Annotated in this window: 57 protein-coding genes and 1 tRNA gene (1 of these 58 running past the window's edge); 31 read left to right on the top strand and 27 right to left on the bottom strand. The window is 43.1% G+C overall.

The genetic code is table 11. From position 1 onward, the window contains the following. Positions 1 to 70 precede the first annotated feature (70 nt). The 7 genes from VMW78_00800 to VMW78_00830 form a co-directional block, all read right to left on the bottom strand. The gene (locus VMW78_00800) at positions 71 to 541 is read right to left on the bottom strand and encodes a VRR-NUC domain-containing protein (GenBank protein ID HUV49549.1); all 471 of its coding nucleotides are present in this window, start codon (positions 539 to 541) and stop codon (positions 71 to 73) included. Positions 542 to 598: 57 nt separating this feature from the next. Next, a complete protein-coding gene (locus VMW78_00805; GenBank protein ID HUV49550.1) occupies positions 599 to 811 on the bottom strand; it encodes a hypothetical protein in 213 nt (70 codons plus the stop codon). Beyond that, a complete protein-coding gene (locus VMW78_00810; protein ID HUV49551.1) occupies positions 786 to 1,310 on the bottom strand; it encodes a cyclic nucleotide-binding domain-containing protein in 525 nt (174 codons plus the stop codon). The genes VMW78_00805 and VMW78_00810 overlap by 26 nt, the downstream gene beginning before the upstream one ends. Before the next feature lie 93 nt (positions 1,311 to 1,403). Further along, complete coding sequence (locus VMW78_00815) at positions 1,404 to 2,756, bottom strand: B12-binding domain-containing radical SAM protein (GenBank protein HUV49552.1); 1,353 nt, start codon at positions 2,754 to 2,756, stop codon at positions 1,404 to 1,406. Positions 2,757 to 2,831: 75 nt separating this feature from the next. Then, complete coding sequence (locus VMW78_00820; protein ID HUV49553.1) at positions 2,832 to 3,323, bottom strand: winged helix-turn-helix transcriptional regulator; 492 nt, start codon at positions 3,321 to 3,323, stop codon at positions 2,832 to 2,834. Positions 3,324 to 3,354: 31 nt separating this feature from the next. Continuing rightward, on the bottom strand, positions 3,355 to 4,443 hold the full coding sequence (mtnA, locus tag VMW78_00825; protein ID HUV49554.1) for an S-methyl-5-thioribose-1-phosphate isomerase: 1,089 nt from the start codon (positions 4,441 to 4,443) through the stop codon (positions 3,355 to 3,357). 7 nt (positions 4,444 to 4,450) lie between these two features. Next, a complete protein-coding gene (locus tag VMW78_00830) occupies positions 4,451 to 5,458 on the bottom strand; it encodes a potassium channel protein (protein ID HUV49555.1) in 1,008 nt (335 codons plus the stop codon). Between the two features lie 268 nt (positions 5,459 to 5,726). On the opposite strand from VMW78_00830, the gene VMW78_00835 reads away from it, so the two are divergent. The 3 genes from VMW78_00835 (at position 5,727) to VMW78_00845 (ending at position 8,028) form a co-directional block, all read left to right on the top strand. After that, positions 5,727 to 6,068 (top strand): MTH938/NDUFAF3 family protein, encoded by a 342-nt coding sequence (locus VMW78_00835; protein ID HUV49556.1) that lies wholly within the window; start codon positions 5,727 to 5,729, stop codon positions 6,066 to 6,068. 157 nt (positions 6,069 to 6,225) lie between these two features. Next, the gene (locus VMW78_00840; GenBank protein ID HUV49557.1) at positions 6,226 to 6,789 is read left to right on the top strand and encodes a BON domain-containing protein; all 564 of its coding nucleotides are present in this window, start codon (positions 6,226 to 6,228) and stop codon (positions 6,787 to 6,789) included. Positions 6,790 to 6,900: 111 nt separating this feature from the next. After that, positions 6,901 to 8,028 (top strand): hypothetical protein, encoded by a 1,128-nt coding sequence (locus VMW78_00845; GenBank protein HUV49558.1) that lies wholly within the window; start codon positions 6,901 to 6,903, stop codon positions 8,026 to 8,028. 54 nt (positions 8,029 to 8,082) lie between these two features. Here VMW78_00845 and VMW78_00850 read toward each other — a convergent pair whose 3' ends face one another. The 4 genes from VMW78_00850 to VMW78_00865 form a co-directional block, all read right to left on the bottom strand. Continuing rightward, complete coding sequence (locus VMW78_00850) at positions 8,083 to 8,847, bottom strand: hypothetical protein (protein HUV49559.1); 765 nt, start codon at positions 8,845 to 8,847, stop codon at positions 8,083 to 8,085. A 29-nt stretch (positions 8,848 to 8,876) separates the two neighbouring features. Then, positions 8,877 to 9,845, bottom strand: a complete 969-nt coding sequence (locus VMW78_00855) for an MlaD family protein (GenBank protein HUV49560.1) — start codon at positions 9,843 to 9,845, stop codon at positions 8,877 to 8,879. A 223-nt stretch (positions 9,846 to 10,068) separates the two neighbouring features. Continuing rightward, a complete protein-coding gene (locus VMW78_00860; GenBank protein ID HUV49561.1) occupies positions 10,069 to 10,740 on the bottom strand; it encodes a hypothetical protein in 672 nt (223 codons plus the stop codon). 99 nt (positions 10,741 to 10,839) lie between these two features. Continuing rightward, positions 10,840 to 11,616, bottom strand: coding sequence for an ABC transporter permease (locus VMW78_00865; GenBank protein HUV49562.1), 777 nt, complete (start codon positions 11,614 to 11,616; stop codon positions 10,840 to 10,842). A 151-nt stretch (positions 11,617 to 11,767) separates the two neighbouring features. Here VMW78_00865 and VMW78_00870 point away from each other — a divergent pair, with 151 nt between their 5' ends. From VMW78_00870 to VMW78_00890, 5 genes are all read left to right on the top strand, one after another. Then, the gene (locus tag VMW78_00870) at positions 11,768 to 14,011 is read left to right on the top strand and encodes an adenylate/guanylate cyclase domain-containing protein (GenBank protein ID HUV49563.1); all 2,244 of its coding nucleotides are present in this window, start codon (positions 11,768 to 11,770) and stop codon (positions 14,009 to 14,011) included. A 36-nt stretch (positions 14,012 to 14,047) separates the two neighbouring features. Further along, positions 14,048 to 14,773 carry a FecR family protein gene (locus tag VMW78_00875; protein ID HUV49564.1) on the top strand — a complete coding sequence of 242 codons (726 nt, stop codon included), beginning with the start codon at positions 14,048 to 14,050 and terminating at the stop codon, positions 14,771 to 14,773. Between the two features lie 78 nt (positions 14,774 to 14,851). After that, entirely contained in the window at positions 14,852 to 16,297 is a 1,446-nt protein-coding gene (locus VMW78_00880; protein ID HUV49565.1) for a CHASE2 domain-containing protein, read from the top strand. 35 nt (positions 16,298 to 16,332) lie between these two features. Continuing rightward, positions 16,333 to 17,946, top strand: coding sequence for a SpoIID/LytB domain-containing protein (locus tag VMW78_00885; protein ID HUV49566.1), 1,614 nt, complete (start codon positions 16,333 to 16,335; stop codon positions 17,944 to 17,946). 99 nt (positions 17,947 to 18,045) lie between these two features. Further along, entirely contained in the window at positions 18,046 to 18,945 is a 900-nt protein-coding gene (locus VMW78_00890; protein ID HUV49567.1) for a DUF4384 domain-containing protein, read from the top strand. A gap of 130 nt (positions 18,946 to 19,075) precedes the next feature. On the opposite strand, the gene VMW78_00895 is transcribed toward VMW78_00890, so the two are convergent. Beyond that, positions 19,076 to 20,236, bottom strand: coding sequence for an AAA family ATPase (locus VMW78_00895; protein ID HUV49568.1), 1,161 nt, complete (start codon positions 20,234 to 20,236; stop codon positions 19,076 to 19,078). A 158-nt stretch (positions 20,237 to 20,394) separates the two neighbouring features. On the opposite strand from VMW78_00895, the gene VMW78_00900 reads away from it, so the two are divergent. From VMW78_00900 to rmuC, 14 genes are all read left to right on the top strand, one after another. Beyond that, on the top strand, positions 20,395 to 20,622 hold the full coding sequence (locus tag VMW78_00900) for a type II toxin-antitoxin system VapB family antitoxin (protein ID HUV49569.1): 228 nt from the start codon (positions 20,395 to 20,397) through the stop codon (positions 20,620 to 20,622). 119 nt (positions 20,623 to 20,741) lie between these two features. Continuing rightward, entirely contained in the window at positions 20,742 to 22,040 is a 1,299-nt protein-coding gene (locus tag VMW78_00905) for an ankyrin repeat domain-containing protein (protein ID HUV49570.1), read from the top strand. Between the two features lie 117 nt (positions 22,041 to 22,157). Next, entirely contained in the window at positions 22,158 to 22,391 is a 234-nt protein-coding gene (locus tag VMW78_00910) for an AbrB/MazE/SpoVT family DNA-binding domain-containing protein (protein ID HUV49571.1), read from the top strand. Continuing rightward, positions 22,388 to 22,813 carry a PIN domain-containing protein gene (locus VMW78_00915; protein ID HUV49572.1) on the top strand — a complete coding sequence of 142 codons (426 nt, stop codon included), beginning with the start codon at positions 22,388 to 22,390 and terminating at the stop codon, positions 22,811 to 22,813. Before VMW78_00910 ends, VMW78_00915 begins: the two co-directional genes overlap by 4 nt. Before the next feature lie 52 nt (positions 22,814 to 22,865). After that, entirely contained in the window at positions 22,866 to 24,257 is a 1,392-nt protein-coding gene (locus tag VMW78_00920) for a caspase family protein (protein HUV49573.1), read from the top strand. A gap of 16 nt (positions 24,258 to 24,273) precedes the next feature. Then, on the top strand, positions 24,274 to 25,857 hold the full coding sequence (locus tag VMW78_00925) for a caspase family protein (GenBank protein HUV49574.1): 1,584 nt from the start codon (positions 24,274 to 24,276) through the stop codon (positions 25,855 to 25,857). Between the two features lie 25 nt (positions 25,858 to 25,882). Next, complete coding sequence (locus tag VMW78_00930; GenBank protein HUV49575.1) at positions 25,883 to 26,698, top strand: DUF4384 domain-containing protein; 816 nt, start codon at positions 25,883 to 25,885, stop codon at positions 26,696 to 26,698. Between the two features lie 402 nt (positions 26,699 to 27,100). After that, the gene (locus VMW78_00935; GenBank protein HUV49576.1) at positions 27,101 to 29,893 is read left to right on the top strand and encodes a GNA1162 family protein; all 2,793 of its coding nucleotides are present in this window, start codon (positions 27,101 to 27,103) and stop codon (positions 29,891 to 29,893) included. Between the two features lie 31 nt (positions 29,894 to 29,924). Then, entirely contained in the window at positions 29,925 to 31,037 is a 1,113-nt protein-coding gene (locus VMW78_00940; GenBank protein ID HUV49577.1) for an N-acetylmuramoyl-L-alanine amidase, read from the top strand. Further along, complete coding sequence (locus VMW78_00945) at positions 31,034 to 31,912, top strand: tetratricopeptide repeat protein (protein HUV49578.1); 879 nt, start codon at positions 31,034 to 31,036, stop codon at positions 31,910 to 31,912. The genes VMW78_00940 and VMW78_00945 overlap by 4 nt, the downstream gene beginning before the upstream one ends. 87 nt (positions 31,913 to 31,999) lie before the next feature. Then, positions 32,000 to 32,875, top strand: coding sequence for a hypothetical protein (locus VMW78_00950; GenBank protein HUV49579.1), 876 nt, complete (start codon positions 32,000 to 32,002; stop codon positions 32,873 to 32,875). Between the two features lie 34 nt (positions 32,876 to 32,909). Next, positions 32,910 to 34,067 carry a hypothetical protein gene (locus VMW78_00955; protein ID HUV49580.1) on the top strand — a complete coding sequence of 386 codons (1,158 nt, stop codon included), beginning with the start codon at positions 32,910 to 32,912 and terminating at the stop codon, positions 34,065 to 34,067. Positions 34,068 to 34,192: 125 nt separating this feature from the next. After that, complete coding sequence (locus VMW78_00960; GenBank protein HUV49581.1) at positions 34,193 to 34,966, top strand: FecR family protein; 774 nt, start codon at positions 34,193 to 34,195, stop codon at positions 34,964 to 34,966. A 158-nt stretch (positions 34,967 to 35,124) separates the two neighbouring features. Further along, positions 35,125 to 36,672: a DNA recombination protein RmuC gene (rmuC, locus tag VMW78_00965; GenBank protein HUV49582.1), complete on the top strand. Its 1,548-nt coding sequence runs from the start codon at positions 35,125 to 35,127 to the stop codon at positions 36,670 to 36,672. A 104-nt stretch (positions 36,673 to 36,776) separates the two neighbouring features. Here the strand turns inward: rmuC and lsrF are convergent, their stop codons facing one another. From lsrF to VMW78_00995, 6 genes are all read right to left on the bottom strand, one after another. Continuing rightward, the gene (gene lsrF, locus VMW78_00970; protein HUV49583.1) at positions 36,777 to 37,667 is read right to left on the bottom strand and encodes a 3-hydroxy-5-phosphonooxypentane-2,4-dione thiolase; all 891 of its coding nucleotides are present in this window, start codon (positions 37,665 to 37,667) and stop codon (positions 36,777 to 36,779) included. 18 nt (positions 37,668 to 37,685) lie between these two features. Continuing rightward, a complete protein-coding gene (locus tag VMW78_00975; GenBank protein HUV49584.1) occupies positions 37,686 to 39,656 on the bottom strand; it encodes a bifunctional aldolase/short-chain dehydrogenase in 1,971 nt (656 codons plus the stop codon). 177 nt (positions 39,657 to 39,833) lie between these two features. Continuing rightward, on the bottom strand, positions 39,834 to 41,369 hold the full coding sequence (locus VMW78_00980; GenBank protein HUV49585.1) for a YifB family Mg chelatase-like AAA ATPase: 1,536 nt from the start codon (positions 41,367 to 41,369) through the stop codon (positions 39,834 to 39,836). A 158-nt stretch (positions 41,370 to 41,527) separates the two neighbouring features. Beyond that, positions 41,528 to 41,602, bottom strand: a tRNA-Val gene (locus VMW78_00985). 7 nt (positions 41,603 to 41,609) lie between these two features. Further along, positions 41,610 to 41,885, bottom strand: a complete 276-nt coding sequence (locus tag VMW78_00990) for an HU family DNA-binding protein (GenBank protein HUV49586.1) — start codon at positions 41,883 to 41,885, stop codon at positions 41,610 to 41,612. Positions 41,886 to 42,005: 120 nt separating this feature from the next. Further along, a complete protein-coding gene (locus VMW78_00995; protein ID HUV49587.1) occupies positions 42,006 to 42,215 on the bottom strand; it encodes a hypothetical protein in 210 nt (69 codons plus the stop codon). Positions 42,216 to 42,921: 706 nt separating this feature from the next. Between VMW78_00995 and VMW78_01000 the strand changes: the two genes are divergently transcribed. Both VMW78_01000 and VMW78_01005 read left to right on the top strand, forming a co-directional pair. Continuing rightward, positions 42,922 to 43,122, top strand: a complete 201-nt coding sequence (locus VMW78_01000; protein HUV49588.1) for a cold-shock protein — start codon at positions 42,922 to 42,924, stop codon at positions 43,120 to 43,122. Positions 43,123 to 43,203: 81 nt separating this feature from the next. Continuing rightward, positions 43,204 to 43,440, top strand: coding sequence for a hypothetical protein (locus VMW78_01005; protein ID HUV49589.1), 237 nt, complete (start codon positions 43,204 to 43,206; stop codon positions 43,438 to 43,440). Between the two features lie 317 nt (positions 43,441 to 43,757). Here the strand turns inward: VMW78_01005 and VMW78_01010 are convergent, their stop codons facing one another. Together VMW78_01010 and VMW78_01015 are read right to left on the bottom strand one after the other, a co-directional pair. Next, positions 43,758 to 44,324 (bottom strand): aminodeoxychorismate/anthranilate synthase component II, encoded by a 567-nt coding sequence (locus VMW78_01010; protein ID HUV49590.1) that lies wholly within the window; start codon positions 44,322 to 44,324, stop codon positions 43,758 to 43,760. Further along, on the bottom strand, positions 44,321 to 45,829 hold the full coding sequence (locus VMW78_01015; GenBank protein HUV49591.1) for an anthranilate synthase component I family protein: 1,509 nt from the start codon (positions 45,827 to 45,829) through the stop codon (positions 44,321 to 44,323). The genes VMW78_01010 and VMW78_01015 overlap by 4 nt, the downstream gene beginning before the upstream one ends. 401 nt (positions 45,830 to 46,230) lie before the next feature. Here VMW78_01015 and VMW78_01020 point away from each other — a divergent pair, with 401 nt between their 5' ends. The 5 genes from VMW78_01020 (at position 46,231) to VMW78_01040 (ending at position 49,943) form a co-directional block, all read left to right on the top strand. Next, complete coding sequence (locus tag VMW78_01020) at positions 46,231 to 46,767, top strand: CinA family protein (protein HUV49592.1); 537 nt, start codon at positions 46,231 to 46,233, stop codon at positions 46,765 to 46,767. 121 nt (positions 46,768 to 46,888) lie between these two features. Further along, positions 46,889 to 48,277, top strand: a complete 1,389-nt coding sequence (gene rlmD, locus VMW78_01025) for a 23S rRNA (uracil(1939)-C(5))-methyltransferase RlmD (GenBank protein ID HUV49593.1) — start codon at positions 46,889 to 46,891, stop codon at positions 48,275 to 48,277. Further along, positions 48,264 to 48,686 (top strand): tRNA (N6-threonylcarbamoyladenosine(37)-N6)-methyltransferase TrmO, encoded by a 423-nt coding sequence (gene tsaA / locus VMW78_01030; GenBank protein ID HUV49594.1) that lies wholly within the window; start codon positions 48,264 to 48,266, stop codon positions 48,684 to 48,686. The genes rlmD and tsaA overlap by 14 nt, the downstream gene beginning before the upstream one ends. A gap of 38 nt (positions 48,687 to 48,724) precedes the next feature. Continuing rightward, entirely contained in the window at positions 48,725 to 48,931 is a 207-nt protein-coding gene (locus tag VMW78_01035; GenBank protein HUV49595.1) for a hypothetical protein, read from the top strand. Positions 48,932 to 48,944: 13 nt separating this feature from the next. After that, positions 48,945 to 49,943 carry a rhomboid family intramembrane serine protease gene (locus tag VMW78_01040; protein ID HUV49596.1) on the top strand — a complete coding sequence of 333 codons (999 nt, stop codon included), beginning with the start codon at positions 48,945 to 48,947 and terminating at the stop codon, positions 49,941 to 49,943. A 163-nt stretch (positions 49,944 to 50,106) separates the two neighbouring features. Here VMW78_01040 and VMW78_01045 read toward each other — a convergent pair whose 3' ends face one another. From VMW78_01045 to VMW78_01075, 7 genes are read right to left on the bottom strand one after another with little or no spacing between them, the layout of a single operon-like run. Then, positions 50,107 to 51,318 carry an ABC transporter permease gene (locus VMW78_01045; GenBank protein HUV49597.1) on the bottom strand — a complete coding sequence of 404 codons (1,212 nt, stop codon included), beginning with the start codon at positions 51,316 to 51,318 and terminating at the stop codon, positions 50,107 to 50,109. Beyond that, positions 51,318 to 52,046 (bottom strand): ABC transporter ATP-binding protein, encoded by a 729-nt coding sequence (locus VMW78_01050; protein ID HUV49598.1) that lies wholly within the window; start codon positions 52,044 to 52,046, stop codon positions 51,318 to 51,320. Before VMW78_01050 ends, VMW78_01045 begins: the two co-directional genes overlap by 1 nt. Next, positions 52,043 to 53,332: an efflux RND transporter periplasmic adaptor subunit gene (locus tag VMW78_01055; protein HUV49599.1), complete on the bottom strand. Its 1,290-nt coding sequence runs from the start codon at positions 53,330 to 53,332 to the stop codon at positions 52,043 to 52,045. Before VMW78_01055 ends, VMW78_01050 begins: the two co-directional genes overlap by 4 nt. A 21-nt stretch (positions 53,333 to 53,353) precedes the next feature. Beyond that, a complete protein-coding gene (locus VMW78_01060) occupies positions 53,354 to 54,805 on the bottom strand; it encodes an efflux transporter outer membrane subunit (GenBank protein ID HUV49600.1) in 1,452 nt (483 codons plus the stop codon). 41 nt (positions 54,806 to 54,846) lie between these two features. Beyond that, positions 54,847 to 55,326, bottom strand: coding sequence for a periplasmic heavy metal sensor (locus tag VMW78_01065; GenBank protein ID HUV49601.1), 480 nt, complete (start codon positions 55,324 to 55,326; stop codon positions 54,847 to 54,849). Continuing rightward, positions 55,323 to 55,772 carry a hypothetical protein gene (locus VMW78_01070; GenBank protein HUV49602.1) on the bottom strand — a complete coding sequence of 150 codons (450 nt, stop codon included), beginning with the start codon at positions 55,770 to 55,772 and terminating at the stop codon, positions 55,323 to 55,325. The genes VMW78_01065 and VMW78_01070 overlap by 4 nt, the downstream gene beginning before the upstream one ends. Then, on the bottom strand, positions 55,769 to 56,347 hold the full coding sequence (locus VMW78_01075; protein HUV49603.1) for a sigma-70 family RNA polymerase sigma factor: 579 nt from the start codon (positions 56,345 to 56,347) through the stop codon (positions 55,769 to 55,771). The genes VMW78_01070 and VMW78_01075 overlap by 4 nt, the downstream gene beginning before the upstream one ends. A 703-nt stretch (positions 56,348 to 57,050) precedes the next feature. Here VMW78_01075 and VMW78_01080 point away from each other — a divergent pair. Both VMW78_01080 and VMW78_01085 read left to right on the top strand, forming a co-directional pair. Next, positions 57,051 to 57,173, top strand: a complete 123-nt coding sequence (locus tag VMW78_01080) for a hypothetical protein (GenBank protein HUV49604.1) — start codon at positions 57,051 to 57,053, stop codon at positions 57,171 to 57,173. Next, positions 57,166 to 57,671, top strand: partial view of a hypothetical protein gene (locus tag VMW78_01085; protein HUV49605.1) — the 5' portion only. The gene runs 211 nt beyond the window's last position; only the first 506 of its 717 coding nucleotides appear in the window; its start codon is at positions 57,166 to 57,168; its stop codon lies beyond the right edge, outside the window. Before VMW78_01080 ends, VMW78_01085 begins: the two co-directional genes overlap by 8 nt.

Consider the following 57,671-nt stretch of genomic DNA (forward strand, 5'->3'; position numbering starts at 1 on the left):
ATATGCACGTAAGTCAAACGGACAAGTTTGTTACAGATAGAATTTGTATATCACATTTTTAATTGAATTGTTAGGTTTTGAACTCTCTAAATTTTAATATTTTTACTGCTTTACCCGTAACTTCTTCCAATTTACCTATGACACGAATTTGATTTCTTTGCAGTCGATCACCCAGCCCTTTGACTTCACAAAAAAACCAATCTTGTTTGTCGGGTGAATATACAAACAGGTCAGGCAAGCCAGCCCTGTTTTCAAAAATATAGTTGATGACTTTTTGAGGAATGGTGCTTTTTATTGTTTCAATTTTCTTTGTGTGCTTAGGCGTTTCGTATTTTTCGATAAGACTTAGGTAGCCAAGGGATTTATATAGCAGAATAGCGCCAAGCCATTCAAAAAAGTGATAATGGGGCTGGTTGTGGGTGATTCGAACGTCATGCTCATCAAATAATTGTGGATATTTCTTTGCCCACTCCGAAATGAGTTTCCCTGAACGGAATAGTTCGCGCTGAGAAGGATGGAAGGAGAATTCTAAGTCTTGCATTTAAAATTCCTTTAGATCTCGCAAAAAAATCCCAAATCTATGCCAGAATCAGCCGGATTATGATGCGGCGAGGTTTTTCAGGCATGAAATTGTTTCCCGGGAAAAAGGCTTGTGCCGGCACGGCAGTATTGAGTTGTTTTTAAACACAGAGGTTGATTCGAGTTCGTAACGTGAAGAGGCGACAGCTTTTCCCCGAATGGCTGTGTTAGGAATAGATGAATAATAGGCGATAACAGGTGTTATATTATTTTGTTTGACGGTTTTTTTCATCTGTTCTTTTCTGCAGCATCTCGAACTGTTTTTTGATATTAACCAGCTCTTCGTTTAATAAACGCAACCTGACTGACATATATTCCGCAAATACCTTGTACAACAATAACAAGAAACTTGCTGCTTCATCGTCAGAAGAAAACTTATCTGTAGCACCAATGTTAACGGCCAGGCAGATGGTTTTGCCTTCCGCATATACTGATGCCGACCTGCTTAACTTGTCCAGGATTCTCATTTCGCCAAAAATTTCACCGCTCCTGCTTAGCGTGCAAATGTTTATTCCATCTTTTTTCACTCGCACCTTGCCGGAGAGAAGAACATAGAGCCATAAGTCCATATCCCCTTCTTTGATAATAGGTTCCCCGTCTTCGTATTGTCTCATCTTGCTCAGCCTGAGCATTTTTCCAAGACTCTCTATTTCGAAATTCTTCAAGCTGGGAACCGAAAGAAGTTGCTGTATATTGTGCATGTCATCTTTAAGATATTTTGATTCAATCATATTTAGCTCGCAAGTGTCTTGTTCATTTATTTATTATATCATGTTTATATCAACAAATCAATCTTTGGCTCATAGTTCCCATTCTGCTTAACATTAATCAGCCGGATTAGATGCGGCCAGGCTCTTTAGGTATGAAATCATTTCCCATGAAAAAGGCTCCTGTTGACACGGCAGTATTGAGTTGTTTGTAAATACAGGGTCTGCTTCAAGATTGTAGCGCGAGGAGGCGAGAGCTTTTCCCCACATGGCTGTGTGGGGAATCGGTGAATAATAGGCGATAACAGGTGTTATATTATTTTGTTTGACGGTTTTGATGGAATCTTCAATTGAGCTTATCGTTTGCCCGGGCAGGCCGGCTAACAGATATGCGCCGACCTGATCTTTATTAAAGCCCGCATTCTTCAGGCAGGCAACAGCCCGCATAAATTCATCCTCGGTTACCTTTTTATCAAAATCCTTTCTTTTTTCAAAGGCTGCGGTTTCAAGCCCAAGACGCAGTGTTTTAAAGCCTGCTTTATACATCAGATCTGCTGTCTGATCCGAAATGCACTGGATATGGACGGCATTTGGCGTGTGAAACCGCAGATTCATACCTGCCTGAATTATTTTTTCCAGTATTGGGACAGCATGCTTTTCAGCGTCCACAAGGAGCGCATCATCGTAAAACACAAAATCGATTACATCATATTTTTCATGCCAGTAGCATATTTCTTCCACCACGGATTCCGGGCTTCGCAAAGCTCTTTTTGGATTTAAAAAATGTGACGCGCAGTAGGCGCAGGAAAAGGGGCATCCTGTTGACGTGAGAACGGGAATATAGGAGATTTTTCTTTGCAAGTCAAATGCAGGATAAGGATATGTATCAGGATTGTCAGGGTTATATTTTGGGCTGACAGCAAAGCCTGTAAATTCTTCAGCCAGCTTGAGGATGTGTTGAGCTGTTGGACCGGTTATGACTCTGTCCGCGCCTGAATGAACATCGGCGTGATCCCGGCAGAGAGTGGCATAAATACCGCCAAGAACCACCAATGCGTTCGGATATATTTCTTTAATGATGTCAATGGCATGCCGCACACCCTGATGCCAGTAAGTCATAAGTGAAGTGACAAGAACAAGATCGGGTTTTGGTATGGATAGGAGATCGTCTCTGAACCATTCTTCCCTGATTCCGTATCTGGAATAGTTTCTGGATACATCCTCAAGACCGTTTGGTCTGGGGATTCTGGTTTTTAAATACGGGCCGCGGCCGTATCTCGCATGAAGATCGGTTTTGACGGCTTTTTGATGAAACCTGTCAAGGCAGTCAATATATGCAACATTATATCCGTGGTAGCGAAGAATGGAGGCAAGTGCGAGAAGTCCTATCGGCTTTGCCCAGACGTCGTAAGCTGCAAAGTCGCATATCCAGGGATTTACAAGCAGAATATTCGGGGTGTCTTGATTCATGGTTTATAATGTGAATAGTCATAATTCGAGCTTCAATGTTTTTCACCACGAAGAGCACAAAGAAGAGAAAATCCTCTAATCCTCTAATCCTATGGCATCCTGCGGAAAGTATTCCATTGAGATTTTTTTCAATTCCTCGCGGCTGAAAAGGAGTGTATATGTATTGACCGAGGTTGCTTTCGATATCTTCAGAGCTATTTCCCTGCAGGACTCTTCATCCCCGGCGTGAATCATGGTGTAGAGGTTGTATGGCCAATCGTCACTGGGGTTTCTCCTGTAACAATGTGAAACCTGCCTGAAAGATGCCATCTTTTTCCCGACTTCATCTATCTGGTTTTCGTCAACCCTCCAGGCTACCATGGCATTTGCCTTAAACCCTGATTTCTGGTGCCGTATGGTTGCGCCAAAACGCCGTATTACCCCCCTGTCGCAAAGATCTTTCAGCTTTTCCAGAAAAGTATTTTCTGAAATACCTAATTGCTCCGCGATTTCAAGATACGGCTGCTTTGTTACGGAAATGTCGCCCTGGATTGAGGCCAGGATCTTTTTTTCAAGTTCTGTTAACATATTAAATTATAAATATTTAAATAAAATAATGTCAAGGACTTTTGGATTCGGGGAACAGGTTTTGTATATCATGCTCTGTTGCCCGGCATATACCATTTTCGGTAATAAAACCTGTTACAAGTCTTGCGGGCGTGACATCAAAAGCAAAGTTTGCGACAAGGCTGCTTTCAGGGGTAATCAGAACGCTTTTTATCGCTCCCTGTTCAAGGCCCTGCACATACCTTATTTCATCAGGATCACGCATTTCTATAGGTATCTCTTTTAACCCGTCTTTTAAGTCCCAGTCAAAGGTGCTGGAAGGAAGGGCAACATAAAAGGGGATGTTGTTATCCCTGGCTGCCAGAGCTTTAAGATATGTTCCGATTTTATTGGCGACATCGCCGGTGCGGGTAGTTCTGTCTGAACCCACGATCACGATATCCACCATGCCGTGCTGCATGAGATGACCGCCCGCATTATCAGCAATTACAGTATGTTTTACACCGTGTTTGCCGAGCTCCCATGCTGTCAGCCTTGAACCCTGATTTAGCGGTCTTGTTTCGTCCACCCATACATGGACATCTATGCCGCTTTCAAAGGCCGCATATATCGGGGCGGTCGCGGTTCCATATTCTACACAGGCGAGCCATCCTGCATTGCAATGGGTGAGAATGTTGACGGTTTGACCCCCTTTTCCACGGCTTATCTCTGCGATCAGGGTTAGGCCGTTTTCACCTATTTTCCTGCAGTTTTCGACCTCTGTTTCGACGATTCTTTCAGCCTCATTAAGGGCTGCTTTAATTTTACCGGATGATGTTTTTGCTTTGAGTGTTTCAGCTAAAACCTTATCAACAGCCCATGCAAGATTTATCGCCGTAGGCCGTGCAGATTTTATCCTCTTACACTCTTTTATCAGAAAATCGCTGCCTGATGATTTATCTTCAGCATTTAAGGCGGCCAGATAAACTCCGTATGCTGCCGTAACACCTATCAGGGGGGCGCCTCTCACATATGTTTCCTTTATAGCTTTTATGACATCATCGACACTTTTAAGCTCCGCTACCACAAACCGGTGTGGAAGAAGTCTCTGGTCAATTACCTTGATAACCTTTAAATCTTGACTCAGCCATATCGGCCGCATATTTTTATTAGAGATCTTTTCTTGCCTTGGCAATATCGTCAACCTTTCCCATTACTATTAATACCATTCCTTCTTTCAGTACCTGTGAAGAGGGAGGATTAAATTCAATTTCTTCAGAATTTTGTTTTGCGCCTAAAACCAGCAAATTGAATTTGTCCTTGATGCCTGATTCGCTGATTGTTTTCCCCACAGCGTTTGATTGCGCTGAAACGGTTATTTGATGGATTCTTAAATGCTGTTTTCTGCTGCGAAGCATGCTGTCAAGAAAATCAACGGCAGCGGGACGGATCATTTCAGATGCCATGCGGAGCGCACCGATAAAATTCGGTGATACAACGCTGTCTGCGCCGGCCTTTTTGAGTTTCGGCCTCAGCTTCTGATTTGTCATCCTGCTTATTATCCGTATGTTTTTGTTCAGCATTCGTGCGGTCATTGTAATATAAAGGTTGTCCTTGTCTGAAGGAAGGGCGATGATGATTCCGGCCGCTCTTTCAATGCCCGCGGCTAAAAGATTCTGATCATCTGTAGCATCCCCTTTGACATAGAGCAGATTTTCTACCTGGCTGCACCGCTCTATATTCTTTTCATCAAGCTCTATCAGAACAACCTGCTCACAATTTTTAACAAGTTCTTCAAGGAGAGGGCATCCTGTTTCGCCGCCGCCGCATACTATATAATGGTTGTTTAACTTCTTTATCTGTTTATCCATCTGTTTTTTCCTTAATATTCCGGAGAGGTCTCCCTCAACCAACAATGCCGTCATGCTGCTTATGCCATAAAGTAAGATTCCCATCCCAAAGGTGATGAGAATCATGGTAAATATCTGCGCGGCGGCATTGCCTGTAACCTGGATAATTTCACCATAACCAACGCTGGTTAATGAAATTACCGTCATGAATATACAATCCATGAACTTTGGTTTTCCATCAAACAGGATATAATAGCCTATGCTTCCTGCCGATATTATGACAAAAATAGCAATCAGCGCAAAATATAATCTTTTTTTAATATTCATCGAGAAATTAATTCTTTTGCAGCAATAAAACCAGGCTCAAAAGCTTTTAAATTAGAGTCCACAAAACTTTTTTTATTTTATAATAACTATACTGTGCCGCTCCTCTTATTGCAAGTTTTTCCTTTTTTCCATGCCCACCTAGGCTCTTTCAAATTAAAGACGCAAAAAACCCGCTCGATTTTTAATCTGTATAATGTTATAGACTGTTGCGATAAAGGGGTAATTTTGAGGATATCTCTTAAATTTCATGAAGGCGTGGAGGAACAAAATGATTAGGGATTGTTCATTTGGGGCCATTGTTATTAAAGGCAAACAATATACCTCAGACCTTATTATCTATCCTGATGGGCATATAGAGGCTTCGTGGTATCGAAGGAAAGGGCACAGCCTTTCATTAGATGATATAAACAAACTTGTTGAATCTAAACCAGAAGTCATTATTGCCGGGACCGGTGTCAGCGGATTAATGAGGCCTGAGTCCGGACTTGATAAATTGCTTCTTGAAAAAGGCATAGAGTTTATTGCGCAGCCGAACCAGAAGGCAATTAAAATTTACAATGAACTGTCATCTATAAAAAAGGTCGGCGCCTGTTTTCATTTAACATGTTAATTGAAGGTTGTGAAAAAGTATTGTAATTTCAAACAGTAAGGCTTTATGCTGCCCGGAGTTTCATAAGCGGCGATTAGTGGCAGGGGAGTATATCTTGATATTTCACATATTATCTGCTATTAATTATTAAATTAATTAAATCACGGAGAAAAAATACATGAAAAACTATTTTGCGGCAATATTATGCCTTGTGCTTCTGGTAATGGGTTATGGATGTACTACCTTTTATAATGCGGCCGTGGATGAACGCAATGTGCGTACAGTGGCCAGCGACACAAAGATTAAGGCCACGATCCTGCAAAAATTTATCGAAGACAATGTTGTTAAGACCTTTGATATCGATATAAGCTGTTATTATGGCCATGTTTACTTAATCGGTGAATATGATGTGGAAAAACAAAAAAACAGAGCCATTGAAATTGCCGGGAATGTTGAAGGGGTAAAAGATGTAACCACCTATCTTCTCAAAAAGAAAGATGGTGATCCATGTGGAGCAACGGACAATCTTGCCATGAAGGCAAAGATTAAAGCCAAACTCATCAAGGATGGGGATATCTGGTCAACCAATGTCGACGTAACAGTTATTCAATGCAACGTGGTATTTGTGGGTATTGTAGGATCAGATAAGGAAATAGAGAAAATTATTGCTCATGCTGAAAGTATAGGAGGAATTCGAAGCGTCAAATCTTTCCTGAAGGTAGCGCCACACTACAACCAATAAACAATTTCCTGACAAAAAAGTAAGAAAACAGAGGAGCCGGGCAGGCTCCATAAAAAACATGTGTATATTGTTTCTATAGGTATAACCGGTCTACAATGAAGGGTTAAACATATGAATAGACTCTTTCCGATTATAGCAACACTGGCCATACTATTTGCTTATACAACAGGCGGTATTGCATCAGAAAAAGTGGTTGAAGTTGAGGGAAGCAGCTTTATTTCCAAAGAGGATGCCGTACATCAGGCTCAGCGTTTGGCCGTGGAGCAAGCTGTTGGGGTCTTTATCCAATCTAAAACCGAGGTGGAAAATTTTGCGATTAAAAAAGACAGGATTATGTCCCGAACACAGGGCTATATCACCCGCTTCACGATCCTTAGGGAAGAAAAGGATGAAGGCCTTTACACTGTCAGGTTAAGCGCAACTGTTTCAATGGACAAAATAAAAGACGATCTTTTGGCTATGAAAATTCTGCTTGACAGCATGGAGCGGCCCAAGCTTATGATTTTAATAGAAGAAGAATATATCGGCATGGAGAATGTAGGCATGTGTTTAGCCGAAACCGAGATATCCTCCATGCTTGCGGACAAGGGTTTTGATCTTGTTGACAGGGCGCAGATTGAGAAGATAAAGAGCCTTGACCAAAGCAGACAGGCTTTAGCCGGAAATATTGCCGCAGCCAAAAGGCTGGGGTTGGACTTTGGATCTCAGTATGTGATAGTGGGCAAGGCCGTAGTTGAAGATATCGGCGAGGCTTATCCAAATTCCGGCCTTAAATCGCTTCAGGCGAGTCTTCAGCTAAAAGTCATTCAAACCCAGACAGGGCTTTTGTTAGGTTCCATGGTAAAAAACGGAATTTCCGTCCATATCAGTCCGCTGACCGGCGCTGGCAAATCTCTGCGCATAGCGGCTCAAAAGGCTGTTGACGAATACCTGGTTGATACCATTACCAACTCTTTCCAGGAGTTTCTCAATAATGGCGCTCCTATTAAACTGCATATAACCGGCGTAAAATCCTTTCAGCAATACAAATTGATTGTATCTAATATTGAAATTATGGACAAAGTTGTAAGCAGCAAAAAGGAAGCCTGGAATAAAACCGGGGGGCTGCTTGTTCTGGATCTGCGCTTTAAGGGCACGAGTGAAGAGATTGCCGAACTTCTGGATGGCTTTAATCTTGGCAAAAACAGCCTTGAAGTGGTTGATTTTGCGCCGGACAGAGTTGACTTTAATTTGCGATAATAAGATACTTTTTCAACAGGATATCCAGAACATAAAACATCATTAAGCTTTATATTATTTCCCGCCGCCATCAAATTCTATGGTTTTAGTGATCACGGTTGGAGAAAATTTTGCGACAAGCCTGGACGCAACTTCGGCTGACAGCTCGTTTAAGGTTTGATTCGGAGCCGGCAACCGGCTTAACTTCATCCCTCCTAAAATAGAAAGAGCATATTCCTTATCGCCGCCGAATTTTTGATTGTAATTTTCCGTGACCTTGCCGGTCGCTATAATCTGCTTTGTTTTCAGGTTAAATACTTTGAAATCGGTGGTTAGAGAAGCCTGGCGTATGATATAGGGCACTGGTTTGAGTACTGTCCTTTTGATTTCCACGTCCATCCATTTACCAGAAATGTTTTTCTCTTTTTTATATTGTCCCGTTCCTTCCTGCATCTGGATCTGATCATGTCCATGGATGTCATTTATGCTGGAGGTTACCCGCCCGGTAATTACTCCATCTGCATGAAGATCTTTAAGGTCGGGTAAAAATCTTGGATCATCTACCTGATCATAGGCAATCTGATCCAGGGCGTTTATCTTTGAAGTGTCTATAAGGTTGAAGTGCGGCACCTCGCTTAATTTATTATAGAAATAGCTGCGCACTGTTTCACCGAACCGGCCTTCAAACTTAAGCAGGGCAATCGTTCGGATGCCTCCCAAAGAAACTTCGGCAGGCTTGATCCTGCTTACACTGGTCTTTGCGACGCAACCAAACCATGCAAGCATTGCAACTACTATTAAACCCGTTGATAATTTTAAGATATGTCTCTTGCAATTCATCAGCATTCTTTTTTCAATAAAAGGTATATTTATTGCCGCAAGCCGGCATCAATATTTTTGCCTTTTGGTTCAGGCGGAAGATTCGGTTTTATCAAAAAATTTTCTTTAACCGATTCAACTACCTTGTCTATATTTTCTACTCCATCCCTGATTTCGTTAACCCCTCTCTTTGTAGACCGTGTAACCTCAGGTATATCAAGGCTTCCTTCTTCAATCTCTTTTAATATTCTTTTAATACTTGAGATGCTATCCGATACTCCCTCTACGACTTTTTTTGTTATTTCAGGCGCTTTTGAAGATGCCTCGGCAATGCTTTTTAGAATCTGAGTTACTTTGTCAAGATCATCAAGTATGATCTGCAGAACTTCCCTGGATTTTAGTATACTGCCGACAGTCCCCTTGCCGGCTTGTATATCGCCGGTAATAGCTTCAAGATGAGAAACAGTTTTGTTTAAGTTGTTGACGGTTGTAAAAAAAGGGCCATTGGGATCCCGCATTATTTGTGTTATTTCTGAGATATCCTGGACCATCCTGATAACCTTTTTAGCTGTTTTTTCAATCTGGAACTCTGACATAAAGTCGGATATCATTTTTTTTGCCGTGGAATTGATTTCTCCGCCCTCAGGTATCAGGGGGCTGTCGGCGCTTCCTGGTTTAAGGGAAATATATTCAGACCCGATAAATGTCGGGCTTTCCACAATTGCAACAGAATCGCTTCTTATTCTGGAAGAATATTCCTCTAAAATAGCCAGCTTAACCTTAACCCTGTTTTCAACAAGTATAATTTTTTTTACCTTTCCTATATCTGCTTTAAATAGTTTTACAGCAGCATCTTCCTTAAGATTATAACTTTCATCAAAGGTAGTATAATATGTAATGTATGTTTTAAACCAGTCTTTACCCCTGCCGATAACAGCTACTGTGGTCAGCAGTATAATAATTATAAATATTATAAACGTTCCTACTATTTTTTCTTTTTTGCTGAAATCAAGATCCATGGAATTAATAAGCGCCTAAAGTATGTTAAAGTATGTTAACGTGCCTAAAGTTAAAGGAATTCTGCCTGTTTTATACCTGCCGGCAGGCAGGCAGGTTCCTTAAGCCATCAATGCACAAAGGAGCAAGCTCCTTCTATTTTTGGGTTATCAATTAGCACGCCGAAAGCGTACCACAACTTTAGGCATTTTAGGCACTTTAGCTCACTTTAGGCACTCAAAACACCTAATCTTTAACGGTTGTCAGGTTTCCCTTTGAAATAATTATTTTTCTATTTGAAAATTCTTTAATAAAATCTGTATCATAAGATATAAAAATAACCGGAAGTCCGGATAACGACATTTTTTTTAGCAGTTTGATAAGAAAATTAAATTTTGTTTGCCCTACAAAATCTTCGGGTCTCTCAAGCAGCAGTATATCCGGTGATTTTGTAATTTCCCTGATTATAATAGCGCTTCGCAGCTCCGTAGGTCTGAGATCACCGGGACGAATATCTAACTTATCATAAATGTCGAAAACAGTGCATAAATTTTTGACATTATCATCTATATCAAGGGAAAGTGAATTTTCAAAGTAATATCTCATCAATAAAAGATTTTCCCTGATACTCATATTGCTGATCATCGATGCATCATTGGTGACATAGCCTATTTTCTTCTTATATGAAAGAAGATTGGTATGATCTGAAAAATCAATTTTTTCTCCCGCAAACCGGTAAGTTCCAGACCCTGAATGCGCAAGCAGGGCAACTGCTCTTAGAAAAAGGTGGGCATCATCCGGAAAATCCGCTTGTATATAACAGATATCCCCCTTTGATAAAGTAAAATGAAATTTTTTGAGGCCACTTCCCGTGCCGGTTGGAGGAAGCGTATAATCTGAAAGCTCGATCAACTTCATTGTTTAGTTTCTTCTCACATTTAGTCGGAATAAAGTGATTTGTTCCGTAAAAAGTCAAAAAATCACTTTTTGCGAACCGTGTTAAGTGTTAGGTGTTATTTACATATAAAAAATTATTGATATAACAACATTTATTATAAGACAGTAAAAAAAGCACTTAATAGCTGCTTTTGATGTTGCCACAGGCAAACCAGTAATATTTTTTTTTATGCTGAATCCGTGATAGAGACATGTTACGGTAATAATAATTCCAAAACACAGGGCTTTTACAATTCCTACAATAATATCCGTCGGACTTACGGCTTTTGCAATCTGTCCAAGAAAGTCGCCTAAATCAATATGTGTAAAGCTCCACACTACTCCATAACCTCCGACAATGGACACCAGGTCAAAAACGATGAAAAGACAAAGTATGGCGGATGTAATCCCTATTAATCTCGGCAGACAAATTGTTCGTATGGGATCAATACCCGCCATTTCAATTGCATCTATTTCATGAAAAATCTTCATATAACCGATCTCTATGGTTACTGAAGTAGCTGATCTCAATATTACCAAAAGAGCTGTAATACCGGGGCCTAATTCTCTCACAATTAACAGCACCATTGTTGTGCCTGTGTCGTATTGATTAGAAATCCTGGCAAATTGTACAATAAGCATGCTCCCAACAATAAGAGCAATCGGAATAAGCAAGGGAAGGGCTTGCACAGCCGTAAAATATATCTGTTCCAGCATAACTCTTCTGACAAGAACTCTGCCTTCTTTGGGCCTTTGAAGGATCAGATTGAATATTCTGTAAGTAAAGGCAAATAGATCCAGAATGTGGTTGACAGATTTAAAGGTTTTTCTGCCTATGTAACCCGCTATTTGATACATATTACTCGTTGCTCGTTGGTTGTTGGTTATTGGTTGATTTCAGGCCTGTTGACTTATTGTAAATCTTACAATATAAAATTAAAACAGGTCAACAAAATTGAACAGGTACCATTTGCCTGACATTTCATACGGAGATCTCGCGGAGACCTTTATGAAAAAACTTGCCTTATTTTATCCTCTTCTCATTTCTATGTTTGCCATATTCGTCGGAACCCTTGCCTATTTGCAAGGGATATCCTTTCTTGATCTAATGGAATTAAAAACCATTGATTTAAGATTTGAGGCCAGGGGACAAATTTCCCCGGGCACTGATGTGGTTCTGGCGGTTATTGATGAAAAAAGCATTAGTAAAGAGGGAAAGTGGGTATGGCCGAGATCAAAAATCGCAAAGCTTGTCAGAAAACTGTCAAAAGCCGGCGCCAGGGTAATAGCATTTGATGTTGGATTTTTTGAACAGGATGATAAAAAAATTGTAAACACCATAGATGAGATACAACGCACAATTCACGATCACAATATTCGAAAAAAGGAAATCGACAACTACCTGGAAAATCTAAAAAAGCATGCAAACAACGATCAGCTCCTTGCCGATGCCATAAGAGATTCCACTGCCAAGGTAGTGCTGGGATATTTTTTCCATACAGATTCTGCTGATTCAAGTCATATCAGCGAAAAGGAAATCAGCAGTAACAAGGAAAATATTTCAGGGTCCAGGTATGAATTTATACGTTATGCTTCAGAAAATGCTCAGAATATACCACTTATTGAAGCCGGAGCACCTCAATCTAATATCGAGATTATTTCAACCGCAACCGATTATTGTGGATACTTTAATATGTTTCCGGACAGAGACGGGGTCGTGCGATGGATGCCCGGTGTCTTTAAGTTCAGGGATATGTTTTACGCTCCTTTGTCGATGATTACTGTCAGCGCCTATTTAGGAAGCCCTATTTCAATGACTATTGGTGAATATGGTGTGGAAAGAGCGCAAATCGGTAAATTAGCGGTGCCGACAGATGAGTTGGGACGAATTTTGATAAATTACAGAGGAGCAGGGAAAACCTTTCCTCATATACCGGTTACAGATATATTAAATAATAATATAGCCGATACTGTTTTAAAAGACAAGATTGTTATAGTGGGTGCGACTGCTGTTGGAATCTACGATTTAAGGGTCACTCCATTTGAAAATGTTTTTCCAGGCGTTGAAATCCACGCAAATGTCGTAGACAGCATCCTTTCAAAGGATTTTATGTATCAACCGGCCTGGGCCGCTATCTTTGACATCATGGCAATAATTGTTGCCGGACTTATCTTGGGGTTTGTGCTTCCCAAGGCAGGCGGAATATCAGGCGCTGCAGCCGGTTTTTCATTGTTTGTCGGCCATATATTTTTATGCCAGTATCTATTCTCTCAAAAGGGCTTAATCCTTAACCTTGTTTACCCCCTGACTGTCATAATTTTAGTGTATATCAGTATAACAGCATACAAATATTTTACAGAATCGAGGCAGAAAAAATTTATCAAAAATGCTTTTTCTACTTATCTTGCTCCAGCAGTTGTCAAACAGCTTATCGAGTCTCCTGAAAAACTTGTGCTGGGTGGTGAAGAACGTGTAATTACAGCATTTTTTTCAGATGTTCAGGGTTTTACAGGTATTTCCGAAGGATTGACTCCACAGGAGCTGGTTGAGCTGTTAAATGAATTCCTTACAGAAATGACAAGCATAATCCTTAAATATAAAGGAACGGTGGATAAATTCGAAGGTGATGCTATAATCGCGTTTTTTGGGGCTCCTAACGAGCTTGAAAATCAGGAAGAAATAGCATGCATGGCTTGCATTGACATGCAAAAAAGGCTGTCTGAACTAAGAGAAGGCTGGAAAACATCAGGGAGGCCGGAACTTTATATGCGGATCGGTCTTTGCACAGGTCCGGCTGTTGTGGGCAACATGGGATCAAAAACACGCATGGACTATACAATGATGGGAGATACGGTTAATATCGCGGCAAGACTGGAAGGGGTTAACAAGATATACGGAATTTATACGCTGATTAGTGAAACAACTTTCAGCAAAGCAGGCGATAAAATAATGGCAAGGGAAATTGATTCGATAAATGTTTCGGGGAAAAAAGAACCGGTAATGGTTTATCAGCTTTTAGGTTATCCAGAAGATATTGATGAACGCATGAATAAGACAATAGATAATTATTCCAACGGCCTTTCTGCATACAGAAATCAGGATTGGGAAAAAGCCGGAAGTTTTTTTAAGGCAGCGTTGGACCTGACACCTGACGATGGCCCAAGCAAGGTCATGCTTCTCAGGTGTGCTGAATATAAAATCAATCCCCCTCCAAAAGATTGGAATGGATCATTTGCCATGAAAACAAAATAAAATCAACTCATAGCAAATAAAAGGTTGTTATTTAAAATGAAAAAACTGTTTAAAATAAGTCTGCTTATATGTTTGTTTCTCGCTCCATTTTTATCATTTGCTTATGCAGACAGGCAAGTGGCGGGCACTATAACATTTATGATCGGAGATGTATTTGTTTCTCATGACAAAACCGCCTGGGTTAATGCGGATTTTGACATGAAAATTTATCAGGGGGATCAAATCAGGACAGAGGCGGAATCACGCTGCGAAATTACCATTGAAGACGGCACTATGGTTAGAATGGATGAGAACTCTTTCCAGCAAATTGAAAAATGTATGAAAAGCAAAACCGCTAAAGAGGTTTCCTTGTTTCTGTCTTCAGGGAAAATGTGGTTAAACGCCCGCAAGATCCTTGCAAAATCCGACAGTTTTAAGGTCAGAACCAACAAAGCGGTTTGCGCAATACGCGGAACAAAGTTCAGGGTTGATACAGATAATGAACAGACGCGAATTAGTGTGCATAAAGGGGTTGTGGCAACCTGGAGCGCTTTGTTTGACAATCCGAAACCCAAGCCGCCGGATGCTTCCATATTAAAACCTGAGCCAATCGCCGGGCCGCATCCGGTGTCCATGGAAAAATGGGTGGAAATTGTAAAAGCCTTTCAGCAGATTACAATCGATTCAAATGGAAAATATGAAAAAAAGGATTTCAACATTAACAGCATTATGGAAGATCAATGGATAAGATGGAATATGGTTCGTGATGGTGATCAGGATTAGAGGATTAGAGGATTAGAATTGGTGTTTTTATAATTTCTTTTGTTCTTCGTGCTTTTCGTGGTGGAAAAAACATAATAAATGCTAAAATCTCACCATTCAACATACAAAAAACATATCATTATTTTTTCCCTTGCTGTTGTGGGATTTTCTGTTCTCTTTATTTCTATTCTGTTTAAAGGCATTGCCTACAACATACTTGCGCAGATAGACAATACCCTTTATTCTCAATTTTTGTTAATTCGGGAGCGGCTCAACGAGGATAAAAAGGGTATTCAGAGCAATGTCGTTATAGTCGGGATCGACGACAAAACATTAAACAAACTTGGCGCTTATAATCCTTCCAAATATCGAAGATATCACATAGATCTGCTTGCGAATATACTTAAAGGCAAACCATCTGCTGTGGCTTATGATATCCTTTTCGGCGATCCCCATGATGATCTGGATGTGGACAGGCGGTTTTCTGAGATTATGAAAAAAGGGCCGGTCTTTTCAGTTGTTTTCGGGTCTGCTTATGCTCAATCAAAACAAATGTTCAAGCCACTTGCCGACGATATCTCCGGCAAACAGGGCATGAAATTTGTAAGCGAAAACGGTTTTGAGTCAATGTCTCCTTTTGTGCTTTCTTCTCTGAAAGGCATTGGTCTTGCAAATGCATATCCGGATAATGATGGGATATTAAGGAAGATGCCGATGCTTTTCAAAGTGCGCGGCAGGTTCTATCCGACAATATCGCTCGAGATATTTAGAAGCATAAATAATATCCCGCAATCTAAAATCAGGATTAAAAACAACAGGCTGATAACCGGCAAGACAACAATTCCTGTTGATAAATATTGCAGGGCGTATGTAAATATCGACAATACATATAAAATAAGAGAAATATCATTTTATGATGTCTGGTCGGGTCGCGTGCCGGAGCGTTTTTTTAATGATAAAGTTGTGTTTATTGCTGCAACGGCTACAGGCCTTGGCGACAATAAACTTGTACCGCTACTTGGCTATGTCAGCGGAATAATGATTCACGCCAACCTGTTTCTGAATATGGCCCACAATAATTTCATTAATGAAGTTGCGGAGACCTCTTATTATCTTCTAATACTTTTTGCTTCTTTTTTTTATACTTACCTGTTTTATTCACGCCACGAATTACCTCTCATAACAAGAGCGGTTGGTTATTTCTCAAGTGTGTCGCTTGTAACAAAGTTCGGCGATGTGTTTCTTAAGGCCTCCTTTATCAGCCGCCCTTACAACTCATTCAAATCCATGTGTGACAGAAGCTATGGTTTAAGAATATTTTTTCTTTTGTTTTCTGAAACGAGACAGCGCCTTGCGCCGGTTGTTTTACAGCTTGTATTGCTATATGCAGCCCTTTTTTTAATTTTCTATTATTTCAACATTCTTATCAAACCATTTACCATTATGATACAATTGGTCATCTCTTATATAATTGTTTCTGAATTCAAAAGAATAGATTTCAGCAAGATAGTGCCCCCCTGTCGGGCGGATAATATGAGTGACTGAAATTAAAGTGTCTAAAGTGAGCTAAAGTGCCTAAAATGCCTAAAGTTATAGAAAAAATGATAATGTTTAAAAAACCGGTTGCAATCTTTTTTATTTGCTTCTTTTGCCTGTTTTTTCTTTGCATGGGAAAAGCGGCTATTGGCGCATATAATGATGTTAGAGGTTTTAATACAGCCGCCGGACTGCTTGATAATGGAATGTATCTTGAAGCGTTAAGCATATATCAGGAGATTTCAGATTATTCGGATAAACAGGACAACAGAGCGCGGGCATTATTGTTCATGGGAACTACTTGCAGCCTTTATCTTGACCAGCATGACGCTGCCTTGGAACAATTCGACAAAATCATTAAAACCTATCCGATTAGCCCGGCTGCCTCTGATGCTCTGTTTAACAGCGGAATGGTCTTGTATGAAAAGGGTGAATTTAAAAAAGCTTATGAGTTTTTTAAAAAGTACATGAAAAAATATCCGGATGGCCTGCGCGGACAATCGGCGGAAGTATGGGCTGACAGCGCAAAGACTCAGATGTCACAGATTCGGGAACCTGAAGAGATTGCTTTGATTCCTTTGGATAAGAGGGACGCTGAGGATACAATTATAAGGGTTTTGGTTGAAAACAGCTCTGAAAAAATTACCATTTATTCAGAGCAAAACATCTCATTGTATAATCCATTTTCAAAGAAAATGATTTATCGCAGCTCAGAGCCTGTAACCTTTACAAAACAGGGGGAGCAGCTTGCGGCAAATGGCCGAAAGCTTGATCTCACCATGTGTGCGGTCAAAACCGACGGCAAAACTATTATGGTTGATAACCGCAGATTCAGAGGTGATCTTACTATATTAGCTGATTCAAAATCGCTGTCTGTTATTAATAATATTCCGGTTGAACAGTATCTTTATGGTGTCGTACCCAAAGAAATGCCGCATGACTGGGAAAAGGAAGCCCTGAAAGCTCAGGCAGTGGCTGCCAGAACATATGCTCTTTATATTAAAGATAAAAGCGCCGACAAACCTTATGATGTGGAATCGACCACGACATCGCAGGTATATGGAGGATTTGACTCTGAAAAAGAGGAGTCAAATCTGGCGGTTGATGAGACACAAGGTCAGGTACTTACCTATAATGGAAGACTTATTGTCGCCTATTTTCATTCAAGCAGCGGAGGGCATACCGAAGATTCAAAAAATGTATGGAGCACTGATTTGCCGTATCTTAAAGGGATTCCTGACACTTTTAGCGCAAATATCCCAAATGGCCAGTGGAGCTTTTTTGTTTCATATAATGATATGCAAAATAGTTTGAACAAGTACGGCCTGAATATTGGACAGATCAGGGGACTCAATGCCGCTGGTGAGTCTCGATCAGGACGTTTACTGGGAGTAAGGGTTATTGCAAAGAACGGGACAACCGAATTAAAAAGCAATAATTTCAGAATAAAGGTTGGAGCAACCGGGTTAAAAAGCACACTTCTAAAAATAGCTCCGGATCGTGACGGCATTCTTTTTACCGGCAAAGGTTACGGTCATGGAGTCGGTATGAGTCAATGGGGCGCCAATGTGATGGCCCAAAAAGGGTTCGATTATCAGGATATTTTAAAGCATTATTATCAATCCGTTAAAATAGTGGCTCTGAGCAGCCAACAATGATGAATTCGTAAAAAGTCGAATTCATAAGGTGTTAGGTGCCAGGTGTTAAGTGTCAGGTAAAAGCAAGATTTTTTGATCTTGAAAAGGAGAACGCATTACATGTCATCCGTTAAATCAAAAACAGGAAGAATAAATGTGGTAAGAATAGCCGCTCTGGTATTTCTGTTCATTATATCCTCTTCGTATGCCTATGCCTCGCAATCTACCATTACAGAGGCCGCTGGGTATGCCTGCATGGGTGAGGACAGGTCAAGGAGACAGACGGAACTGGCTGCGCTGGAAGCTGCAAAGAGAAACGCAATAGAGTTTGCATCGACCTACATGACAAGCGAAACACACATGAAGGACTTTGAGCTTGAAAAGGATCTGGTATCTGCATACGCAAATGCTACAGTGAAAGTCATTAAGGAGCTTGAGAAGGGCTGGTACAAAGATGCAAAGTCAGGGGATTGCTTCAGTGTGAAAATTAAGGTTGAGGTGATACCTGATGAAAAGGCAATGGATAAAGTTTCTAAAAGAAAGGATGTTGTGGATAATCCGTCTGCCCCGCTTCATGTCCGGCTCTGGACGGATAAAAAGGAATATGAGCGTGGCGACAGGATGAGGATTTACATAAAAGGGAACAAGCCTTTCTATGCCCGTGTCATATACAAGGATGCTGTCGGGGAAATGGTTCAGATCCTGCCAAACCCTTACAGAAATGAAAACTATTTCCAGGGCGGGGTTATCTATGAAATTCCATCAGGCAACGACAAATTTGATCTTGAAATAAACCCCCCATTCGGCGAGGAAAATATATCCATATATGCAAGCACATCACCGCTGGGCGACATAGACCTTCACTCTCAGGGAGGAGTCTATTTTGTCAAGACAAAGGCAAAAGACATCGGTCCAAGAACAAGAGGGATAAAACTGACGGGAAAATCAACCGCCGCAGGCGGCTATGCCTCTGAGTTTTATGAGGATAAGGCTGAAGTTAAAACAAGGTCTGCGAAATAAGTTGAAATAGGAGCATAACACATTTTATTGTGAATGCGCAGGAAATGGTGCCGCTGATTTTTCCTCTTTCTTTATCTTCTCCGCCGCTTTTGAAGCACTAAATCTCTTTTTAACATATTTCGAACTGAGGTTACCGAATGATCTTGCCTTCCCATAAGTCACTCAGGAAATTTCTATATGGCATTATTTGTATCCTGCCATGAACTCTCTCTTCCATCTCATTACATACAACCAATGCCTTACGTGGCGAATATTCCTCTATAAAGGCGTTCAAAGGCTGTAAATCCCTTTTCTCGATTAGAGTTGAGCCTTTTACTTCAATGGCTACATCGCCTCCGCCCAATACAAAGTCGACTTCCAAACCTGATTTTGTCCTCCAGAAATTGATTTCATAATCGATTTCATTGTAGGAATTGTAGGCTGCGATCTCCATAAAAATAAAATGCTCAAATGCTTTTCCGAACAATTCACCCTTTTCTTCCTCAATATGTCGCTTTGTTATGGCGCCTGCAACCCCCACATCAAACAAGTAAAATTTTGCCGCTTTGCTGATGACCTGCCGGTTTTGCCTCCTCTTAAAGGGTTCTATCATAGCGCCTAAAAGCGTATCCACAAGTATCTGATAATACTCTTTTACAGTCTTGGAATCTACACCGCAATCACGCGCTATATTGGAATAATTTGTAAGCTCTCCGTGAGAGTATGCCATGGCATCAAAGAATCTGGAAAATGCGGGAATGTTTCGGGTTAACCCCTCATTAAAAACTTCTTCTTTTAAATAATCTTGCGTATAGGCTTTCAAGGATTTCTTATAGTTTTCCTTAAGATAATGATCCGGTATCATGCCGCAATTTAATACTCTTAACAGATCCCAGTTCTCCAGTTCAAGCGTAACAAATGGAAACATCTCATAACGCCATGCCCTGCCCCCAAGAAGGTTAGCCTTTCCTCTCTTCAGCTTCCGTGCGCTTGATCCACACAGTATAAAGCTCAAACCCTTATTTTCAATCAACCAGTGAACTTCGTCCAGGAGTTGAGGAATCTTCTGTACCTCATCCAATATCACCGGATGTTTCAGAACATCATCATCCTTTGCCAGCAGTCGTTCCCGCAAAAGAGCAGGTTTCCTGGAGAACTCAAAAAACAGATCGGTTTGAAGAAAATTATACACAAGGCTGCCTGGAAACCTTGCTTTCAGATAAGTCGATTTTCCTGTCTTTCTTGGCCCCCATAAAAAAGCAGACTGCCCTGGCGGGAGATCGATATTCAGGATCCTCTTGATATTTTCCATTTTCGTACTTCGCTCCGATTTAGTTAAACTAATTCGGAATATAGCGCAAGCCGGTGTGGCAGTCAAGAAGAAATATCATTAAACAATCTCCAGTTGCCTTTCAGCATTACACATGATAAATTATTTAATAGTATGTAAAAAGAATAAGGAGGAAAAATATGGCCACTAATTTAGCAATTGACGACAAATTAATCGAAGAAGCACGTTTAATTGGTCTGCATCGTACCAAAAAAGCAGTTGTTACTGAAGCGCTCCTTGAGTACATCCAAAGGCGCAAACAGGTTGAAATTATTAACCTGTTTGGCACGATAGAATATAAGTCAGATTATAATTATAAAAAACATATTCCAATTGCTCTTCACGCGCCAAGAGTGACAAAAAAATAAAAATGTCTATCAAGACATCTAATTCTGGGGACAGCTTACTTAATTCACAAAAAAATATGTGTGGTGTTCCCGGAAATCCCTGGGAAGAGAGAGTTCGCTTTCAGGAGGTGAGAATTTTTATGTTCAGTAAAACGGTTTTGAAAATACATTTATGTTTCATCCTCGGCCTGCTGCTCTTAATGACAGGATGCGCCACAGCTTTGATGCAGGTAGCAGAGAAAGGTGATATTAATGGTGTAAAGGCACTACTTGATCAAGGTGCTGACGTGAATGAAAGTTTCTACGGTAATACAGCATTGATGTCTGCATCAAGCTGTGGCCACACCGATGTGGTGAAACTTCTGATTGAAAGGGGCGTGAATGTAAATACGATGACACAGATTGGCTCGTCAGCCCTGGGGTATGCAGCAATAGGTGGCCACAGGGATGTGATGAAAATCTTAATTGATAACGGAGCGAATGTAGATGCAGCTATAAGGGGTTTAGAGCAAGGAACTGCCATCGTCGTCGGCCATCCCGATTTATTTGCTCGAATTAAGATGGGCATTAAGCTACTTGAAAAGACTGTTAAGAAGCAGGAAATCGCCAACCAGCCAACAATGCCAGTTCTCAGGCCATCTCAAGAAGTATCCCCAGCCATCAAATCCGACGTTGACGATCTCCCTCCGGTGACGGCAAAACCAAACAAGAACGCCTATGCAATCGTCATCGGAGTTGAAAAGTACCGCCAGAAACTGCCGAAGGCTGATTATGCAGACAATGATGCCAGGATTATGGCAGAGTATCTCACGAAGGTCATGGGATATCCTGAAGAGAATGTTGTTACATTGCTTAATGATAGGGCACTAAAAAGTGATTTTGAAAAGTATTTCGAGAAATGGCTCGGTAATAACGTTGAAAAAGGCAGTTCGGTTTTTATCTATTTTTCTGGCCATGGCGCGCCGAATACCAAAACCGGCGATGCTTATTTAGTGCCCTACGATGGCGATCCAACCTTTATTGACCAAACAGGCTATTCTCTGAAAAGAATGTACGATGCACTCGGAAAGCTTCCGGCAAAAGAAATTGTTGTTGCCCTTGATTCCTGCTTCTCCGGTGCTGGTGGAAGGTCGGTGATCGCCAAGGGTGCACGGCCTCTGGTTATGAATCTCCGGAACAACACGGCTCTGTCAAAGAATATGACTGTCATATCCGCATCAGCTGGCGACCAAATCAGTTCGACCTATGATGAAAAAGGGCATGGGCTTTTTACCTACTTCATGCTCAAGGGGATCAAGAATGAGGATGTCCTAAATCCGGACGGTTCTATCAAAATGGACGATCTGTTCGGTTACCTCAAGCCCCAGGTGGAGCGCATTGCGAGGAAGCAATTCAACAACGAGCAGACGCCGCAGTTGATCGGGGCGAAAAAGAATTAGGGATTGTTTATGAGAAAATGCTGCGTTTTGTATGGAGGATAATGGATTGACAATTATTATTTCTTACGATAGTGATTCATTGTAAGAAATATTATAAACAAAAAAGAGGGACAAGCCATGCAAACCGTTATAACTTCCAAGTATCAGACGACCATACCTAAAGCCATCCGGGAAAACCTCAATCTATCCATTAATGATGCGCTTGAATGGAAGATTGAAAATGGGAAAATTGTAGTTTTGCCCACGCAGAAAAACTTCTTAAAGTTTAGAAACGCTGTTAAAACAGGTAGCGGAGATATCGAAAACGACATAAAATTATCCATAAAACGACGGACAGAAAGATACCAGTGAAAAGACATCCTGTTGTTATAGATACCAATGCGCTGATATCCTTTGTAACGGATAGAAATAAGAGCCAGCAAAACAAAATAGCAGGGCTTTTTGAAAACGCTGCCAGACTGCGGTTGTCAATTTTGTGCCCACAGAATGTCATAACCGAATTTGTCTATGTGTTGGATAGGGTTTATAATATCCAGAGCTTGGTAATAAAGGAGATGATCGGTAGTTTTGTTACTATGCCTGGCATAGAAATTGTCCACGAAGTAAACCTGAAAATCCTTTTTTCATACTGGCCTGATAAGATCCCTGACTATGGCGATGCTGTTGTTGCGTCTGTTTGCAAAGATAGAAAGAAAGCCATGGTCGCGACATTTGACCGTAAATTCAGCGCTGCCCTGAAAAAACTCGGCATTTCTGTATATGCCTTTCAATAGTTTTATATTGGTGCATATTGATGCAAATCCTGAACTATAAATAGCGAGATTTTTGCATAAAATCCTGAATATCCTGCAAGTCTTCCAAAATCGCAAAGGAAAATCAATATTCACTTCCGAGCTGGAGGAGATAAGAATTTTCATGTTTAGAAACACGGTTTTGAAAATACATTTATGTTTCATCCTCGGCCTGCTGTTCTTAATAACAGGATGCGCAACGCCTCTCATGCAGGTAGCAAAGAAAGGTGATATTAATGGTGTAAAGGCACTACTTGATCAAGGCGCTGACGTGAATGAAAGTTTCCACGGTGAAACTGCATTGATGTTGGCCTCATACTATGCACACACCGATGTGGTGAAACTTCTGATTGAAAGGGGCGTGAATGTAAATACGATGACACAGATGGGCTCGTCAGCCCTGGGGTATGCAGCAATGGGTGGCCACAGGGATGTGATGAAAATCTTAATTGATAACGGAGCGAATGTAGATGCAGCTATAACGGGTTTAGAGCAACACGCTGCCATTTTTGCCAGCTATCCCGAAGCAGTTGCTCGAAATAAGATGGGCATTAAGCTACTTGAAAAGACTGTTAAGAAGCAGGAAATCGCCAGCCAGCCAACAATGCCAGTTCTCAGGCCATCTCAAGAAGTATCCCCAGCCATCAAATCCGACGTCGACGAACTTCCTATGATGCAAGCAAAACCAAACAAAAACGCTTATGCAATAGTAATCGGTATCGAAAATTACCGTCAGAAACTCCCCAAGGCTGATTATGCAGACAATGATGCTCGTGTTATGGCAGAGTATCTTGCGAAGGTCATGGGCTATCCTGAAGAGAATGTTGTTACGCTTACTGGTGAACATGCTACAAAAAGTGATTTTCAGAAATACATTGAAAAATGGCTACCAAATAATGCAGAAAAAGACAGTTCTGTATTTATCTATTACTCAGGTCACGGAGCACCCAATCCTAAAACTGGTGATGCCTTCCTTGTGCCATACGATGGAGATCCCTCTTTTATTGAAGAGACGGGATATCCCCTGAAAAGGCTTTATGCAAAGCTCGACACGCTTCAGGCAAAGGAAATCATCGTTGTCCTTGATTCCTGTTTTTCAGGCGCAGGCGGTAGAAGCGTTCTTGCCAAAGGTGCCCGACCCCTTGTTATGAATATGGACAAACAGGTGTTTTACAGTGACCGGATAGCAATTCTTTCCGCATCATCGGGGAGCCAGATAAGCTCAACCCATGATAAGGAGGGGCACGGCCTCTTTACATACTTTCTGCTCAAGGGGATCAAGGAGGGCAATTCTGAGCTTGGGATGCTCTACAATTACCTTAAACCGCAGGTGGAAAGGATTGCGAGGAAAACGTATAATAACGAGCAAACCCCGGGGCTGATTGCTCCGAAGGGGCTTTTGAACCTGAGACTTTACGACAGGTAGCTGTAGAAGGTGGGTTATGAAAAAGGATGATTCAAAGGCTTTTATTCCTTTAATCAGTGTAATCTTTCTCGTAGGTATGATGATGTCCGGCTGCGCCAGCATGATGGGCGCGTCGGGCCATATGGCCAACTCGCTGAACTATGTCCGCCAGCACAAGGGGGAGGGCCTGCGGCGTCCCATGGCGGGTAGTGAAGCGGAACTTATGGACATGGCGGTGAAGAGCATGGAGAAAGCCAACTATACCATCATTCGGGAGCCTCATGCGGTGTTGGCTAAGTACAAGGCGGGTACCGATATCTCTTACGCCTTCTATTTCTACCCATCCCAGATGAACAATCAGACCTACGTCGAAGTCCTCATTGCCAGCCCCTGGTTGACGGCCAAACAAATGCGGAAATTTCAGGAGCAGGCATTTACAATCATCTTAGTCGATATAAATAAGAAACTTCTGGAAAAAGGATATGATCCTAATGTGAAGGTGGAGGGGTCATGGCTCCCATTAAGCACTGCGGCCTTTGATGGTCAAATAGAGACCGCAAAAAAATTAATAAATAAAGGTGCAGATTTGGATTTAGCGATCTATGAGCTAAAAGAATTTGCATCGAAACAATCGCCCTACTTGAGCTATCCAGATAATAGAAAAGCATATGATAAGGCTAATTTGGCTGTTGAAATGCTGAATAGATTTACGCCCAGGCAGATAGTCCAACAAACTAATGTCTCTCAAAACATAACCAAAGAAGACCTCGCAAACATCGTTAAATCCGTAGTCGAAGATGCGAAAAAGTCTCAAAATAAAGACATAAAGACAGCCTCCGCAGTTCAATCAGATATAGATAAACCTTTTTTCAGCACAGCTTCAAAAATCATGGGTGACAATGATTATGCAATTATCATTGGGATTGAAGGTTATAGCAGTTTGCCGAAATCTGATTATTCCTACGACGATGCCATGTTGGTAAAAGATTACATTAAGGCTTTGGGTGTAAAAGAGAGAAACATCGAATTACTGACCGATGAAAAGGCAACTCTGTCAGGGATAATGAAATCGATCGAAGCGTGGCTGCCGAACAAGCTCAAGAAAGGCGGAAAGGTTTTTGTTTATTATTCCGGCCACGGCTCTCCTAACCCGGTAACAGGCGAAGCGTTCATCGTTCCTCATGATGGCGACCCCAATTATCTTGATGTTACAGGATATCCCCTGAAACGGCTGTATGAGAAACTTGGACGGCTGCAGGCATCAGAGATCATTGTTGTTTTGGACTCCTGTTTTTCCGGGGCGGGTGGAAGAAGCGTCCTTGCCAAAGGAGCGCGGCCATTGGTTATGACATCACAGAGCGCCATTCTGCCACAGAACATGGTGGTGCTGTCGGCAACACAGGGCTCGCAGATAAGCACTTCGTTTCAAGAAAAAGGCTACGGAATATTTACATACTATTTCCTAAAGGCGCTCAAAGATGGCAAAAAATCTGTTGCTGAAATCTATGAACATATAAAGCCCTACGTAGAAGACGAAGCAAAATCAATAAATGTCCAGCAATCACCAAGTATCAATCCGAATTTAGACAAATTAAAAGGAAGTTTTTTATTAAGAAAATAAAGCCGAGGGGATTAGAAACGACGCCATGAAAAAACTTTTAGTAATTCTTTGCATACTTATCCTCCCTGTTTGTTCTTTCGCCTCTGAAAAACCTGTATGGGTGGAAGCAACGGGAGAAGCTTGTCTCGGTGAGATCGACACGCCAAAGGAAGTAAAGGAAAGGGCCAGGCGGGACGCCCAAAAGAATGCTCTGGAAAAGGCTGTGGGGGTTTTTATCAAGTCACATACTCTCGTATCAAACAGCCAATTGGCGGAAGATTTGATATATGCCGCCGTGAGAGGACAGATTGAAAAGTCTGAGATACTTCACGAGGGATGGGATACGAAAGAAAGGAGCCTTTACAGGATAAAGCTTAAATCTCTCATCAAACCGGTGTATCCCGAAAAAGGAAAAGGGCTTTCCGTTAAGGCGTATCTTTCCAAAACAGACCTGAAAGAGGGTGAGGAAGTCAGGATATTTTACGAGGCGAGCAACGACTGCTATATTTATATCTTTTCCGTTGCCGCAGACGGTTCGGTGACCCTGCTTCTGCCGAACTCGATTCACATGGAGAATCTAACGAGAACAGGAAAAGCTTACGAATTCCCCACTTCCGACAGCGAGATCCACCTGAAAGCCATGTTCCTTCCCGGCTACAAAGGAAAAGTTGCGGAAGAACGTATCAAACTGATCGCCACCAAAGAAAAAGAGGAGATTCTATCGTTAGGGTTTCATGAGGGAATGTTCAAGGTTTATGATTCACGGTCAACAGGAATGATCAGCGATCTTGTGAAGAGACTCAACAGAATAGATCCGGATAAATGGACGGAAACAACAGCAGTTTATACTCTTACAAGATAATTTCGCAGATAGTTGTTCTTATCATGAAACAACTATTAAATTAACCTTTAGTGTTAATTTGGCAAAAAGGGGACAAAGGTCCTGTGTTTGGTTTAATTTATTGATTCCGGCTATATTTATAGTGTAGTTTATAGTGTAGTTAATTTCATAGCTGTCATGTGATCTATTTCATTGCGGTTCTTATAATAAATAAATTATGATGAACTCGTAAAAAGTCGTTACTCCGGTGAAAACCGAAGCCCAGATGGTTTGCAACTGCTTGAAAAGACTGGATAGCGCTAATGCTTCACTACGTGCCCGGCTTTCGCCGGAATGACGGGAAAGAGAATTTTTCGACTTTTTACGAGACCATCAATTATGATAAAAGTGTAAAAAAGGTTTTTATATGAGGCTGTCAATATTATGAAAAGAAAACATCGCACAATAAAAATATCCCTGTTGCTGATAATCATGTTTACAAGCCTTTGTCTTTTCGGATGCGTAGCAGTGGGTAAAAAAACCGCAATTGTTTCCGATCTCAAAATCGCCTTTAAAGGGACTTATAAGGTTGATCCATACATGGAAAAGCATATGCCGCGGACCATTGCTATTCTTCCATTTATTGATGAATCAAAAAGCCAAAAAGGGGCTGAAGCCGTGCGCAAAGGTTTTTATAACCATCTCAGCTCCATGCCATATAAAGACATGGAACTGTTCCGTGTTGACTCCCTGCTTAGAAAAGCAGGGTTTACCGACCCTGTCGATATATACAAAACACCGCCTGAAAAATTCAAGGAGATCCTCAACGTAGATGCGGTTATTTTTGGAACCATATCAAATTTTGACAAGCTCTTTGCAGGCATTTATTCACAGGTCTCCGTCGGCGCTGAAATAAAGATGTATGATACACAGGGGAATTTTCTGTGGTCAGGCAAGCATTTGACACGCATACACGAAGGCGGCATTTCTGTTACACCTGTCGGCATTGTTGCCTCAATTATCGCCGCGGCCATGAATGTAAGAGACATACAACTGCTTAGAGCGTGCGACGATCTTTTCAGGGATATGGTTAAAACAATCCCTGCTGTGGAATATGCCGAAGCGCTCCGAAAGCCGCGTATTGAGATGCTGGCACAGGATTCAAAAGGAGAGCCCAGAAAAGCCGGCGATATAATTAAGGTGGCATTAAAAGGTGATCCAGGAATGCAGGCGTGGTTTGATATGGGTGGTTTTAAAAAAGGTATTGACATGGCGGAGGTTGAACCCGGGGGATATGTAGGATCTTACAGGGTAGTGCCGGGAGACAATATAAAGGATGTTGCTGTTACAGGGTATTTGTCTGATGATACCGGCAATACAACAAGCTGGGTTGATGCAACCAGAACCGTAACACTTGATACAACTCCGCCGAATGCCCCCAAAAACCTGGCAGCTACAGGTCGTGATAATAGAGTTGTGTTAAGCTGGGATAAAAATACAGAAGATGATCTTTCAGAATATATAGTTTACAGGAGCGATACCCCGCTCAGCGGTTTCAAGAACATAGGACAGACCGAGTTTACCGGGTTTGAGGATGAGAATGCAATAAATTTAAAAGCCTGTTATTATAAAATTTCTGCCATTGATCTGGCTGGGAATGAAAGCAGCAATGATGGGCCGGTTACAGGCACGGCAGTGCCTCCGGGGCCTACTTATGTAAAAGGCAACCTGGAAAAGAATACAATATGGTATGCTGGAGCAAGCCCATATATTATTGAAGACACAGTAATTGTTTCGGAAAGATGCTCTCTTTTAATAGAGCCGGGCACAATAATTAAATCCAGTGGAGGCGGCCTGGTTATTAGAGGCGGAATAATTGCAAGCGGCGGCAAAACTCAGGTAATTACCTTTTTATCGGTCAATGAAAGTGTTGGGGAAAGTGCTTTGGGAAGTGTTTGGGATGGGATTTTATTTGACAGTGTTAAAGGTGATAAGAATCTGCTTGCATTTTGCCGGATCAAAGATGCAGCCACAGGGGTTGAAATTAAGTCATCATCGCCGGAAATCAGAAACTGCGAATTTGTGAAAAATGATATCGGCATTAAAATTATCGGGGGTTTTTCAAATCCACAGATAGAAGAATGCATAATTCACGACAACAGTTCTACGGGCATTGAGATTATAGATGGAGCAAGAGCTTCCATCACAAATAACCGCATAAACAACAATAATGCAGGGCTGTTGATTCAGGATGCAGGATCGGTTTCAATAAAAGGTAATTTAATAACCAGCAACAAAGGCTGCGGCATTGTTGTTAAAAACAGCCAGGCGGCAATTTCAAAAAATAATATTTATGATAATGCTCCGTCCGATATGGAAGGGGCCTTCCAGGGCAAAGCTGCTGATGCTGATGATAACTGGTGGGGTAAGGCTGACTGGCATGACCTTTTGACCAATACCAGTGGGCGGATAAATATCAAAACAATCCTCGATGGTCCGTATCCTGATGGGAAACCGATCGCTATTCCGGTTATAACGGAAAATCCTGGCGGACGGATCGATACCGATTCTATCCTTGCATTCTCTGACAGCCCTTACAGAATAACAAACGACCTGATACTGGATAACGGTGCAACACTTTATATCCAGCCCGGGGTTATGCTTTTGTTTGACAAGCAGTTTTCGATTATAGCAAAAAACGGCGGCATAGCTGCCAGGGGAACAAAAGACAACCCGATTATATTTACATCTTCAGGCTCTTCCCCTTCGCCCGGAGATTATAGACATGCCATATGTTTTTCAGAGCCGACTAAAGTCAGCAGCTTTTTTAAATACTGCAAATTTGAATATGCCACAACAGCTATAGATGTCCGGCATGGAATGCCTGAAATTGCATACTGCCATATTGTAAATAATTCTCAAAGCGGGATTCGGTGCGGCAATGATGCCGGACCGAGAATATTGTATAATACGATTGCAAAAAACCTGGGGACCGGCGGAATAGAATGTGTGGGCATGTCAAAACCAGAAATTCATCACAATAACTTTGTGGAAAATGCCGTGGCAATTCAATCTTTTTCAACTATTTATATTGATGCCCGTCATAATTTCTGGGGCAAGGTGCCGCCCGACGATACAATAATATGGGGTAAAAATATAAATATAAACCCCTGGCTCGAAGCGCCTGACATGGATGCATTTTCTTTTATACAAGAGAAGGAAAATTTAACCCAATAACTTTGTGAAATCTGCGTAATCTGTGGATCAAATGGATAGAAGACTTTTTATAAAGCTTTTAAGCCACAGCGCCTTTGTTTCATACGGCTTGCTGACATGTCCGGTTTTGGGGTGGCCTGAGAGTGCATTTGATTTGGCGCTTGAAGGGCAGGATCTGATCCAGAAGAAAGATTTCCCTAAAGCAATCAAGGCGCTTCAAGAGGCTTTGCGCATAGATCCGAAAAGCGACTGGGCGTTTGGTCTTCTTGGACGGGCGCATCTTGGACTTGACCAAAAAGCAGAAGCTGTGGCTGCGTTCAGACAAGCCGTACGTTTGAATCCATTTGATACATATTCCCGCATGATGATCGAAATCACGACCCAAAAACCTATACCCCGGTCTGCAAAAAAGAAAAAACCGCTTACACCTCTTGAAAAGGAGGCAATGCGGGAAGAAGAGGAGATGCTTAAAAAACTGCATGCTGAGAAAGGGCTGGGTTATAAAGTAAAACGGGTTGTGATTGATGCGGGTCATGGTGGATTTGATCCGGGCGCTGTTGGACAAAACGGGCTGAAAGAAAAAGAGGTAACTCTGGATCTTGCGCTAAAGTTGCATGAAAGGCTGGCCAGGGAGGGAAAAATCAAATCCTTTCTGACCAGGACAGGCGACTATTATATTCCTCTTAGCGCAAGAACCGTTACTGCAAATCAATTTCAGGCAGACCTCTTTATCAGCATACACATAAATGCAAACAAAAACAGAGAGCCCAACGGCTCGGAAACATATTTCTGTTCGGAAAAGGCTTCGAGCACAGAGGCTGCGGGGGTAGCGGCCCTGGAGAATTCGGTGCTTAAGTATGATGAGCCTTACAAAAAAAAGCAGGGGTATATAGATATTGAAGAGATTTTGTTTAAGTTTGAACAAAATCTTAACTGGAGTGAAAGCGGAGAGTTTGCAAAGGCTTTTCAGGCGCGTTTTAAAAAAAGACTGCCGCTGAAAAGCAGGGGGGTTCATTCAGCCGATTTCTATGTTTTGCGTCGTGCTAAAATGCCTGCGATACTCCTTGAAACAGGATTTATATCCAATCCTGATGATGAAGCAATGCTAACGCAGCCTGCTTTCAGAGAAAAGATTGTGGATGCGGTGGCAAGGGGGCTTGAATGAAAATCAGGGGCCAGGGATCAGGGATTAGGGGGAAATATATCTTCCTTGCTATTATGCTGTTTTTTTGTTGCAGTGGTATTGTTGCGGCCGCGGATGTAAATGAGCTGATATTTCAGGGGGCTGACTATCATTACAAGGGGAATTTGGACAAAGCTTTAAGCAGTTTTGAACAAGCAATACAACTTGATCCTGAAAATGAATATGCGCATAACCAGCTTGGCATCCTGTATGGGAAAAAAGACGAATTTGACAAAGCTTTCAGAGAATTTTTAACTGTTGCAGATATAGACAGGCAAAATACTTTCGCACTCTTGTGGCTGGGTATTCTTCACCTGCGTAAAGGGGAAATGAACCAGGCCTTTGAGAGGTTTAATAAAATAATTCAAATTGATCCAAACAGTGCAGACAGCTACTATTTTCTTGGAACTATCTACAATTTCAGACGTAATCCGGTTATGGCTATCGAATATCTGAAAAAGGCGAGGAATGCCGATTCCGGAGAGGCAGACACCCATTTCAGGCTGGCAAAAGCCTTTCATAATGCGGATATGATTGCGAATGCATTGCTTGAATACAACAGGACGCTCGAAATCAAACCTTCATATACAAAAGCGCTTAATGAAATTGGATGGATTTACTATAATACAGGGAAAAAAGAGGCAGCCATAAAGCAATGGGGAAAAACCCTGGAGATAAACAGCAATGACAGGGATGCTATTCTTAACCTTGCCAAGGTTTATAATGATTCCGCATGGGATGCTTTTACATCAGGGAAAAAAGGGGACGCCTTAAAATACTGGCAAAAGACCCTTAACATAAATCCAGGCAATAAAGCGGCAAAGTATTATATGGCAACATACGGTTCAGGAAAGTAAAAAAGGTAATAATTTAGCCGCTAAGACACAAAGACTCAAAGAAAGGATATAAATTTTAAAAACTAAAACATTACACAGGGAGGTAATATGAAAAAGTACGCAATCTTAGCAATAGTGTTTGTCGGGCTGCTTGTTCTGCCAGCTTCTGTTTATTGTCAGCAATGGCAGGATTTAGTCGAACAGGCTGGAACCGGCGACATTAACTGGACAAAGGGGGTTGTTCAGGCAAAAGGGATCGGAGTTCCGCCCGAACAATATTATGGCAAACCTCAGGCACGTCCCATGGCTTTAAGGGCTGCAAAACTGGATGCTATGCGCAACCTTCTTGAAGTTACAAAAGGAGTGAGAATCAGTTCAACAACCATTGTCAAAGACTTTGCGATTTCAAGCGACATCATTATGTCCCAGATCGAGGGAATGGTTAAAGGAGCTCAGATAGTCCACCAGGAATATATGTCGGATGGAACTGTTGAGGTTATCATGCAAATGAGCCTGATGGGAGGTTTTGCTCAACTGATTCTTCCTGTGGAAATCCAACAGGTTGAATCGATTATGCCTGTGCCGCCTGTTCACAAAGCCCCAATCGTTGAGCCTTCAGCTCCGGAGCTAAAATCTGTATCAGAGGTTTTCACAGGCATGGTAATCGACGCAAGAGGAATTAATGCGAGACCTGCAATGGCGCCGAAAATTCTTAATGAAAACGGCGAGGAGGTTTACGGATCAGCATATGTAAGCCGCGAGTTTGCCGTGCAACAGGGAATGAGCGGATATGCAAAGGATCTTACGGCCGCTCAGAGCAATCCCAGGGTCACAAACAGCCCTTTAACCGTTAAAGGGCTTAGAACTGAAGGGCAGGGCCGTTCCGATATAGTTGTAAGCAATGCAGATGCTTCCAGACTTCGAAGCGCTTCAGAGCATCTTTCATTCTTGAAAAAATGCCGTGTGATGATTGTGGTAGATTAGGCGAAAAGCTCAAAAAAATATTTAAGGAGGAATTATGTTTGCTAAAAAGATATTTATTATGCTGGCTGTTATCAGCCTGCTTTTCCTTTACGCATGCGGACCAAGGGCAATGGCTCCGAAAGCTGAGCTTGATACGCCGGAGCACCATGTTGTCAACGGCAATAAGCTGATGAAGGCAGGCAAGATTGACGCGGCATTTCGTGAATTCAACAGAGCAAAAGAGTTGAATCCGAAATTTTCACCGGCTTATGTGGGACTCGGCCTTGTTGAGGGATTAAAAGCTGATTTTAATAACAGCCTTAAAACCATGAAAGAGGCAAGGAAATATGCACGGGGAGATGAGCAAAAAATAGAGGTTAATGTGGGATTTATGCGGGTTTATATAATGGGCGAGACAAATATTGATGAAAACTGGCTTGAGCTGGTTGAAGAGGAATTTGATAAAGCCGTGTTGATTTCCAAAGATGTTTCCGAACCATATTTCTACATGGGTCTGGCCTATAAAATCTCTTATAAGTTCCGTAAGGCCGTGGACCAGTTTTCAAAAGTACTTGAATTAGACAATGGATATATTGCAGAGGCTGATAAGGAATACGCTCTTGTTCAGAAAATCGAAAGAGCCATGCCTGGTTCAAAAATCGGAAAAAAGATCGCTCTTGTTGAAAAGATTACCCGCGCAGATGTTGCCGCCCTTTTTATTGAGGAGCTTAACGTTGATGAGATTTTTAAAAAAAGGGTTCCAAAAGAATTCGACAGCGCATTTAAAAGCCCTGAACAGCAATTGGAAACTGAAACATCTGTAAAGATTCTGCCGGCAACCGACATAGATGATCATGTGCTGAAAGCTGATATTGATGCTGTAATCGAAATAGGAATCAAGGGGCTTCAGCCTTTTCCGGACCACACATATAAACCGTATCAGACTATAACCCGCGCAGAATTTGCAATGATGATAGAAGATATTCTCATAAAGCTCACCGGTGTTGATGATCTGGCTACCAGGTTTATTGGGGGTGTTTCCCCTTTTCCGGATTTGAGAAATGATCTTCCATATTTCAATGCTGTTATGATTTGCACCACCCGCGGCATTATGGTGGCAAAGGATCTTGCGACAGGAGAGTTTGACGCGATAGGCCCGGTTTCAGGCGCAGACGCGCTTTTAAGTATTCGCTTACTTAAATCTCAGCTATAGTGAGGATTAAGGGATTAGAGGATTAAGGGATTAGAGGATTAAAGACTAATAATTTCTCTGCAATCTTACCCCTTAATCCCTGCCTCTTAATCCTTATCCCGATTATTAACTTGGAGTATATTATTATGAGGCTTATTATTAACAGGGCAATGCCTTTGTTTTTTCTTTTAGTTCTTCTGTTTCCTTATCCCGCACATGCTGAAAATAAGGCGGTTGGAATTGAAATAAAAGGTGATATGGCGGAAGTTACCCTGCTTGAAGGAAAGATTGAGGTGATTAAAAAAGGGATGATAAAGCCTCAACCTTTAGCGCCTGGAGATTATGTTGCCCATGGTGATCGGATCAGCACAAAAAAAGGCTCCAGAATAGAGCTTAAACTGCCTGATAACAGCCTGATACGTTTTGATGAACTTACAACCCTTGAGATTGTGAGTGTTGAGTTTGACAAAAAGACAAAACAAAGAGATATAAATATAAGCATGGTTTTAGGGAAAACATGGGCAAATGTATCAAAAATGTTAGGTCAAAAAGGACGTTTTGCAGTTTCAACAAAAACATCAGTTGCGGGTGTGCGCGGCACTGTTTACAGGGTAAATGTTGGGGAAGACAACACCGTACTGGTTAAAGTTTACTGGGGCGAGGTTGGAGTAAGCAGCGCCCCAAAGCCGGATACTGCTTCGCAACCTCAGCAAATCATGAAACCGACCAAAGTGCTTGGACCGCATCCGGTTGCCGGGCCGCATCCGGTATCAATGGAAGAATGGACATATATCGTAAAATCCATGCAGCAGATCATTATCCGGCCTGACGGCACAGCCACAAAGCCGATGCCGTTTCTTGCCGGCGAGGATATAAACGACTGGGTGCGCTGGAACCAGGAGCGGGATAAGAAAAATTAAACCACGAAGCACACGCTTTTGTCATTTACGACAGGCGATAATGATAATGGAAACATAATGCTTTGCCTTCTTTTCTGTTTTGTTTACGCTCATTTAGGGTAACACTGTTATCTGCCATATGATGACCCAAACAAGAAATTTTTCGGAGGAGGTCGCCCGTGACTGATATTCTACTGATCGTGACTGTCGTCCTGCTGGTCGTCACGGTGGCTCTCCTGCTCATGCTTTTAAAGAAAGCATCGCAAGCCGATACCTCCACACTTGGTTTCCGTCTTGATGCTTTCGAAAAAGCACAGGAACGTACCGAGCGTGCGGTTAGAGAAGAAGTGGCTCAGAGCAGAGACGAACAGGGTAAGACAGCGAAAGATCAAAGACAGGAACTCACCGAAGCCTTCAAGGTGTTCGGTGATTCCGTAGTACAACGAATGATGGATGTTGCCGGCACACAGAAGGGGCAACTCGATGCTTTCTCCGGTCAGCTTACATCCTTTGCCAAAGCCAGCGGTGAGCGGCTGGATGGTGTCCGTGCCGAGTCTGCCACCGGAGCCAAACAACTCCGGGAAGAAGTCGTGGGTACGCTGAAAAGCATTTCGGAGACGATGGCCAAGACAATGGGCGAATTGGCCAATATCCAAAAAAGCCAGCTTGAGACCATGTCATCTACGATTGCGAAGCTTTCGGATACAAATGAGAAGAAGCTGGAGGCGGTCAGGGTCACGGTGGAAGGCAAACTTCAAAGCATGCAGATTGACAACGCCAAACAGCTTGATCAAATGCGGCAAACCGTGGACGAGAAACTCCAGGGGACTCTGGAAAAGCGTCTGGGCGAGTCATTCAAGCAAGTCAGCGAACGACTGGAACAGGTGCATAAGGGGCTTGGAGAGATGCAGACACTGGCCACGGGCGTTGGCGACCTCAAGAAGGTGCTTACAAATGTCAAGACGCGTGGAACTTGGGGTGAAGTGCAGCTTGGTACGCTATTGGAGCAAGTGCTCAATCCCGACCAGTTCGCCACCAACGTGGCCACGAAGGATGGTGGCGAGCGTGTCGAGTTTGCGATCAAGTTGCCGGGACAAGGTGCGAACCAGGATGAGAACGTTTGGCTCCCGATTGACGCCAAGTTCCCTGTCGAAGACTATCAGCGCCTGATCGAGGCTCAAGAACTGGCTGATGTCGAAGGTGTGGAGATGGCGGGAAAACAACTAGAGAACCGCGTCAAGACCTGTGCACGAGACATCAGCAAAAAGTATTTAAGCCCGCCAAAAACCACGGACTTCGGCATCTTGTTCTTGCCCATAGAGGGCCTCTTTGCCGAAGTTATTCGCAGGACGGGTTTAATCGAGGTCATCCAACGAGAGTACCGTGTGGTTATCGCCGGCCCAACTACATTGTGGTCAATTTTGAGTAGCCTTCAGATGGGTTTCCGTACGCTGGCCATCCAGAAACGTTCAAGTGAGGTATGGAACCTCCTCGCGGCGGTCAAGACCGAGTGGACGAAGTACGGCGATGTTTTGGATGCAGTGGGAAAAAAGCTGCATCAGGCATCGGACACAATCGAAAAGGCCAAGGTGAGGTCAAGAGCTGTTGGAAGAAAACTCAAAGACGTGCAAGAGCTTCCAGCCGGTGAGGTCACAACCATACTTCCCCAAAATCTTATAGAAGATGACGAAGATCTTGGTGAAGGCGATAGAGTGGCAGACGATTAACAGTTTTAACACTTCTATATGTTCCGGCTCTTTATCTTATGACCTCCAACCTCTGATTCTCATAAGCACTAAACTGAAAAAAAATGAACATTGAACGTTCATCTTTATGAACCGGCAGATTGGTTCTTTATGGTATTATAGAGATCAAAGGCTTTTTCCGGAGTCTCATTATCATGGACAACAGCCCGTACGGCCTGAATCATAGCGATTGGGGACTCGGACTGGAAGATATTGCGTCCCATGTCAACCCCGCTGGCGCCCTGCTGGACTGCGTTATAAGCCATTGTTAAGGCATCAAGTTCAGGTATTTTTTTCCCGCCGGCCATGACGATGGGAACAGGGCAGGAAGATGTGACGGTTTCAAAGCCTTTTTCAATATAGTATGTTTTTATGTAGTGTGCTCCTAACTCAGCGCAAATCCTGACAGCAAGCCTGAAGTAGCGCACATCGCGGTTCATATCTTTGCCGACCGCGGTCACTGCCAGGGTCGGAATTCCATAACGCATTCCCATATCCACCATGGTGGTCATGTTTTTAATCGATTTCCTTTCATGTTCGCCGCCGATGAATACCTGCACAGCCATGGCGCAAACATTGAGACGTATGGACTCCTCGATATCCACGGCAATATCTTCATTGGAAAGTTCCGTTAGAATGCTTGTTCCGCCGGAAACTCTCAGAACAATGGACTTTGTCGTTGTCGGAGGAACAATACTTCTTAATATACCTCGTGTTAACATAAGTGTGTCCGCATAAGGAACCAGCGGAAGAATGTTTATGTCAATCCGTTCCAGACCTGTGGTCGGGCCCTGGAAATAGCCGTGGTCTACGGCCAGCATGACTGTGCGCCCGGATTCAGGGTTAAAGATCCGGGCAAGCCGGTTTTTAATACCCCAGTCCAGAGAATTTGATCCCTTAAGAAAAAAACCTTCCGTCTTTTGGGGAATGTCTGAATAAAACTTTTTAGCCTCTTTTATTTCATCTATATCAGGCATTTATTTGTCTCCTTTTGTCTAAATCACTCTTTCATTGCCGCCATCTATCGGGACCTGTGCCCCTGTTGTTTTGGCAAAAGCCGGGCCTGCCATGCAGCAAATCAGATTGGCTACATCTTTTGATGTAACTTCGGTTTTTAGCAGATTTTTGGTTTTATATTCCGCAACAGTAAGTCCGTAATGTTTAGCTCGCTCATTTAAGACCTTCTGAGTCCATATGCCGGTATCAAACACTGCATCAGGATGAATGATATTAACTCTAATTCCATCTGCGGCCAGTTCCAGAGCAGCCACCCTGGCAAGCTGAGTTAAACCAGCCTTGGCAACCGAATAGGCTGAAGCGCCGGGACCGGGAGCAGGGACGTTTTTTGAAGCGATAAATATCACAGACGGATCAACACCCTGTTTGAGATAAGGGATGCATGCTTTCAGCAATCTCTGGTGACTCGACAAATTGATCTCCATGCTTTGATTCCAGGTTTCAGCATCCATCTCTTCAATGCTTTGGCTGCGGGTAAATATTCCTGCATTATTTATCAATATATCGAGGCCGCCAAAACTGCGAACAGTAAATTCTATTGCTTGCTTTATGATTTTATCATCCGAAATATCACAAGTTAATCCTATTAGATCAGGCTGATCAAACATCCGGGTGATTGCGGGGTTTAGATCCATGCCGACAACTGCGGCGCCATGTTCATGCAGACCTTTGGCACAGGCAAGCCCTATGCCGCTTGCAGCGCCGGTAACAAGAGCTATCTTGCCCTGAAATATTCGAGTTGTGTCTTTTCTGCGCAATTTTGATTGTTGCAACTCCCAGTATTCCATATCGAAAATATCTTTTTCCGGCAGGGCTTTCCAGCCGCCTATGGCTTCACCCCACTGAATTGCCCGGATAGTATGAAAAGCAATATCGGAAACAATATTTGCTTCCCCTGCACTTTGCCCAAAAGCCATTATACCGTGCCCGGGCCAGACTCCCCATCTGGGGGCTGGATCAAGGCAAAGCAGACGGCCATCGGTATTTCGCTGAAAATACTCTTTGTATGCCGAGCAAAAGCCGGTTATTTCTTTTTCAATATCCTTTTTTATTACAACCGGTATACGCTTTGTGCGGACCACATGATCAGGAGTTAAAGGGCCGCGGACGGCAATTGAATCTACATTGGTCAGATTGGCAAAGCCGCAGACTTCAGGGGCGCTATTTAATTTGGCTATCATGGCAGATCCTTTTGTTAGAGAAACCTGTTTGCGGATTTTTGCCAGTGTAAGAAGATCTTCTCCAGGTTCCGCCCTGGCAATAGAGTCAAATGCCCCGCTTGCCTGAAGATAGTCTTCAGCAAGGGAAACAAGATGGATCATCTGCTTATAACTTGCTTTGGCATTGTCTGAAAAAGTAAAGACGCCGTGGTTCATTAAAATTATGCCTTTAATCTCATGCCAGTTGATGTTGCGGGTCATTTCATAAACTTTTTTTGCCAGGATAAAACCGGACATTACATAAGGCACAATCAAGACACTGTCTTTATAAATTTCTCTAATCAGCCTTTTGCCTTTTTCGTTATTAGTGATTGTTACAACCGCATCCGCATGAGTGTGATCAACATATTTAAACGGTATAATGGCATGCAGGATGGCTTCTATAGAAGGATTCGGGGCTAAATAATCAATCATTGCGGTTTTTTGAAGCCGCAGCATATCCGTATCAGACAGGCGCTCAAGTTCCACCATCCTTTTCAGCGCTTCAAGCTTGACAGGAGCAAATCCTGCGGCCTGAATCGTTTTCAGATCCAAGCCGCTTCCTTTTATATAAAGCACCTCTTCAATATCGCCGAAGAGGTTTTTTATTTCAGCCTTTAAGGATGTGTTGCCTCCGCCATGTAAAACCAGACCGGATTCCCGGCCTAATAATCTGGAGGTGTAAGCCCTGAGCTCTAATGGATTGCCTAAAAAGCTTTTTGCCTCATTGTCGTTCCATAAACTTTTCATAACATCCTAACTCTTTATTAAATTCTTAAAAAGTCACAAATTTAACTATAGATGGCTAAGTAAAAAGGTTTATATACAAGGCGCAGGAGTTTTTCAGGACCGAAGGCATACATTATAGTATGTCGAGGATCTCGAAAAACTCCTGTAACGCGGTAGATGGGACTTTTTACGACGCCATCAAAATCCGCGTCTGTTTCTGTCCAGACTTCTGTATTGAATTGCCTCGGAAAGATGATCGATCTGGATATCTTTTTCTCCGGCTAAATCGGCGATGGTGCGGGCGATTTTCAGAATACGGTTATAAGCGCGGGCAGACAGACCGAGCTTGTCTATGGCCGATTCAAGAAGACTGCAGGATGCATCGTCGATTTTGCAATATTTTTTTATATGACGATTGTTCATATGGGAATTGCAAAATATTTTTGTTCTAACAAATCGTTCGTATTGAATTAGTCTGGATGCAAGGACCCGTTTCATAATATCTTCTGACGATTCAGCCCATGCTTCCCTTGAGAGGTCTCTATATTGAACCGCAGGTACTTCAACATGAATATCTATCCTGTCCATTAACGGGCCTGAAATCTTTGATCTGTACTTATGAATCTGATGATATGTGCACCGGCACTCGTGCTTGGGGTCGGAAAAGTAGCCGCACGGACACGGGTTCATGGCGGCGACCAGCATAAAACTGGCAGGGTAGGTTATGGTTGATGAGGCACGTGAAATAGTCACATTTAAATCTTCTAACGGTTGCCGCAGAACTTCTAATACATGTTTTTTAAATTCCGGAAGTTCATCCAGAAAGAGAACTCCATTATGAGCCATGCTCACCTCGCCCGGTCTGGGGATATGTCCGCCTCCGATTAAACCTGCATCCGAGATTGTATGGTGAGGAGACCTGAAAGGCCTTTTTGTAACCAGGGCCTGACCTTTTGAAAGCATTCCAACTACGGAATAAATTTTGGTGGTTTCAATTGATTCGTCAAATGTAAGAGGCGGGAGTATGGTCGGCAAACGTTTTGCCAGCATGGTTTTCCCGGAACCTGGTGGGCCGACCATAATTAAATTGTGGCCTCCGGCTGATGCTACCTCCAGAGCCCGCTTTACATGTTCCTGGCCCATGACTTCGGAAAAATCCACTTCAAACTTGCCTGCCTGGCCAAGTATAGTAGAAATATCGGTTTTTTCAGGTTCGATTTGAGTGAATCCGCAAAAAAAATCAACTATCTGGGACAGAGTTTTCACAGGAAGAACCGATATTTCATCTACCACTGATGCTTCATGCCTGTTATCGTATGGTACGACAATTCCTGGATAGCCGGCAGCTTTTGCGGCAATGGCCATGGGAAGAGACCCCTTTACGGATTTTATACGGCCATCCAGTGAAAGCTCGCCCAAGACAAGGTATCTGGAGGCTATTTCCCTGGGGATTATGCCTGATGCGACCAATATGCCCAACGCTATCGGAAGATCAAAACCGGTGCCTTCCTTTTTGATGTCTGCCGGGGCTAAATTTACAGTTATCCTGTCGTCGGGAAAGCTGTAGCCGGAATTATTAATGGCGGATTTAACCCTTTCCTTGCTTTCCTTTACAGCTGTTTCAGGGAGCCCCACAGTAGTAAATGTTGGAAGGCCTTGTGCTATATCTACTTCCACCTCCACAAGATAGGCATCTATACCGATGACAGCGCTGCTTAATATCTTTGCTATCAAATTTTCTCCTCCCTGTAAATAATCTTGCGCTAATTCGAGAAGTTAGCACGGATTGCCATCCCAAGGCAAGTGTATTATGGTTTTACGTTTCCTCTTTTTCGACAAAAAAGGGGTTACAGTTAATAAAAAAAACCGTAACCCCTTATATTTCTCACAAATGGTAGGCGATGTTGGATTTGAACCAACGACTTCTACCGTGTGAAGGTAGCACTCTCCCACTGAGTTAATCGCCCATTATTGTTAATTATCGACCATATCTTTTAACTCTTTACCTACCTTGAAAAATGGCAGTTTCTTGGAATGTACCTTAATCTGTTTGCCGGTTTTTGGGTTTCGACCTGTATACGGCTTGTATTTTTTAACGATAAAACTTCCAAAACCCCTGATTTCAACACGTTCGCCATTGGAAATGGTTTTTGTTATTGTGCTAAAAAATGTATCAATGATCTTTTTAACACCTTTTTTGCTTATGCCGGTTTTATCCTTAAGCGCATTGATTAAGTCCACTCTGTTCATCGAAACCCCTTCCCAATAAATTTATTCTGTTTTCTTAACCTGTTATTTTAAATTAAAATACTAAAATATATTGAAATATAATTAATTAATTGGTTTCAAGTCAAGCATTTTTCCGGAAATTCAATACAAATACTCGCATGCTTGAGCCTGTATCCCTAAACCCTTTTTAAGCGCAAATAAACAGGTTCTGTCTCCTGAACACCACCGCGATATTACTTTAAAAGCCATATCCTCTATAAATTCTCCGGCAAAGACACCATGCTCGACAGAGTATATAGCTGATCCTTTCTGCCAGATTTTAAAATATTCACTTAATATTTGTGGATCCATGCATTGCCTGCACCTGTTTTTTACCTTACCACAATATTTTTGTGGGGATTGTATTGTTTTTAACATAGCAGTAATGGCTGGACAATTCAAGAGCTCTTTGCTTACAGGCAGTTTGTGCCCCAGGCAATAGATCTGATTGATAAATGCTCAGTAAAATCATTTTTTTTGTATAGCCTTTAAATATTTTTAGGCACTCAATTTTGACAGCTTCGTAAAAAGTCTCGAAATCGTCATGCCGGACTTGATCCGGCATCCAGAACGCATTGAATTTACTGGATTCCTCCCGGACCTGATCCGGGATCTACCGGAATGACGGGAAAGAGAACTTTTTAACTTTTTACGAATTCATCAATTTTATGATAATAATTTGATATAAAACACACCGTGCGTCAATGAAAGCTAATCTAACTATATAAAAATACTATCAATAATATAATGATATGCCAGGTTATTTGCTTATTTACGGATGTCCCGCATATCCCATCTAAGCGGTCTGACAAAAGCTGCAGACGGCGCTGATTTGTTGATATTTTAAAAAAATAAATATTTGGCTTGCTATTATGTATAAAGGTGCTTAATATATATTATCAATTAAGCCCCGCCATAAATTGGCAGGAGGGTTTCTTTCTGTGGGAATTATCCGTTTATTAAACGTTATCATCCTTCAGTTTGTAACATTGAAATTTTTAGAAAGGAGGATGATATTATGATAAATGGAACTGTTAAGTGGTTTAATGACCACAAAGGTTTTGGATTCATCGAACAGGAAGATGGACCGGATGTATTTGTGCATCATAGCGCAATCAATGCTACCGGTTTTAAATCCCTCAGTGAAGGTGCGAGCGTGAGTTTTGACATCGAGCAAGGACCAAAAGGTCCGGCTGCTGCCAATGTGACCGTTGTCTAACCTGCTTTTAAGGTAATTAAAGGCATCTCCTGTGAAACAGGGGGTGCCTTTTTTAATGATCGCTTGCATAAAACCACAATTATGTCGGCTGAGATTCTTTTCTCTGTTGTCAGAGATCTTATCGATCCGGTAACCAACCAGAAAGGAAACGCCATGGCAAAATCTCATTACCAGTTCAAGAAACGTCAGAAAGAATTGGACAAGAAAAAAAAGAAAGAGGAAAAAAAGCAGCGCAAGCTGGAAAACAATGTGGTTGAAACCGATGAAACTGAAAAAGACCTAATCCCTTCAACGGAGGGAGACTTTGGGGAACTTTAGTATCAATCTGAACATTGTTCGCCCCAAAACCAATCTCCCTTTTCGGATTTCCCCAGTCATATGTATGTCCCTTGACTAATTAACAACAACGGGCAAAAGTAGAGCCTCAAGTATCTTTTGGGTGAAATCCCCCCCCCCGCATCTATCTTTGTTAAAATAAAAATTATCCAACATTGATACCCCGCGGATTGCCGCGGGAAAGATAAGCCACTTGCACATATATTTTCCGCTGTTCTTTTTCCGCGATGAAATCGACCTCTCTGTTATCGACTTTTCCAAGGAAAAATTTGGCGCGCTTTGCCTTGAAGGCTAAGCTGTTACGTTGTTTGTAAAAAATTTCTTAGAATCCGCTTGCCCAAGGGGGTCATGATTGATTCCGGATGAAACTGAATCCCTTCCGTGCAATGCTCGCGATGCCTGATTCCCATAATCTCCCCGTCATCAGACTCCGCGGTGATTTCAAAACATTCAGGCAGATCATCCCTGGACACGGACAAAGAATGATAGCGCATGGCCTGAAAAGGTTTGCTGATGCCCTGATACAGCATTTTTCCATCAGCATGGATCATGGAGGTTTTGCCGTGCATGAGCCTCTTTGCTGAAACAACCCTGCCTCCAAAGGCCACGGCAATGGCCTGATGCCCCAAGCATACGCCAAGAATAGGGATATGTCCGGAAAAATGCTTTACTACCGAAATGGTTATTCCTGCCGATTCAGGCCTGCCCGGCCCCGGCGATATTATGATACCTGAAGGATTCCAGAAAACAATATCTGAAATAGCGGCCGCGTCGTTTCGGATGACCTTAACCTGAGAGCCTAACTGCTCAACATATTGAACCAGGTTGTAGGTAAATGAATCATAGTTGTCAATCATCAGGATCATCTCTTTTCTCCTTGCAAAAGCTCCAAAGCCTTCTGTATCGCCATCGCCTTATTAACGGTTTCCACCCGTTCCCGCTCAGGGTCGGAATCGGCGACTATTCCGGCTCCTGCGCGAACCGTAAGCTGCCTGTTTTCAATACATGCGGTCCGGATAGTAATTGCCATATCCATATTTCCGTTAAATGAAATATAACCTACAGCTCCCCCATAAGGCCCTCTTGGTTCCTTTTCCAGTTCCGCGATAATTTCCATGGCTCTGACCTTTGGGGCTCCTGACAGGGTGCCTGCAGGAAAGGTGGCGGCAAGAAGATCCCATGCGTCACAATCGGATCGCAGATCACAGCATATATTGGAAACAAGATGCATTACATGAGAATATCGTTCCACAACCATTAAATCGGTTACCTGCACGGTTCCCACCTCTGCTACCCGGCCAAGATCGTTTCGTCCAAGATCAACCAGCATAAGGTGTTCAGCCCGTTCCTTTTCATCGCCAAGAAGTTCATCGGCAAGCGCTCTGTCCTCTTGTTCATTTTTTCCTCTCGGGCGTGTGCCGGCAATGGGCCTGAGGGTGGCAATGCCGTTTTCCAGCCGAACCATTGTTTCCGGCGAAGAGCCGACAAGAGCCACATCATCTATATGCATAAAATACAGATAAGGGGATGGGTTGATATGTCGCTGAGCGCGATAGAGCATCCATAGATCAGGAGGCGCTTCGCAAACAAAGGGCTGGGATATAACCGTCTGAATCACATCCCCTGCCCGGATATATTCCTTTATCTTTTTTACGTGAGACCGATAGGTGTCGTCATCCTGTCTGGGAATCAGACTATACCCCTTTTGATAAGCACGGTCATTGCTTACGGGTAATTGTTGATCAATTACCTGTAGCATGAATTTGGCACGCGACATTGCGCTTTCAAAGGCTTTTTCTACAGCCTGATCGGTTTTTTGATTGTTTTCCAGATCTTCATCAAGAAAGGTTATAACAATTCCAAGCAATGTGTTTCGAATATTATCAAAAATAAGCAGTTCATCGGGCACTATGAAATTTGCAAGCGGTTTTTCTTCAGGCCATTGATTCGGGACCGCTTCGATAAATGAAACCATTTCATAAGCCAGGTAACCGACCATCCCTCCCCAGAACCTTGGCAGTTCAGGCATATCAGCCGGATTAAACCTGCTCATAAAGTCCCTTAGAACTGTCAGCGGCTCTCCATTATGAGGAATCTTGTTGACGCAACCCTTATTTTGAATTTCCACGAACTCCGAGTATACGCGGATATGAAATCTGGCGGAAGCGCTCAAAAAGCTGTATCTTCCCCAACGTTCCCCTCCTTCTACACTTTCGAACAAAAAAACAGGGCCTTTATTATTATAGACTTTTTTAAGCAAAGAAACCGGGGTTTCCGTGTCTGCCAGCATTTCAACACAAACTGGTATCACATTATTTTGCCCGGCTAAAATGCGGAATTGATCTTTGTCTGGGAATTGTTTTATAAGCATATATATCCTTCTTTAAATAATGAAACCAGACCCCAATGACCAGGTTTTCTGTTACAAAATAAAAAAAGACCGTGAAGATTTCCACAGCCTTTTTAAAACAAAAAGACCGTAGGCTTTGAGTTGCCTGCGGTCATTAAAACTTTTAACTAAAATCAGGTTGGTGAAGTTCCGCCGGCGAACTCGTTGATATAAGTCTGCCACCACCATATAAATAACAGATTTTTAATTTTATGATTTCCGATTGTTTTCATTTGTAAATTTTCCTATAAGACTTTATCTATAGTTATTTTGTTATATATTTGTCAAGTTTTTTTATTGTAATCGTTTACGGGTTCAGGGTTCAGGTGAACTTTTGAACCCGTAAATGCTTGCTTTTTATTTAACAGGAGAAAATTTCAGCTATGGCAGCAGAAACACTAAACACAGGGAATGAAATCTGTTTGGACGAAAAGGCGGAAATTGAAATCGTCAGGCAGATCGGCAAACTCCTTTGCAGACAAAATGCCGGCATTGCGATTGCCGAAAGCTGTACAGGCGGCCTTATATCCCATATGATTACAAATGTGCCGGGAAGTTCGGACTATTTTCTTTTATCCGGCATAACATATTCGAATGAAGCCAAAATAAATCTGCTTGGAGTATCGCCTGAAACAATAAAACGATACGGAGCCGTGCATGAAGAAACTGCAAAAGAGATGGCTATAGGAGTGCGACGGATTGCCGGCGCAACTTATGGACTTTCAACAAGCGGAATTGCGGGGCCCGGTGGGGCAACCGATGATAAGCCTGTAGGAACCGTATGTATCGGGCTTGCCACGCCCAAACATGTAAAAGGTTATTGTTTCAACTTTGCCGGCAATGACAGGCTGACGAATAAAAAAATATTTGCCATGAAAGCCCTTGACCTGTTGAGAACCGAACTTCTTGAGCAAAATTGAATAAGACATAACATTTTCAACACGGAGCACACAGAGAGCACAGAGCAAATGCTTTTTTATAGAAAATCTCAGCGTGCTCTTTGAACTCTGTGGTAAAAGTTTTTATATAAGGATTTGCTTTATGGGTATTAAAAAAGGACAGACACTGGAGCTTAGAATCTCGGATATCGCCTTTGGCGGAAAGGGGCTTGCGCGTGTTGACGGCATGGCTGTTTTTGTTGACGGGGCAGTACCTTTAGACCTTGTTGATGCCCTCATAACTAAAAAGAAAAAAAGCTATGCAGAGGCCAGAATAGTATTAATAAAGGAGCCGTCTCCATATAGAATAGATCCGCCATGCATGTACAGCAACTATTGTGGCGGATGTAAGTGGCAGTTTTTAGCTTATGACAGGCAGCTTGAGTTCAAACAAGGGCATGTCATCGATTCTATTGAACATATAGGGCTTATACATGATCCTGTAGTGCATAAAACAATCCCTTCCAGCCGGATTTTTGAGTACAGAAACAAGATGGAGTTTACATGTTCCGACCGAAAATGGCTGCTGCCTGACGAGATGGATAAAAAGGATATTGATACAGGCTTTGCCATCGGTCTTCATGTGCCTGGCACATTTAGCAAGGTGCTTGACACAAAGGCATGCCTGCTTCAGCCAAAATCAGGCAATCATATCCTCGAAGATGTTAGAAATTATATTAAAAACTCCAAAACCCCCGTATATAGTCTTTACAGCCACATCGGGTTCTGGCGGTTTGTTATGCTGAGACATTCCGCTGCATATGACCAATGGATGGTTAACATCATAACTTCAGAAGAAAACAAAAAAATTCTGCAGCCTCTCGCCGATCTCTTGATGAATAAATATCCGGAAATAGTCTCGATTGTAAATAACATTACTGCTCGCAAAGCCGGCGTGGCCATTGGAGAATATGAAATATTACTTGCCGGAGCCTCCTGCATAAAAGATAAAATCGGTCCTTGTGAGTTTGAGATATCTGCAAACTCGTTTTTTCAAACCAACACGGCTGGTGCGGAGCAGCTTTTCCGGACGGTCAGGGAATATGCCGGACTCAGCGGCAAAGAAAGGGTTGTGGATTTATACAGCGGCACAGGGGCGATATCTGTTTTTCTTGCAGACAGTGCAAAAGAGATAACAGGCATCGAGATAGTTGCATCTGCCGTGGCTAATGCGCAAAATAACTGCAAAAAAAACATGATATCAAATTGCCGGTTTATCCATGGCGATATAAAGGACTGCCTGCCGCAGGTTACGGAAAGCCCTGATGTTATGATAATCGATCCTCCAAGAGTAGGTATGCACAAGGATGTAGTAAAGCATGTTCTTAAAATAGCGCCTGAAAAAATTGTTTATGTATCCTGCAATCCCACAACCATGGCAAGGGATATCGGGCTTATAAAGGATAAATATAATTTACTGGAAACACAGCCGGTTGACATGTTCCCTCACACATATCATATAGAATCGGTGGCAAGGCTTGAAAAAAAATAAAAATGATACAGGTGCAATGGCAATTGAAATGAAGCCTATAGGTTTTGTGCGCCATGAATTTGAAAAGGTTCCCAGGCATTGGTCTGTTTCAGATGTTGAAGGAAGGCTGATTATTAATGAGGAATATATTGAGGGCATGGAGGACATCAAGGCCGGTCAGCACATTGTCGTGATTTTCCATTTCCATAAAAGTCCTGCATTCACTTCCAGGTATCTCAAGCAAAGCCCTCCGCATCGCAAAGAAATAATTGGGGTTTTCAGCTGCTGCTCGCCACGGAGACCAAACCCGATCGGCATGTCGGTTCTGGAAGTACTTAAAGTAAAAAGCAACGTCATTTATGTTAAAGGTCTGGATATGTACAACAACACCCCCATTTGGGATATCAAACCCTTAACACTTAACACCTAACACGTTTCGTAAAGAAAGTTTTTACGAGTTTATGAATAATGACAAGTCAAACAGATCTTCCTTTAAAATTTAAAAACGCCGAAGAGGCTCAGGCATCTTCCGCAAGTCTTGCTTTGTTGGGTGAATTTTGCATCGGCCACGATGTGCTGGATTGGGTTAATGCTTATATGCCTAAATCATGCAAAAGCGTCTGTTTTAAGACCAGTGAATATTTTTTCCCTCTGCCGGAAAAACCAGCCGAATAAAAGAATTGAAATAATGATACCTTTACGAAGCTCGCAACGTTCTTCAAGCTATCCTGTAGTCAACAATACACTTATCGGCATCAGTGTTATATTTTTTCTAATAGAGCTGGCGCAAGGCCACCGTTTAAACGAATTTATCTACACATATGGTCTTGTCCCGGATCGCTATTTCATCCCCCAGATATCTTCTCGTTTCACATCAGGGGAACATCTCCTCACCTTGTTTTCGTTTATGTTTCTCCATGGAGGATTCTTACATCTTCTGAGTAATATGTGGAGTCTCTATATCTTTGGCGATAACGTGGAAGAGCGACTCGGCCCAATACGGTATCTCGCTTTTTACCTTCTCTGCGGTCTTGCATCCGGCATTGTTCACGTTGTTTCTAATCCGCATTCACAAATACCGACCATCGGAGCCAGCGGTGCGATTGCCGGTATAATGGGAGCCTATTTCGTTCTATTTCCCAGGGCCAAGATACTAACCCTGGTACCTTTTTTTTTCTTCTTCCCTTTTGTAGAGATTCCCGCATATTTTTTTCTTGGTATCTGGTTCCTGTTTCAGTTCCTGAGCGCCACGGCAAGCCCGGGCCAAATAGGCGGAATCGCATGGTGGGCACATATAGGCGGATTTATTTTCGGTATTATATTTTTAAAGCTTTTTACGCTGATACCTAAAATCGGAGTGAGTAGTAAAATAAGAAAAATTACCCAAAAACGCACAACATCGAAAATTCAGGTTGTACGCCCGATCTCAATGGATAATGACCCCAATTCCTATGGAAACATCTTTATCAATTCCCGCGAAGCATTTTTCGGTACCCGCAAATTGATTAATATTCCGGTCGGCTTTAAAAAACGAAGCTTTTTATTGACAATTCCACCCAATATTAAGGATGGAAACAAACTGCGCATCCGAGGATTAGGGCGGATAGTTGCAGGAGATAAAAAAGGGGATTTGTATCTAAAAGTGAATATAGTGGTGAATTCACCACCCATGGGCAAATCCGGATGAGTGTTTGAATTGTGATCTAAAAGCCGGTGTTCATTCAGGGGTTCCGGCAAGAACAAAAAAACAATTGAAAAAGAAAGCAGTTTCTCATTTGCACATGCGTTTACCTTGATCAATTTTCAGGGCAAACGCATGTTCGTTAGGCATTAAAAACAATAGAGAACAGTTATTCGTAGCGAAGGGCTTCGATCGGGTCCATTTGCCCGGCCTGCCTGGCTGGAAAGTAGCCGAAAACGACACCTACCGCAGCAGAAAATACGAACGCGATTATGATAATTATAGGATCAAAGACAAAGGGAACAGCGAGGACAATGGCGCCGACCGCGGCAGCCGAGATCCCAAGAACGATGCCGATCACCCCTCCTAAGGAAGACAACACTACGGCCTCAACCAAAAACTGCATCAGAACATCCCGTTCCAGGGCGCCAATGGCGAGTCTGATGCCGATCTCCCGCGTTCTTTCCGTAACCGACACCAGCATGATATTCATTATGCCGATTCCGCCGACAAGGAGGCTTACTGCTGCCACTGCCCCCAGTAGTCCGGTAAGTACACGGGTTGTCCCTGTCATCGTGCTGACTAGTTCTTGCATATCTCTGACATAAAAATCATCATCTTTGCTCGGCGAAATGTGACGACGCTCGCGCATCAGTTGCTCGATATCCTGCTCGACTTTCCTGGTTGAAACGCCATCATGCGCTGAAACCAAAATACGGCTCACATCAGAATTCCCCGTGATTCGTCGTTGAAGCACGCGTAAAGGAATAAGCACGAAGTCATCCTGATCCGTGCCAAAGCTGGACTGCCCTTTGGGATTTAATACGCCGATCACGTTGCAGGAAAGCTTACCCAGGCGAATGGTGGCTCCTATAGGATTCCGGCCGCCAAAGAGCTTATTGCGCACAGTAGCACCAAGTATGCACACGGCTTTGCCTGCTCGAAGTTCGCCTTCCATAAATTGACGACCGCTTTCAAGCAGCCAGTTGCTGACCTGCAAATAATCATTGGTGCTGCCGGTAACTGTGGTAGACCAGTTTTCATTTCCGTAAATAGATTGGACTGTCTGAGATGCAATCGGCGCTACGGCAGAAAGGCCAAAAATCTCCTGGGCAATGGCCTCGGCATCTTTCGCCTTAAACATGTCACCGGTTGAATGTGTGCCACCAGGACCGTGGCGATCCTGGCCCGGTCTGACCTGGAGCAGATTGGTCCCCAATTTGGCGATATCGGAGGCTACCTGTGCCGTGGCCCCTCTACCCAAAGTCACCATGGTGATCACAGCAGCTACCCCGATAACGATACCCAGAATTGTCAGAGATGAGCGCATGAGGTTGCGACGAATTTCCCGCAAAGATAGTAGAATTGTTTCACTGAACATTAAGCAATCTCCGGTTTTCCCTCTTCAGAATCGATGCTTCCGTCGAAGAAGCGAATGATTCGTTTTGCGTAGACCGCTATATTGGCATCATGAGTCACCATGGCGATTGTTATGCCGCGTTCTTTGTTAAATGCAGCAAGCACCTCCATGATTTCACGACTGCGCGCGGAATCCAGGTTGCCGGTGGGCTCGTCGGCCAGCAGAACCTTGGGATTAGTAACAATGGCACGGGCTATGGCGACCCTTTGTTGCTGTCCACCGGAGAGTTCGCCCGGCGTGTGCGTTTCCCATCCTGTAAGCCCAACCGCTTCAAGGGCTTGAAGGGCGCGTACCCTTCGCTCTCCCACAGGCGTACCGCGATAGATTAAGGGTAGTTCAACATTTTCCAAAGCTGAAGTGCGGTTTAGGAGGTTGAAGCCCTGAAACACAAACCCCAGATAATGCCGGCGTAACAGTGCACGCTGGTCGCGGGACAGCTTTCCAACGTCAATGCCTTCAAACAGGAAGACACCGCTGCTGGGAGTATCTAAACAACCTAAAATATTCATGCAGGTAGATTTGCCTGATCCACTTGGCCCCATTACAGCCACGAACTCACCCTGACAAATACGCAAGTCTATTTCCTGTAGGGCCTGCATGGCTGCAGGACCCTTGCCGTATACCTTGTTTACGCCCTTCAGCTCGATAAGGTAGTGTTTGCCGGTTTGAGTGGAAGTGGTTGTCTTCATTGTCTCTCTCTCATTGTATCGACAACGAGCTCCATCCCTGGCTCAATGTCGCCACTGATAACCTCGGTCATTTTGCCATCAGTAACTCCTGTCATGATACCAATAGCGATAAGTTGTCCATCGCGCAGTGTCCAGACGCGTTGTTTGTTATCGACAATATCATTTTTACGCTGTTCCTGCGATGATCTATGCCGACCTGGCAGGAGTTTACTGAACAGGCCGCCATTGGATGTAGCTTCTTTTTCTTTGATCAAAGGGGCAAAACGCAATGCAGCATTTGGTAACAGGATTGCATTCTCGACTTTTTTTACGGTGATGTCTGCCGTTGCCGTCATTCCAGGCCGCAAGGACAGATCTGAGTTATCCACATTTAGTACGGTTTTGTACGTAACGACACCATTCACAGTCTGAGAGCCATAACGGACCTGGGCGATCAGCGCTGGAAAAGTCCGATTTGGATGGGCATCGACAGCAAAGGTCGCCTCCTGTCCCTCTTTTACCTGACCCACATCGGCTTCGTCCACGTCCACGTGGAGTTCCATCTTGGTCAGATCCTCGGCCAAAGTGAACAGCACCGGGGACTGCAATGAGGAGGCAACAGTTTGGCCGGGTTCCACGCTACGCGTAAGGACAATACCGTTAATGGGCGAGTGGATGACTGCTTTAGACAGATCCGTCTCGTTAGCTTCCAGAGTGGCCTGGGCTTCAGAGACTTGGGATTTTGCGGTGGTCTTGGCGGCCAGCGCTCTTTGCAGCGCCGCATGTGCCGCATCCATGTCGTGTTGCGATGGCACCTTGTTATCGCTCAATTCCCAGACCCGCTTTAACCGCTCCAGTTCATTGCGTGTTTCATTGACGGTGGCCTGTGTTTCCAGAACCTTTGCCCGGGCCGATTCCAGGGCCGCCTTCGACTTTAGAACCTGCGCTTGGAGCTTCGACATGTCCAGCCGCGCCAGGACCTGGCCGATCTTTACATGGTCATTGTAATCGACCTCGACGGTTTCCACGGTTCCGGATACCTCGGTGCCCACATCCACCTGATTGGTTGGCTCCAGGTTACCTGTCGCTGTCACAGTCATGGTCAGGTTTCCTTGCTGAACTTTCTGGGTCTGGTACTGCATGGAATCGGATTTTTCTACCCTCTTCCAAACAACAGCGCTTGTTCCCCCCACTATTGCCAGTAGAGCTATGATGAGCCATTGTTTCAGATGCTTTCTGTGGTTTTGGGACTGGTCGATACCCAGAGTTTGGCTAATGTTTGATTCTGAATTTATGTTGTATTTCATGGCTTCTTTCCATGCTTGAATCTATTGATTGTCATTGATCACAAGGGATGTCCATCCCCCTCCGAGGGCCTTGTAAAGAGTTATCAGATTGGAGGTTACTTCACTCTCACTAACAGATAGCTGGTTTTGGAATGATAACAATGAACGCTGTGCATCCAGCACATCGGTGAAATCGATCAGTCCTGATAAATACAGGCTTTGCGCAAGATCAACGGCTTGCTGTGCAGCCTCTGTCGCCTCGCTTAGCGACTGTCTGCGACTATGCTCTTCAGCATAAGCAATAAGCGCGTTCTCGACTTCCTCCAGTGCTTTGAGGATTGCAGCCTCATATTGAATCAACGCCTGCTCCTGCAGAGCAGATTGCACGTCGATGTTTTTGCGGATAGTTCCTGCATCAAAGACAGGCCAGGTAATGCGTGGTCCTATACTGTGGGTTCGACTGCCGGCTAAAAACAGATTGTCCAGCGACAAGGCTTCAAGACCAATGGAGCCGAGGAGTGAAAACTTGGGATACAAATCCGCGGTGGCAACCCCTACCTGTGCGGTTTGCGCGGCCAGTTGACGCTCTGCTCGTCGGACATCCGGCCGATGTCGCAAGACATCGGCCGGCACACCAACAGCGACCTCAAGAGGGGTAACCGGAATGGCTTTGTGTTCAGACAAAGCCATTCCCAGGGAACCAGGGTATTGTCCAAGCAGAACGGATAAGCGATTCCTGGCTTGCGCGACCCCGGTATTTAGATCAGGTATCTGGGATCGGGTCTGCTCCAAATTGTACTTAGCCTGTTCTACGTCGAGCCGAGTCGACAGGCCGGCCTGAAAACGCCATTGGGCGATGTTATATGTTTCCTTCTGTGCATCAAGATTGGCGTGCGCAACCAACAACCGGGTCTGAAACGAACGCACCTCGACATAATTAAGGGCGACTTCGGCAAGCAGGCTGACAAGCACGTCCCGCAAGTCCTCTTCACTTACCTGCAGCTTAGCTTCGGCCGCTTCTATGGCGCGTTGTTTTCCGCCAAATAAATCCAGCTCCCAGGTAGCATCAAAGCCTGCTGAATAGAGCTTTCTCTCGGCCCCACTACCGGTATTTTCGCTGCTACGGCTCAACCTTGCCGCACCACTGGCGTCAATAGTTGGAAAACGATCGGCCTTGCTGATACCACGGAGGGCACGCGCCTCCCGAACCCTCGCTCGGGCCTCCTTTAAATCGAGGTTGCTTGCGACCGCCTGCTCAATCAGACTTGTCAGTACAGAATCATTGAGTATCAACCACCAATCGGCCGGCGCTTTCCTGTCTAAATCTTCGACGATCAAGCCACCCTTTATTTGAGCAGACCATGCTGCGGGCAATGATACATCAGGCAGCGCATAATCCGGCCCGACAGTCATGCACCCTGCAAGCACTGACATCATGACCATTGCCAGGAGAAGCTCCCTGAATTCTATTAAGCCTGTTTTAATTGAATTCATGTGTTACTCGTATCTCATACCAAAGCTCCAACAAACTCTGTTCATAAATTTTCATGATTTGACGTTCTTGCATTGCGCGGAGACTTGGTGTCTCGTGGACGTCGCAGTTCATGCCTCAGATGCTGAGCCAATGCCCTTCTCTCTTCCTGGCCAAACTGTATCGCTAGTTCAATAGTCGCATTTGCCAGCCCCTGCATCTTGAGGTCGCCCAGTTCGTGAAGTTTTTTCAGCTTAAGCCGGTAGGCAGCTTCATCAAATTCAGGTGCAGCTAAAATTTTCATCGCTTCTTTTCTTGCTTCTCGGATCTGATGGTATATGTTCCGATTATTTAGATGCACACTTTCCACTGTTTTAAGAAACAACGCTGCTTTATCCCTAGGCAATTTTGATATAAGCTCCGCGTGCCTTCCAATAAAATGTTCCCTGCTGAAGCGATGTGACAAATCGCCTACTATGACACCGATAAGCAATGCATTCAGAAGAAGTGAACTAAAGACCATAACCTTTATTTTTTTGCTCATAGTATCTCTCCTTCATAGTATAGAAACTCTTCTAAGTTCGTTTTGTATTGTTCGGCGGAAACATACCCCGACGGATTTGAAAAGCTCATGGCAAATCCAAATATCAAAGCAAAAATGAGCGAAACAAAAACCGCTGTACGTGCCGATTTAGGCAAACTGAATTCCCAAAGTAACTCTGAAAAAAACCCACCAGAATTGCTCCGCTCTTTTTTCTTCATATGTTGAGTCGCTGAGATAATTCGCTCTGATAGATCTATGCTCGGTTCTTCATATTTTCTCGTTTTGAGAGCTTTTTCAAAGCATTCCTCATCCGCCAATAATGCCTGGAGCTCGGAAGATCTATCCAGAGCCTTAAGCCCTGCTTCTCTTATGCCCTCCGGCCAGTTATAAACATTAGAGCCATATACAAGCATGTTTTGTTTGAAATGTTTAACGTGAATTGTCATATCAAACCTCCGTATAGATATTGTTTGACTTTGTCCTTCAATATCGTTTTGGCACGCATGAGGAGAGATTGCAGTGCTTTAACTTTTACGCCAACGATTTCCGCGGCCTCATTATTGCTTAATCCTTCATAAAAGCACAGGTTAACGGCCAATTGCTGCCTCTCCGACAGTTCACGAATGGATCTTTCCAGTATAGCCTGTTTTTGATGAGCATCTAATAAAGCATCTTGCCCAGGATTTCTGTCTATAAACTCTTCTATACCTTCGGGTAGGTCTAATGGCTTTTTCTTTTTGTTGTGATCAAGACATTGGTTTATGATCACCTTATAAAACCAGGTTGTGAATTTGGCTCGTTTGTTGGGATCCCAAAGTTTTGGTCTGCCCCATAATTTTAAAAACGCTTCCTGTACAATGTCCTCTGCATCGTCCTTATTAGAAACAAGGCGATAGGCAATCCTGTAACATCGATTAGAGTGACGACATACAAGTGCTGCAAACGCTTCATGGCTTCCCTTCTGTATCTGGTAGATCAGAGACACGTCATCCAGATGTGAGAGTTTTATATCTATGTTCACTGTTATATGTCTGCCGCCATGACTGGTTTTATAAGCAATATCACTCTTACAGGTATACGCGGGTTACGCTTCACGCAGGCATTTCATTTCCTGCTGTGAGTATCGTTGCCAGATCTCAAATATCGACATCCATCACGTCGTCCACACAAACAGCTAACGCCGCTACGACCATTTTTTTCTTCATGATTGTTTACTCATATAGATCTTTCTTTGAATATTTTCAACTGAGTTAAGTATACTTTTATAAGTTAATACGAACGAAGGTTGAAAAGTCTTCGCTTTTTTCTTTTGTACTTAATCATGCTCAAAACATCGGCAATAGTTTTGACTAATTCGTAAAAAGTCGTCACTCCGGTGAAAACCGGAGTCCATAGCTGTTGCAACTACCTGAAAATACTGGATAGCGCTAACGGTTAGCGCTGATGCTTCACTTCGTGTCACTACGTGTCAGGCTGAAGTTTATCCCGCACTTGATGCGGGGCCGGAATGACAAAAAATGTGTGTTTTCGACTTTTTACGAGTTTATCAGTTTTGACTAAACCTTAATTTTTTAGATATTGTGAAATAGTTAAAGGAATGGGGGAAAACCAGGAACAAGAAATTTTAGTTGTTCGCCTGTAAGCATATCAACGATTCTGCATCCTCCAATGAGGGTTTCCATAAAAACTTTGCGGTATATGTTGCGAACATGGCTCTCTCCTCAATGGAAATAAATATTGATTTTAGCCTGATTGTAAAGATATTATATCATCCCGGCAAAGTTGAAGCCTTTCCAGTCGAGGTGTTTGACATCACAGAGGAGGAACTGAACACTGTCTATGCATGATGATTTCATCTCCGCATTGACCCGTGAGGTCAAAGAGGAGGTTATTCAAAATTATCTTTACGAAAGGCGGTTGATAGAAGAACAGATCCACTATGCTGAGGAATTGGCACAGCACGCCGCCCAACTGCAGGAGATGCTCTTTTGCCGCTTTGCGCGCATGTATGATTTACTTTTTGAAACCGGGTTTATTAACGAATTCGTGAACATTCTTGGGTTAAAGGAACCCCCTTTTAATGATCGGATCGGCAAAAACTCAAAATGCCGAAAAGATCTCCGGTCTATTAAGGTGCACGGCCTTACCGACAAGGCCAGATTCAGGAAGCTGGCTTTAGAGGCATATCAGAGGCTGGTTACATGGAATAATAAATATACGGAGGCTCACGAAAATCTTGAAGAGGAATGCAAAGCTGTAAACACCAACCTGGCTAAATTTGAAAAAAACCACGATCTGCTCACTATTATAAATTTTTTAAGGAGTATGGATGTTGGAAATATTGT

The organism is Anaerolineae bacterium (assembly GCA_035529315.1).
Taxonomy (GTDB): domain Bacteria; phylum Desulfobacterota; class Desulfobacteria; order Desulfobacterales; family ETH-SRB1; genus Desulfaltia.

Bases quoted from the DNA above. Each gene is read 5' to 3' on its own strand.
- VMW78_01040 (HUV49596.1), top strand. From the start codon at position 48,945: ATGATACCTTTACGAAGCTCGCAACGTTCTTCAAGCTATCCTGTAGTC.
- VMW78_00885 (HUV49566.1), top strand. From the start codon at position 16,333: ATGCCTAAAGTTATAGAAAAAATGATAATGTTTAAAAAACCGGTTGCA.
- VMW78_01065 (HUV49601.1), bottom strand. From the start codon at position 55,326: ATGAGCAAAAAAATAAAGGTTATGGTCTTTAGTTCACTTCTTCTGAAT.
- VMW78_00870 (HUV49563.1), top strand. From the start codon at position 11,768: ATGAAAAAACTTGCCTTATTTTATCCTCTTCTCATTTCTATGTTTGCC.
- VMW78_00975 (HUV49584.1), bottom strand. From the start codon at position 39,656: ATGAAAAGTTTATGGAACGACAATGAGGCAAAAAGCTTTTTAGGCAAT.
- VMW78_00850 (HUV49559.1), bottom strand. From the start codon at position 8,847: ATGAATTGCAAGAGACATATCTTAAAATTATCAACGGGTTTAATAGTA.
- VMW78_00890 (HUV49567.1), top strand. From the start codon at position 18,046: ATGTCATCCGTTAAATCAAAAACAGGAAGAATAAATGTGGTAAGAATA.
- VMW78_01055 (HUV49599.1), bottom strand. From the start codon at position 53,332: ATGAAATACAACATAAATTCAGAATCAAACATTAGCCAAACTCTGGGT.
- VMW78_01015 (HUV49591.1), bottom strand. From the start codon at position 45,829: ATGCTTATAAAACAATTCCCAGACAAAGATCAATTCCGCATTTTAGCC.
- VMW78_00830 (HUV49555.1), bottom strand. From the start codon at position 5,458: ATGAATATTAAAAAAAGATTATATTTTGCGCTGATTGCTATTTTTGTC.
- VMW78_00810 (HUV49551.1), bottom strand. From the start codon at position 1,310: ATGATTGAATCAAAATATCTTAAAGATGACATGCACAATATACAGCAA.
- VMW78_00940 (HUV49577.1), top strand. From the start codon at position 29,925: ATGGATAGAAGACTTTTTATAAAGCTTTTAAGCCACAGCGCCTTTGTT.
- VMW78_00875 (HUV49564.1), top strand. From the start codon at position 14,048: ATGAAAAAACTGTTTAAAATAAGTCTGCTTATATGTTTGTTTCTCGCT.
- VMW78_01010 (HUV49590.1), bottom strand. From the start codon at position 44,324: ATGATCCTGATGATTGACAACTATGATTCATTTACCTACAACCTGGTT.
- VMW78_00860 (HUV49561.1), bottom strand. From the start codon at position 10,740: ATGAAGTTGATCGAGCTTTCAGATTATACGCTTCCTCCAACCGGCACG.
- lsrF (HUV49583.1), bottom strand. From the start codon at position 37,667: ATGCCTGATATAGATGAAATAAAAGAGGCTAAAAAGTTTTATTCAGAC.
- VMW78_00950 (HUV49579.1), top strand. From the start codon at position 32,000: ATGAAAAAGTACGCAATCTTAGCAATAGTGTTTGTCGGGCTGCTTGTT.
- VMW78_00930 (HUV49575.1), top strand. From the start codon at position 25,883: ATGAAAAAACTTTTAGTAATTCTTTGCATACTTATCCTCCCTGTTTGT.
- VMW78_00845 (HUV49558.1), top strand. From the start codon at position 6,901: ATGAATAGACTCTTTCCGATTATAGCAACACTGGCCATACTATTTGCT.
- VMW78_00945 (HUV49578.1), top strand. From the start codon at position 31,034: ATGAAAATCAGGGGCCAGGGATCAGGGATTAGGGGGAAATATATCTTC.
- VMW78_01080 (HUV49604.1), top strand. From the start codon at position 57,051: ATGGAAATAAATATTGATTTTAGCCTGATTGTAAAGATATTATATCAT.
- VMW78_00905 (HUV49570.1), top strand. From the start codon at position 20,742: ATGTTCAGTAAAACGGTTTTGAAAATACATTTATGTTTCATCCTCGGC.
- VMW78_01005 (HUV49589.1), top strand. From the start codon at position 43,204: ATGTCGGCTGAGATTCTTTTCTCTGTTGTCAGAGATCTTATCGATCCG.
- VMW78_00800 (HUV49549.1), bottom strand. From the start codon at position 541: ATGCAAGACTTAGAATTCTCCTTCCATCCTTCTCAGCGCGAACTATTC.
- VMW78_00815 (HUV49552.1), bottom strand. From the start codon at position 2,756: ATGAATCAAGACACCCCGAATATTCTGCTTGTAAATCCCTGGATATGC.
- VMW78_00960 (HUV49581.1), top strand. From the start codon at position 34,193: ATGAGGCTTATTATTAACAGGGCAATGCCTTTGTTTTTTCTTTTAGTT.
- VMW78_01060 (HUV49600.1), bottom strand. From the start codon at position 54,805: ATGAATTCAATTAAAACAGGCTTAATAGAATTCAGGGAGCTTCTCCTG.
- VMW78_00835 (HUV49556.1), top strand. From the start codon at position 5,727: ATGATTAGGGATTGTTCATTTGGGGCCATTGTTATTAAAGGCAAACAA.
- VMW78_00840 (HUV49557.1), top strand. From the start codon at position 6,226: ATGAAAAACTATTTTGCGGCAATATTATGCCTTGTGCTTCTGGTAATG.
- VMW78_00820 (HUV49553.1), bottom strand. From the start codon at position 3,323: ATGTTAACAGAACTTGAAAAAAAGATCCTGGCCTCAATCCAGGGCGAC.
- VMW78_00955 (HUV49580.1), top strand. From the start codon at position 32,910: ATGTTTGCTAAAAAGATATTTATTATGCTGGCTGTTATCAGCCTGCTT.
- VMW78_00925 (HUV49574.1), top strand. From the start codon at position 24,274: ATGAAAAAGGATGATTCAAAGGCTTTTATTCCTTTAATCAGTGTAATC.
- VMW78_00995 (HUV49587.1), bottom strand. From the start codon at position 42,215: ATGGATCCACAAATATTAAGTGAATATTTTAAAATCTGGCAGAAAGGA.
- rlmD (HUV49593.1), top strand. From the start codon at position 46,889: ATGGGTATTAAAAAAGGACAGACACTGGAGCTTAGAATCTCGGATATC.
- VMW78_00855 (HUV49560.1), bottom strand. From the start codon at position 9,845: ATGGATCTTGATTTCAGCAAAAAAGAAAAAATAGTAGGAACGTTTATA.
- VMW78_01050 (HUV49598.1), bottom strand. From the start codon at position 52,046: ATGAAGACAACCACTTCCACTCAAACCGGCAAACACTACCTTATCGAG.
- VMW78_01070 (HUV49602.1), bottom strand. From the start codon at position 55,772: ATGACAATTCACGTTAAACATTTCAAACAAAACATGCTTGTATATGGC.
- VMW78_00880 (HUV49565.1), top strand. From the start codon at position 14,852: ATGCTAAAATCTCACCATTCAACATACAAAAAACATATCATTATTTTT.
- VMW78_00910 (HUV49571.1), top strand. From the start codon at position 22,158: ATGCAAACCGTTATAACTTCCAAGTATCAGACGACCATACCTAAAGCC.
- VMW78_00935 (HUV49576.1), top strand. From the start codon at position 27,101: ATGAAAAGAAAACATCGCACAATAAAAATATCCCTGTTGCTGATAATC.
- VMW78_00900 (HUV49569.1), top strand. From the start codon at position 20,395: ATGGCCACTAATTTAGCAATTGACGACAAATTAATCGAAGAAGCACGT.
- VMW78_01020 (HUV49592.1), top strand. From the start codon at position 46,231: ATGGCAGCAGAAACACTAAACACAGGGAATGAAATCTGTTTGGACGAA.
- VMW78_01035 (HUV49595.1), top strand. From the start codon at position 48,725: ATGACAAGTCAAACAGATCTTCCTTTAAAATTTAAAAACGCCGAAGAG.
- VMW78_01045 (HUV49597.1), bottom strand. From the start codon at position 51,318: ATGTTCAGTGAAACAATTCTACTATCTTTGCGGGAAATTCGTCGCAAC.
- VMW78_00805 (HUV49550.1), bottom strand. From the start codon at position 811: ATGAAAAAAACCGTCAAACAAAATAATATAACACCTGTTATCGCCTAT.
- VMW78_00865 (HUV49562.1), bottom strand. From the start codon at position 11,616: ATGTATCAAATAGCGGGTTACATAGGCAGAAAAACCTTTAAATCTGTC.
- mtnA (HUV49554.1), bottom strand. From the start codon at position 4,443: ATGCGGCCGATATGGCTGAGTCAAGATTTAAAGGTTATCAAGGTAATT.
- VMW78_01000 (HUV49588.1), top strand. From the start codon at position 42,922: ATGATAAATGGAACTGTTAAGTGGTTTAATGACCACAAAGGTTTTGGA.
- VMW78_00895 (HUV49568.1), bottom strand. From the start codon at position 20,236: ATGGAAAATATCAAGAGGATCCTGAATATCGATCTCCCGCCAGGGCAG.
- VMW78_00990 (HUV49586.1), bottom strand. From the start codon at position 41,885: ATGAACAGAGTGGACTTAATCAATGCGCTTAAGGATAAAACCGGCATA.